Annotated in this window: 51 protein-coding genes and 1 other RNA gene (2 of these 52 cut by a window edge); 13 read left to right on the top strand and 39 right to left on the bottom strand. The window is 63.7% G+C overall.

Annotated elements, in window-relative coordinates:
• Positions 1-145: the 3' portion of a large conductance mechanosensitive channel protein MscL gene (gene mscL / locus HF916_RS37120; RefSeq protein ID WP_168793744.1), read on the top strand. The gene continues 302 nt to the left of window position 1, outside the view; the window shows 145 of its 447 coding nt (coding positions 303-447); the start codon falls outside the window, past its left edge; its stop codon occupies positions 143-145.
• Positions 146-251: 106 nt separating this feature from the next.
• On the opposite strand, the gene HF916_RS37115 is transcribed toward mscL, so the two are convergent.
• The 3 genes from HF916_RS37115 to HF916_RS37105 all read right to left on the bottom strand — a co-directional run bounded on the left by HF916_RS37115 (position 252) and on the right by HF916_RS37105 (position 4,515).
• Positions 252-2,225, bottom strand: a complete 1,974-nt coding sequence (locus HF916_RS37115; protein ID WP_168793743.1) for a hybrid sensor histidine kinase/response regulator — start codon at positions 2,223-2,225, stop codon at positions 252-254.
• An 81-nt stretch (positions 2,226-2,306) separates the two neighbouring features.
• Entirely contained in the window at positions 2,307-2,816 is a 510-nt protein-coding gene (locus HF916_RS37110) for a response regulator (protein WP_168793742.1), read from the bottom strand.
• 79 nt (positions 2,817-2,895) lie between these two features.
• Positions 2,896-4,515, bottom strand: coding sequence for a sensor histidine kinase (locus HF916_RS37105; RefSeq protein ID WP_168793741.1), 1,620 nt, complete (start codon positions 4,513-4,515; stop codon positions 2,896-2,898).
• 402 nt (positions 4,516-4,917) lie between these two features.
• Between HF916_RS37105 and HF916_RS37100 the strand changes: the two genes are divergently transcribed.
• On the top strand, positions 4,918-5,412 hold the full coding sequence (locus HF916_RS37100; RefSeq protein WP_168793740.1) for a hypothetical protein: 495 nt from the start codon (positions 4,918-4,920) through the stop codon (positions 5,410-5,412).
• 103 nt (positions 5,413-5,515) lie between these two features.
• Here the strand turns inward: HF916_RS37100 and HF916_RS37095 are convergent, their stop codons facing one another.
• Both HF916_RS37095 and HF916_RS37090 read right to left on the bottom strand, forming a co-directional pair.
• Positions 5,516-5,683, bottom strand: a complete 168-nt coding sequence (locus tag HF916_RS37095; protein ID WP_168793739.1) for a hypothetical protein — start codon at positions 5,681-5,683, stop codon at positions 5,516-5,518.
• A complete protein-coding gene (locus HF916_RS37090; RefSeq protein WP_168793738.1) occupies positions 5,683-8,196 on the bottom strand; it encodes an AsmA family protein in 2,514 nt (837 codons plus the stop codon). Before HF916_RS37090 ends, HF916_RS37095 begins: the two co-directional genes overlap by 1 nt.
• 158 nt (positions 8,197-8,354) lie before the next feature.
• Here HF916_RS37090 and HF916_RS37085 point away from each other — a divergent pair, with 158 nt between their 5' ends.
• Complete coding sequence (locus tag HF916_RS37085; RefSeq protein WP_168793737.1) at positions 8,355-9,083, top strand: ABC transporter ATP-binding protein; 729 nt, start codon at positions 8,355-8,357, stop codon at positions 9,081-9,083.
• Complete coding sequence (locus HF916_RS37080) at positions 9,080-9,886, top strand: ABC transporter permease (protein ID WP_168793736.1); 807 nt, start codon at positions 9,080-9,082, stop codon at positions 9,884-9,886. The genes HF916_RS37085 and HF916_RS37080 overlap by 4 nt, the downstream gene beginning before the upstream one ends.
• Positions 9,887-9,929: 43 nt before the next feature.
• On the opposite strand, the gene HF916_RS37075 is transcribed toward HF916_RS37080, so the two are convergent.
• The gene (locus HF916_RS37075; protein WP_168793735.1) at positions 9,930-10,487 is read right to left on the bottom strand and encodes a DUF6013 family protein; all 558 of its coding nucleotides are present in this window, start codon (positions 10,485-10,487) and stop codon (positions 9,930-9,932) included.
• A gap of 362 nt (positions 10,488-10,849) precedes the next feature.
• Positions 10,850-11,872 (bottom strand): zinc-binding alcohol dehydrogenase family protein, encoded by a 1,023-nt coding sequence (locus tag HF916_RS37070; RefSeq protein WP_168793734.1) that lies wholly within the window; start codon positions 11,870-11,872, stop codon positions 10,850-10,852.
• 163 nt (positions 11,873-12,035) lie between these two features.
• Here HF916_RS37070 and HF916_RS37065 point away from each other — a divergent pair, with 163 nt between their 5' ends.
• The gene (locus tag HF916_RS37065) at positions 12,036-12,992 is read left to right on the top strand and encodes a LysR family transcriptional regulator (RefSeq protein WP_168793733.1); all 957 of its coding nucleotides are present in this window, start codon (positions 12,036-12,038) and stop codon (positions 12,990-12,992) included.
• A 39-nt stretch (positions 12,993-13,031) separates the two neighbouring features.
• On the opposite strand, the gene HF916_RS37060 is transcribed toward HF916_RS37065, so the two are convergent.
• The 4 genes from HF916_RS37060 to HF916_RS37045 form a co-directional block, all read right to left on the bottom strand.
• A complete protein-coding gene (locus HF916_RS37060; protein ID WP_168793732.1) occupies positions 13,032-13,337 on the bottom strand; it encodes a hypothetical protein in 306 nt (101 codons plus the stop codon).
• 40 nt (positions 13,338-13,377) lie between these two features.
• Positions 13,378-16,422: a DNA ligase D gene (gene ligD, locus HF916_RS37055; RefSeq protein ID WP_168793731.1), complete on the bottom strand. Its 3,045-nt coding sequence runs from the start codon at positions 16,420-16,422 to the stop codon at positions 13,378-13,380.
• A 43-nt stretch (positions 16,423-16,465) separates the two neighbouring features.
• Entirely contained in the window at positions 16,466-17,485 is a 1,020-nt protein-coding gene (locus HF916_RS37050) for a Ku protein (RefSeq protein WP_168793730.1), read from the bottom strand.
• Between the two features lie 131 nt (positions 17,486-17,616).
• Positions 17,617-18,870, bottom strand: coding sequence for a cytochrome P450 (locus HF916_RS37045; RefSeq protein WP_168793729.1), 1,254 nt, complete (start codon positions 18,868-18,870; stop codon positions 17,617-17,619).
• Positions 18,871-19,224: 354 nt separating this feature from the next.
• On the opposite strand from HF916_RS37045, the gene serB reads away from it, so the two are divergent.
• The gene (gene serB / locus HF916_RS37040; protein ID WP_168793728.1) at positions 19,225-20,064 is read left to right on the top strand and encodes a phosphoserine phosphatase SerB; all 840 of its coding nucleotides are present in this window, start codon (positions 19,225-19,227) and stop codon (positions 20,062-20,064) included.
• 64 nt (positions 20,065-20,128) lie between these two features.
• Here serB and HF916_RS51580 read toward each other — a convergent pair whose 3' ends face one another.
• The 14 genes from HF916_RS51580 to HF916_RS36975 all read right to left on the bottom strand — a co-directional run bounded on the left by HF916_RS51580 (position 20,129) and on the right by HF916_RS36975 (position 35,543).
• The gene (locus HF916_RS51580; RefSeq protein WP_277352303.1) at positions 20,129-20,260 is read right to left on the bottom strand and encodes a hypothetical protein; all 132 of its coding nucleotides are present in this window, start codon (positions 20,258-20,260) and stop codon (positions 20,129-20,131) included.
• A 49-nt stretch (positions 20,261-20,309) separates the two neighbouring features.
• On the bottom strand, positions 20,310-20,759 hold the full coding sequence (locus HF916_RS37035; protein WP_168793727.1) for a hypothetical protein: 450 nt from the start codon (positions 20,757-20,759) through the stop codon (positions 20,310-20,312).
• 180 nt (positions 20,760-20,939) lie between these two features.
• Positions 20,940-22,124 carry a cystathionine beta-lyase gene (locus HF916_RS37030; RefSeq protein WP_168793726.1) on the bottom strand — a complete coding sequence of 395 codons (1,185 nt, stop codon included), beginning with the start codon at positions 22,122-22,124 and terminating at the stop codon, positions 20,940-20,942.
• Positions 22,125-22,265: 141 nt separating this feature from the next.
• The gene (locus HF916_RS37025) at positions 22,266-22,916 is read right to left on the bottom strand and encodes a hypothetical protein (protein ID WP_168793725.1); all 651 of its coding nucleotides are present in this window, start codon (positions 22,914-22,916) and stop codon (positions 22,266-22,268) included.
• Positions 22,917-22,965: 49 nt separating this feature from the next.
• Positions 22,966-24,150 (bottom strand): beta-ketothiolase BktB, encoded by a 1,185-nt coding sequence (gene bktB / locus HF916_RS37020; RefSeq protein ID WP_168793724.1) that lies wholly within the window; start codon positions 24,148-24,150, stop codon positions 22,966-22,968.
• 68 nt (positions 24,151-24,218) lie between these two features.
• Positions 24,219-25,169 (bottom strand): sugar kinase, encoded by a 951-nt coding sequence (locus HF916_RS37015; protein ID WP_168793723.1) that lies wholly within the window; start codon positions 25,167-25,169, stop codon positions 24,219-24,221.
• 3 nt (positions 25,170-25,172) lie between these two features.
• Positions 25,173-26,558 carry a 30S ribosomal protein S12 methylthiotransferase RimO gene (rimO, locus tag HF916_RS37010; RefSeq protein WP_168793722.1) on the bottom strand — a complete coding sequence of 462 codons (1,386 nt, stop codon included), beginning with the start codon at positions 26,556-26,558 and terminating at the stop codon, positions 25,173-25,175.
• Positions 26,559-26,639: 81 nt separating this feature from the next.
• Entirely contained in the window at positions 26,640-27,662 is a 1,023-nt protein-coding gene (locus HF916_RS37005) for a tRNA dihydrouridine synthase (RefSeq protein WP_168793721.1), read from the bottom strand.
• A gap of 279 nt (positions 27,663-27,941) precedes the next feature.
• Positions 27,942-28,571, bottom strand: a complete 630-nt coding sequence (phaR, locus tag HF916_RS37000; protein WP_168793720.1) for a polyhydroxyalkanoate synthesis repressor PhaR — start codon at positions 28,569-28,571, stop codon at positions 27,942-27,944.
• 131 nt (positions 28,572-28,702) lie between these two features.
• A complete protein-coding gene (locus tag HF916_RS36995; RefSeq protein WP_168793719.1) occupies positions 28,703-29,443 on the bottom strand; it encodes a 3-ketoacyl-ACP reductase in 741 nt (246 codons plus the stop codon).
• Positions 29,444-29,625: 182 nt separating this feature from the next.
• Positions 29,626-30,807 carry an acetyl-CoA C-acetyltransferase gene (locus tag HF916_RS36990; RefSeq protein ID WP_168793718.1) on the bottom strand — a complete coding sequence of 394 codons (1,182 nt, stop codon included), beginning with the start codon at positions 30,805-30,807 and terminating at the stop codon, positions 29,626-29,628.
• A 136-nt stretch (positions 30,808-30,943) separates the two neighbouring features.
• Complete coding sequence (gene phaC / locus HF916_RS36985) at positions 30,944-32,773, bottom strand: class I poly(R)-hydroxyalkanoic acid synthase (RefSeq protein ID WP_168795770.1); 1,830 nt, start codon at positions 32,771-32,773, stop codon at positions 30,944-30,946.
• 638 nt (positions 32,774-33,411) lie between these two features.
• Positions 33,412-34,269, bottom strand: coding sequence for a peptidoglycan editing factor PgeF (pgeF, locus tag HF916_RS36980; protein WP_168793717.1), 858 nt, complete (start codon positions 34,267-34,269; stop codon positions 33,412-33,414).
• Positions 34,266-35,543 (bottom strand): RluA family pseudouridine synthase, encoded by a 1,278-nt coding sequence (locus HF916_RS36975; RefSeq protein ID WP_168793716.1) that lies wholly within the window; start codon positions 35,541-35,543, stop codon positions 34,266-34,268. The genes pgeF and HF916_RS36975 overlap by 4 nt, the downstream gene beginning before the upstream one ends.
• Positions 35,544-35,581: 38 nt before the next feature.
• Between HF916_RS36975 and HF916_RS36970 the strand changes: the two genes are divergently transcribed.
• Positions 35,582-36,442: an outer membrane protein assembly factor BamD gene (locus HF916_RS36970; protein WP_168793715.1), complete on the top strand. Its 861-nt coding sequence runs from the start codon at positions 35,582-35,584 to the stop codon at positions 36,440-36,442.
• Between the two features lie 124 nt (positions 36,443-36,566).
• Here the strand turns inward: HF916_RS36970 and rlmD are convergent, their stop codons facing one another.
• From rlmD to surE, 6 genes are all read right to left on the bottom strand, one after another.
• Entirely contained in the window at positions 36,567-37,985 is a 1,419-nt protein-coding gene (rlmD, locus tag HF916_RS36965) for a 23S rRNA (uracil(1939)-C(5))-methyltransferase RlmD (RefSeq protein WP_168793714.1), read from the bottom strand.
• Positions 37,986-38,197: 212 nt separating this feature from the next.
• On the bottom strand, positions 38,198-38,974 hold the full coding sequence (locus HF916_RS36960) for a 3'-5' exonuclease (protein WP_168793713.1): 777 nt from the start codon (positions 38,972-38,974) through the stop codon (positions 38,198-38,200).
• A gap of 4 nt (positions 38,975-38,978) precedes the next feature.
• Positions 38,979-40,049: an RNA polymerase sigma factor RpoS gene (gene rpoS, locus HF916_RS36955; protein ID WP_168793712.1), complete on the bottom strand. Its 1,071-nt coding sequence runs from the start codon at positions 40,047-40,049 to the stop codon at positions 38,979-38,981.
• A gap of 11 nt (positions 40,050-40,060) precedes the next feature.
• Entirely contained in the window at positions 40,061-41,008 is a 948-nt protein-coding gene (locus HF916_RS36950) for a peptidoglycan DD-metalloendopeptidase family protein (protein ID WP_168793711.1), read from the bottom strand.
• A gap of 5 nt (positions 41,009-41,013) precedes the next feature.
• Positions 41,014-42,066: a protein-L-isoaspartate(D-aspartate) O-methyltransferase gene (locus HF916_RS36945; protein WP_168793710.1), complete on the bottom strand. Its 1,053-nt coding sequence runs from the start codon at positions 42,064-42,066 to the stop codon at positions 41,014-41,016.
• A complete protein-coding gene (gene surE / locus HF916_RS36940; RefSeq protein ID WP_168793709.1) occupies positions 42,063-42,821 on the bottom strand; it encodes a 5'/3'-nucleotidase SurE in 759 nt (252 codons plus the stop codon). Before surE ends, HF916_RS36945 begins: the two co-directional genes overlap by 4 nt.
• Before the next feature lie 224 nt (positions 42,822-43,045).
• Between surE and HF916_RS36935 the strand changes: the two genes are divergently transcribed.
• Positions 43,046-44,020 carry an NADPH:quinone oxidoreductase family protein gene (locus HF916_RS36935; protein WP_168793708.1) on the top strand — a complete coding sequence of 325 codons (975 nt, stop codon included), beginning with the start codon at positions 43,046-43,048 and terminating at the stop codon, positions 44,018-44,020.
• Between the two features lie 195 nt (positions 44,021-44,215).
• Here HF916_RS36935 and HF916_RS36930 read toward each other — a convergent pair whose 3' ends face one another.
• The 8 genes from HF916_RS36930 to ffs form a co-directional block, all read right to left on the bottom strand.
• On the bottom strand, positions 44,216-45,040 hold the full coding sequence (locus tag HF916_RS36930) for an ABC transporter permease (protein ID WP_168793707.1): 825 nt from the start codon (positions 45,038-45,040) through the stop codon (positions 44,216-44,218).
• A 45-nt stretch (positions 45,041-45,085) separates the two neighbouring features.
• On the bottom strand, positions 45,086-45,898 hold the full coding sequence (locus tag HF916_RS36925; RefSeq protein WP_168793706.1) for an ABC transporter ATP-binding protein: 813 nt from the start codon (positions 45,896-45,898) through the stop codon (positions 45,086-45,088).
• A gap of 122 nt (positions 45,899-46,020) precedes the next feature.
• On the bottom strand, positions 46,021-47,058 hold the full coding sequence (locus HF916_RS36920; protein WP_116141133.1) for an ABC transporter substrate-binding protein: 1,038 nt from the start codon (positions 47,056-47,058) through the stop codon (positions 46,021-46,023).
• 74 nt (positions 47,059-47,132) lie between these two features.
• Entirely contained in the window at positions 47,133-48,365 is a 1,233-nt protein-coding gene (locus HF916_RS36915) for a CaiB/BaiF CoA transferase family protein (RefSeq protein WP_168793705.1), read from the bottom strand.
• Positions 48,366-48,726: 361 nt separating this feature from the next.
• Positions 48,727-49,323, bottom strand: a complete 597-nt coding sequence (recR, locus tag HF916_RS36910) for a recombination mediator RecR (protein WP_168793704.1) — start codon at positions 49,321-49,323, stop codon at positions 48,727-48,729.
• Positions 49,324-49,588: 265 nt separating this feature from the next.
• On the bottom strand, positions 49,589-49,915 hold the full coding sequence (locus tag HF916_RS36905) for a YbaB/EbfC family nucleoid-associated protein (protein ID WP_007182071.1): 327 nt from the start codon (positions 49,913-49,915) through the stop codon (positions 49,589-49,591).
• Positions 49,916-49,982: 67 nt separating this feature from the next.
• Positions 49,983-52,679, bottom strand: coding sequence for a DNA polymerase III subunit gamma/tau (locus HF916_RS36900; protein ID WP_168793703.1), 2,697 nt, complete (start codon positions 52,677-52,679; stop codon positions 49,983-49,985).
• Positions 52,680-52,911: 232 nt separating this feature from the next.
• Positions 52,912-53,010: signal recognition particle sRNA small type (gene ffs, locus HF916_RS36895), an RNA gene on the bottom strand.
• A 444-nt stretch (positions 53,011-53,454) separates the two neighbouring features.
• Between ffs and trxA the strand changes: the two genes are divergently transcribed.
• From trxA to HF916_RS36870, 5 genes are all read left to right on the top strand, one after another.
• Positions 53,455-53,781 (top strand): thioredoxin TrxA, encoded by a 327-nt coding sequence (trxA, locus tag HF916_RS36890; protein WP_006048864.1) that lies wholly within the window; start codon positions 53,455-53,457, stop codon positions 53,779-53,781.
• A gap of 237 nt (positions 53,782-54,018) precedes the next feature.
• A complete protein-coding gene (rho, locus tag HF916_RS36885; RefSeq protein WP_006048863.1) occupies positions 54,019-55,287 on the top strand; it encodes a transcription termination factor Rho in 1,269 nt (422 codons plus the stop codon).
• A gap of 225 nt (positions 55,288-55,512) precedes the next feature.
• Complete coding sequence (locus HF916_RS36880) at positions 55,513-56,049, top strand: MerR family transcriptional regulator (RefSeq protein WP_168793702.1); 537 nt, start codon at positions 55,513-55,515, stop codon at positions 56,047-56,049.
• On the top strand, positions 56,046-57,602 hold the full coding sequence (locus tag HF916_RS36875) for an MFS transporter (RefSeq protein WP_168793701.1): 1,557 nt from the start codon (positions 56,046-56,048) through the stop codon (positions 57,600-57,602). Before HF916_RS36880 ends, HF916_RS36875 begins: the two co-directional genes overlap by 4 nt.
• Positions 57,603-57,617: 15 nt before the next feature.
• A protein-coding gene (locus tag HF916_RS36870; RefSeq protein ID WP_168793700.1) for a zinc-dependent peptidase crosses the window boundary here: on the top strand, positions 57,618-57,671 show its 5' end (the start). The gene runs 780 nt beyond the window's last position; 54 of the gene's 834 nt are visible here — the first part of the coding sequence; the start codon lies at positions 57,618-57,620; its stop codon lies beyond the right edge, outside the window.

Here is a 57,671-nt window from a genome sequence, read left to right as displayed (position 1 = left end):
CGCGTTCATCATTTTCCTGATGGTCAAGTTCATCAACAATTTGCGCAAGCCGGCTGAAGCCGCTCCGGCAGAACCGCCGCCGACGCCGGAAGACGTGCTGCTGCTGCGTGAAATCCGCGATTCGTTGAAGACCTCACCGCGTTAACTATTCCGGCGCGTCAGCCGGGGGCAGTCATAAGCAAAAGGCCTGTGGCGATCTGATCGCGACAGGCCTTTTTCATAGCATGCGCCGATGCCGATGGCACACGCGCTCAGGCGTCACGCTGCTCCTTCTGACTCACCGCGCCTTCGATCATCGTCTCGAGCTGGCTGAAGTTGACAGGCTTGGTCAGATGCGAGGTGAAGCCGGCGCTCAGGCAGCGACGCACGTCTTCGTCGGTGCCGAAGCCGGTCAACGCGACCGCGGGCGCGTCCGAGTGCTCGCGAAACGCCTTGATGAAGTCGAGACCGGTGCCGTCGGGCAAACCTACGTCGCTGACGATCAGATCGAAGGTCTGCGATTGAGTCGCGGCCAACGCGTCGTCGACCCGGCCCACGGTCGTGACCTCATGACCGAGGCTGCGAATCAGTTGCTCCATGACCTCGGCGGTGTCCACATGGTCTTCGATCAGCAGGATGTTCAGCAGACCGCTCGAATGCACTTCGTCGGGCACCACGACCGGTGAAGTCACCTCCGGCGCCGCAGCCGTCGGCAACGTGATCGCGAAGGTCGCGCCGCAGTGTGCGCCTGGGCTCTGCGCGGTCACCGTGCCACCGTGCACGTCGGTCAACGCCTTCGTGATCGCGAGTCCGAGGCCTAGGCCGCCGAATTGACGCGTCATGTTCTGGTTGCCCTGCTCGAACGCGTTGAAGAGTTTGCCGATCTGGTCGGGCTCGATGCCGATCCCCGTATCTTCAACCGATATCTGCACGTGCATGCGTTCATCGCGGGTGCGCACATAAATATGGCCGCCGTCCGGCGTGAACTTGGCGGCGTTGCGAATCAGGTTCCACAGCATCTGCTGCAGCCGCGCGCGATCGGCCAGCACGTAATGATGCTGCGCGTCCTTATGGACGTGCACGTCCTGCTGCTTGACCTGAATCTCGCTGCGAAACAGTTCGAGCACGCTGTCGATCACGTCGTGCACGTCGACGGTTTCCAGCGACAGCCGCAGCTTGCCGTTCGCCACGCGCGTGAGATCGAGCAGGTCGTCGATCAGCCGCGCTTCGAGTTCGACGTTACGGCGGATCATGCGCACGCTCGCACGCGCCTGATCGGGCAGATTCGGGATCATCTCGAGCACGCTGGCGCCGGCCAGCACCGGCGTGAGCGGCGTGCGCAATTCGTGCGACAGCATGGCCAGAAAGCGGTCCTTGGCGCGATTGGCTTCTTCGGCGGTCTGGCGGGCGGCCTGCTCCGACGCCAGCAGCCGTTCGCGCTCCTCGATCGCCTCGCGCTGCGAATGAATGTCCGTGCAACTGCCGAACCATTTGCTGACGTTGCCTTCGGCGTCGCGCATCGCCACCACGCGCAAGTCGAACCAGCGATATTCGCCGTCGTGACGGCGAATCCGCAGCTCGTGCCGGTAGTCGCCGGCGTTGCCCGACACCGCTTTGAGCCAGCTACGGCGAATCTCTTCGCGGTCGTCCGGATGCACGGCATCGAGCCAGGCGAGACCGTACGAACAGCTTTCAGCGAGGCCCGTGTAGTCGTACCACTGCTTGGACAGAAAATCGCAGTCGCCCGTGGCGTTGCAGGTCATGACGAGGTGCGGCAGTGCCTCCGACAAGGTGCGGTAATGCTGCTCGCGATCGCGCAGCAGCAACGCTTCGTCCGACGCGCGCTGCAGGCGCACTTGCGAGAGCACCCGTTCGACGGCTTCGGGCAGGTAATCGAGGTAGTCGCCGGATTTCGGCACGACGTCGGACACGCCCGCGCGCAGCGCTTCGATGACACGGGATTCGTCGGTAAAGCCGGTCACGAGGATGGCGGGAATCCGCACGCCTTCCGCGCGCAGACGGCGAAAGAAGTCCAGGCCGGTCTCCGGTCCGCTCAGTTGATAGTCCAGCACCAGCAAGTCGGGACCGCCGCCCGCGAGCCGCTCACGGGCCGCTTCGACGCCGGCGCAGATCGCGACCCGGCAGCCGGCGCGCTCGAGCGACTTGCGCGCGAGCCGCAGGATGCCTTCGTCGTCATCGACGACCAGCACGTAGGCAGCAGGCTGCGTGGACACTTCTTCGGTCATGCGGAGTCTTCTCTGGCTAGGGTCAACAAGCGGTCTATCTTGTCACGAGCGGCTTTCGGCCGGCTTCATGCGAACCTTCCATCACGGCGCCGCGAGACGATGCCCCGAAGGCAGCTTGACCACCTGCAGGAAAAAACCGAGGCGGCGCACGGCTTCGATAAATGCATCGTATTCGACCGGCTTGGTGATGTAGACGTTGCAGCCGAGTTCGTAGCAGCGCGCGATTTCGCGTGGGTCGTCGGTCGTGGTCAGGACGATCACCGGCACGGCGGCCGTCTGCGGCGATTCTTTCAGACGCCGCAAGACTTCGAAACCGTCCACCCGCGGCATTTTCAGATCGAGCAGCACGACGAAATTCAACAGGTCTTCGCGCGCGGGCACAGCGCTGGCAGCGGGGTCGGCCGCGGAACTCGCGGCGGCGTCGGCCGGTGACGGCGCTGGACCGAAGAAATAATCGAGTGCCTGCTGGCCGTCGCGAAAGCGCACGAACCCGTTCGAAATGCCGGCACGGCGCAGATTGCGTTCGACGAGCGTGGCGTGGCCGTCGTCATCTTCGATCAGTACGATGCTGACCGTTTCCCCGTGACTCATATGCTCTCCGTGCTGAACGATTGGTTGATGCCTGCCGCTTGTGATTATCCGCGCCGCCGCCCGCTTCGCCCGCTCAGGTTCAAAGACGCGCGGGCTGTTCCGGCAACACCACGAAAAACGTCGACCCCGCGCCTTCCGCCGACTCAACCCACACGCGGCCCCCATGCCGCTCCACCGTGCGACGCACCACCGCGAGGCCGATGCCGTCGCCGTTCGCGACGTCGCCGTGCAGGCGCTGAAACGCCCGGAATACTTTCGACATATACGCGGCCGGAATGCCGAGGCCGTTGTCGCGCACATAATACGTGCGCATGCGGACCGCGCGCGGCTCGCCCGCCTCGACCGGCTCGACCGGCTCGGGCTCCAGCGCGCCGACTTCGATACGCCCGTTGCGCGCCGGGTCGAGATAATTCAGCGCATTGCCGATCAGATTGCTGAAAATCTGCTCGATCGCGCCCGGGTCGCCCCATGCGGGCGGCAGGTCGCGCACGGTCACCACGGCGGCATGCTGCCCGATCGCGCCCTGCAGCGCGTCGACCACCCGGCCCACCACGCGCCCGACGCTCACCCGCTGCCACTGGTACTCGAGCCGGCCGGCGCGTGAAATCCGCAGCAGCGCGTCGATGATCGCGGCGGCCCGCGTCACGGCCGTGCGCAAATATTGCAAGGACTCGCGCACCTCGCCGTCGAGAATATGCGCCATGCGTCGATGCTCGGCCTCCGGCAATTTTGCCGCCTCGACGACGCTGTCCAGCTCGTCGCACGAGACCTGCAATTCCTTCGAGAAACCTTGCAGATTCACTAACGGCGAGCGCAGATCGTGCGACACGCTGTAGATGAACATTTCATTATCTTGCGTCTCCTGACGCAGTTCCTCATTGACGGCCGCCAATTCCCGCGCGCGCGCTTCGAGCCGCGTTTTTAGCATGGCCTGCTCGGCTTCCGCCTCACGCAGGCGCGCGCCCGTCTGATGCAGCACGGTGTCGAGCGCGGCAATTTCGTCGTTACCCGACAGCGCCGGCGCGAGCGTGCGCCCGCTGCCCAAGCGCTCGGCGTTGTCGGTCAACACTTCCAGCCGCCGGCCGATGCTGCGCGCAAAGGCCACCGCGGTGGCCGCCCAGATCAGCATCGAGCCCAGCACGGCGCCGATCAGCGCGTATTGCTGACGGTCACGGCGCCGCGCGAGCGCGGCCGAGCGTTCGGCGTCGAGCCGCGACGCCTCGTCGCCGAACGCCGCGAGTTCATCGCGAAACACGGCGATCTGCTGCGGCAACGCGCCGGTCTCCAGCGCCGCAAACGAAGTCGGACGATGCCCTTCGTGCAGCGCCTGCGAGATCGCGACGGTCTGCGCGCGATACGCGTCGATCGCCCGCTGCATCTTGTGCACGCGCCCGACCTGTGGCGGCGTGCCGGCGACCAGCACCTCGAGATTCGACAGCCGGTCGCCCAGATCGACCCACACCGTATGGCGGTCGATCAGCGACGCATCGCCGATGACCATCCCCGTGCGAACCCGCGCCGCCTGGCGCAGCAGCGGATCGACGATGGCCGACGACTGATAGAGAATCTGCTTGCTGTTGGTAACCCGCTGCGCGGCCTGCGCTGTCTGCTCCTGGGTATCGAAGACGACGCCAAGAAGCGCCAGCTCGACCACGCTCGGCACTGCAATCAGCAGCAGACCCTTGGTGAATAGTTTCATGTTCGCCCGAAGGGTCGCAAAGGGTCGCTCAAGCTGCGGCGGTTCGCGTGACCGGCCACGCAGCGCCGCGCCGGCGGGACTTTGCGGTGTGGCATCGGCGAGCTCGGCGCAGTGCAGCCGGACGGGCCATTATCGACGTGAATTCGAGATATTTCAACGTAGCGGCACGATGCGCCCGACCACATAAAAATGACTTTTTTATTGGTATGAGATGATTTTTCGGCGCCACGTGCGTCTATGATGGAAACAGATGGGCTGGGAAGCGAAAGCGCGCGGCGAGGCAGTTCGGCATGATTCGTGCGGGAGGCGGTGGAGCGGCGTTGTTGTCGAATCACCGTGAATCCGACCTTGTCGTATGCTATAAAAGATCGACGTGCGGCGCGCGAAGCCGGGAGTGGTCGCATGAGGACGCTGCGTTTCTTGCAATTCTTTTTCAGGCGAATTTTTATGTCCTTCCCGAAAAAGCGTAGACGCGCGAAGGTGGACGGCGATGAGTCGTTCCTCGCGGTACTACGGCATTTCAAGCCGTTCAGTCAGCTCGACACCAAGATTGCGCGTGCTCGCGCGCAAGACGAGCCGGTCCTTTATGCGCACGTGTTGCCAGGGCTCGATGTGCTCCTGTGCAGTGTGCGTGGCGCGCAACCGCCCTATCCGGCACCCGCGGAATTACGGCGTCGCTGTATCGAATCCATTACGAATGCGCTGGAGCAACCGCTCGACGGTCTTGAGAACGGCGGCTACTGGTATGAGGCGGACGGTTTCGGCTTTCTGGTGTTTGCCAGCCGGGCTCGCGGCAAGATCCTGACGGAATTCGGCGCGACTCGCATCGGCGGCGCACGTCGCGGGGTGCGTCGTCAGGATGCTGCTGGAGACGCCGCGCCGCGCTCGCTCAGGTAGACCTTTAGCTTTACGGTAGACCTTCACACTCGCAACACCGTCCGTTCGCACAGTTCGTCAGGCGGCGTTGCGTCGTTACCTTTCCTTGATTCGACTCGTCATCTCAGGTGATCCGTCTGCGCGCGTGTGCAGCGCTCGCCTTGTCTTGTTTCGTCATGACTTCATCGATGTGGCCGCGCGCAGGCGGCACACTGATCAGCCACAAGAGAATCAAGGACAGGCCACCGCCGAAGCTCCAGCTCAGCCAGTCCGAAGGCAGGATGAAAGGCATCAGCTCCCCTTGTAAGTAGCCGCGCTGGCGGGCGACATCACCGCCGGCTTCTTTTTGTCCGTCGTAGCCGGCGACGAAGCACCGTCGGAAGATTTGTTGACCGGCGCGCCATCCAGAGAAATCGCGGACTTGGGCTGCTGCTTCACGCCCGGCGGCGGCGCTGTCGGCGCCTGACGGACTTGCTCCAGCATCTGCGTGCACGGCAACGGCTTGTTGTTGCTCGGCGCGAGCAACGGAATCAGCGCCGCAAACGGATTGATCAAGCCGAGGCCAATCGCCGCGCCACCACGCAACGCCAGCGCGGCCGCGTTCACGCCTACGTGCGGGTCCTTGAAGGTGCCTTTCACGTAAAGCGGCGAGCGCAGCGAGAAGACACGGAAACCCTTGGTATGCGGATGCACGCCGAGGTCCATCGACTCGTCACGCAGATTCACGTTGCCGTCGATGTTGATCACGGCGTCGTCCGTATCGAGCGCGAAGACGCGCGAATCGAGCACGCCGTTGGTCGCGACGAAATCGGCGGCCGCGCAGTTGATCTTCACGTCGCGCTTGCCGAACAGCTTTTCATACACGACGTTCGCTACGTTCAACCCGGCCGCTTCCATCAGGAGCGCGCTCACCGTGCCATCCGTTATCAGCGCCTTGACCTCGCCGTTCGATGTTGCCGCCAGCGCCGCCGGTGAATTGCCCGTCGCAGTCAGTGCCGCGTCGCCATTGATTTCACCGAGCGCGTTCTGCATCGTCTTGAAGTTCGGGAACAACTGCTTGAGCTTCAGATGCCGCGCCGATGTCGTAAAGCGGCCCTTGAGCGGCGACGCGCTGCCGTCCAGATGAATGTCCGAAGCAAGCGTGCCGCCGGCCACGCCGAACTTCAACGGTTCCAGTGAGAGCACGCCGTCGGTCATCACGACGTGCGTGTACAGATCCGTGATCGGCAGATTCACGTCCTTGACGATGCGCCGGCCGGTGAACTTCACGTCGGCGTCGATCGCCTTCCAGCGGTCAGTGCGGAATTCCTCGACCGGCAGCACCTTGCTGGATGGCTGCGCCGTCGCGTCGCCGCGCTTGGCCTTGCTGGCGTTCGAATCCGCACCGATCACGGGCGCCAGATCGGAGAATTGCAGCAGATGCGAAACCAGTTCACCCTGCAACAGCGGACGCGATTCACGCGCCGTGTAAGTCAGCGAGCCGTTGATGTCGCTGCCGCCGACCCGTCCTGTAAAATTTTCATACTTGAAGACGTTGCCGGTGGACTTGAACTGGCCGACCAGCCGCCCTTCGGTCGCATACGGCGGCGTGTCGGGCAAGGTCACGCCTGTCAGCGAATACAGGCGCGCCATGCTGTTGCCTTGCAGCCAGAGGCGCAGATCGACCGCGGCAAGATGCGCCGGATCGGTGATCGTGCCGACCAGGCCGACGTGCAGATCGCCCGCCTTCACATCGGCTTGCACCGGGAACGGACGGTTCGCGTCCTGCAATGCCAGCACGCCGCCGACCTTGCCGCTGCCCGACACAGGCGTCTTGTTGTAAGTCCCTTTGACAGTCCAGCCGATGGCGTATGGCGGAATCTCCTGCTTCGCGCCGGCCTGACCTTCCGCCCCGCTAGCGGCCGAAGCGCCCGAAGCGCCCGAAGTCGATGCCGACGCCACGGCCGCGCCGCTCGCGCCTGCGGCGACCGCCTCGCTGGCGCCCTTCGAGCCGCCCGCGACCAGCCCGCCCGAGGCGCCCGTCGCCGCCGTGGTACCCGACGCGGTGATGTCCGTCGACGACGCGCCGGAGGCTGCGGCGGCGTCCGCAGCGGCAGCCTCCGACGCCGCTTGAGCATTCGCCTGCGCGGTGAGCTTGCTGGCGCCCGACTTGCCGATGGTTTGCGCCGACGAACTGCGCGACGCGGCTTCCTGCTGCTTCATCGCTTCGCCGATTGGAATCGGCTGGCCGAGCGTGTCGATTGCCATCTGCAAATCGACCTTCTTCTGCTGATCGGACAGCGCGATGTTGCCCTTTGCAAAGGCGATATCGTGCAGATCGAGCTTCCATTCGGAAGGCCCGCTCGACGACGCCAGTTTGAAGGTCCAGTTATTTCGCCCGTCGAGCACGCGCTCGAGGTCGACAGAAGGATTGACGAGGTTGATCGTGGGAATCACGATATCGTGCGCGAGCAGCGGCAGCACCTTGACCTGAAAGTCGATCTCGTCGAGCGTGGCGAACTGCGGCTGCTTCGTCCAGTCCGGATTACCCACGGTGATATTGGCCGCCGAGAAACGCGGCCACGGCACCCAGCCGCGCCAGCCGGTCTCGCCGAGCGGATGCCGCCAGCCGACCTTCAGATCGCCGTTGATGGCGAACGGCCTGCCGATCGCTTGCGTGACCTTGTCGTTGATATAGGGCCTTGCCCGGTTCCAGTCGAAGGTCAGAATGAAAATAGTCAGCGCGACAATCAGAATGACGATGATCGCCAACAGCCATGCGATGATTTTTCCGATCCGCCGTCCAGTCGTGCTCGACACTGCCATTGAGAGGCTCCGCTAATTTTTTCTACGTTGAGCAACGGTCAGCACAATGCGTGCCCGATCCTCGGCCGGCCAGCACTATGCCGTTGCCGCTTTATCATGTTGCACACGCAAGTCGCAGCGAGCTTCGACCTTACGCATCCCCCATTACAAATTCACACATGACCGATGTTCCCCTAGTCCTCGCCGACGGCATCGTCCGGCGCGATGCCGTGCGCGGGCAGACGCTGCTGCAGCCGACCACCTTCGCCTTGCACGCGGGCGACCGCGTCGCGATCACCGGGCCGTCGGGCTCGGGCAAGAGTGTGTTCCTGCGCGCCCTCGCCCTGCTCGATCCGCTCGATGCGGGACGCATCATGTGGCACGGCGCGCCCGTGGAACGCGTCGCCATTCCGCGCTGCCGGCGCAACGTCGCGTATATCCGGCAGCGGCCCGCGCTGCTCGACGGCAGCGTCGAAGACAATCTGCGCTACCCGTTCGAGTTGCGCACGTACCGCGACGTGCGCTTCGATCGCGCGCGCGCAGCGAGCCTCGCCGCGCAGGCCGGCCGCGGCGACGACTTTCTCGATAAACGCGCGAGCGAGCTGTCCGGCGGCGAAGCGCAGATCGCCGCGCTGATTCGCGTGCTGCAACTCGCGCCCGAAGTCCTGTTGCTCGACGAGCCCACCGCGTCGCTCGACCCGGAGTCGTCGCATGCAATCGAAGGTCTGGTGCACGCATGGTTCGACGCCGATCCCGGACATCATGCGTCGATCTGGGTGTCCCACGATCCGGCGCAAGCCACGCGCATGAGCGCGCGGCATCTGACCATGCGCGCCGGCGTGCTCGACGAAACCGCGCGGCGCGAGATACCGCCAGCGCATCAGGATCACCAGGAGTTCGGCCAATGACACTGCAAAACCTGAGTCTGTGGGATATCGCGATTGCCGCGCTGCTGATCGTCGTGAACGGTGTCGTGTCGGTGGCGCTCAAGCTCGATCTCGAGCGCAAGCTCGCGTGGGCTGCCGTGCGCACCGTCGTGCAGTTGCTGGCGATCGGCTATGTGCTCGGCTGGGTGTTCCGTTACGACCGTTGGTACGTGGTGTTGCCGCTGATGATCGTGATGACGCTGATCGCCGGCTTCTCGGGCGCGCAACGCGGCAACCACACGTATCGCGGACAGCGCGCGGACAGTGTGCTGTCGATCTGGGTCAGTTCGTGGCTGGTGGCCGCAGTCGGGCTATTCGTCGTGATCCGCATTCACCCGTGGTACGAGCCGCAATATGCGATTCCGATTCTCGGCATGATCCTCGGCAATACGCTGACCGGCGTGTCGCTCGGCATTGAACGGATGACCGAGGAATTGACCGCGCGGCGCGACCGCGTCGACATGGCGCTCGCCCTCGGCGCGACGCGTTGGGAAGCGGCACAGGCGCCCGCGCGTCAGGCGGTGCGGGCGGGCATGATGCCGACGCTCAATCAGATGGCCGTGGTCGGCGTAGTGAGCCTGCCCGGCATGATGACCGGCCAGGTGCTGGCCGGGCAATCGCCATTGCAGGCGGTGCGTTATCAGATCGTGATCATGTTCCTGATCGCCGCGTCGTCGACGCTAGGGACCGTGGGCGCGGTGCTGCTCACGTACCGGCGGCTCTTTTCCGCCGAGCACCGGTTTCTGTCGGCGCGGCTCGTGGAGCGGACCGCGACGCGGCGCTGAGCCGCACCGAGACCCGCCGCTGTGACCCCATCACGCGCCGGACTCAACGCTTCGCGCTGATCGCGACTTCCGTGCCGTCGCTGAGCGTGAGCGTTTTCGTGCTGCCATTGACCGGCATCGTGAAGCGCAAGATCTGACTGACGCTCACGTCGTTCGGACACTTGAGCGTTTTGCCGCCGCTCGTGACGGTTTTCACGCCTTTCGGGGTCTGCGCCTGGAAGCTCAATTGCACGGTCGCCGTGCCGTCGCCGCCGACGACCGGCGCGAAACGGATCTGTGTCTGCCGGATCATCGCGCCGTTGGTGTCGGTCGGCAGCGACGCGTAGTTCGGGCACGCATCCGTCGCGGGAACAGGGCCGCCTGGCGGCACGGTCTTCCACGTGAAGTCGTCCGATTCGCCGGAGCGGATCGTGCGGGTTTCCTGCGAATTGCCGAACTGTTTCGACGTGACGCGCACTGTGTAGCGGATCGGGCCGTCGAGGGCGGACTGGGACGTGACCGTGATCGGCGTGGCCGCGCGAGCCACCGGCACGAGCATGCCGGGCGCGAGCGCGCATGCGAGAGAAGCGACAACTGAAACGGCGGAGAGTCTGAAGCTCATACTGTCACCTCGTTGTTGTGCCGCTGCGCGCCCGCTTTAGCGCTACTGCCCGCGCACCGCCTGGCTGGATGAAGCCGGACCGCGAGACACGCAACTGTTTTAGCATGATGCCCTACCAGTCTAACGCCAAGCGCCGCTGCGCGCGCTGCCTGCGAATCGGGTGTTAACCCGCTTGCGGCGAGACGTTTTCTGCGCGTGTCGCGGCTCTCGCGCACGACAGCGCACGCCGCGCCGCACTGCTGCAAATCGACGCGCCGCGGCGCCGGATTGCACAGTTTGATGCGCATCACATGAAGATGGCCGGCGCGCATTGCTGCGACGCCGGCCATCTTCGTTCGGGCTCGGTTCAGGTGAAGTGCGGCTTACGCCTCGAAACCCGTCAGCACCAGTTTGCCGATCGCGCGCCCTTCTTCGAGCAGTTGATGCGCGCGGCGCAGATTCGCGGCGTTGATCGCACCGAGGTTCTGGCCGACGGTCGTGCACAGCGTGCCCGCGTCGACGAGACGCGCTACTTCGGTCAACAGCTTGTGCTGCTCGATCATGTCCGGCGTGCCGAACATCGAGCGCGTGAACATGAACTCCCAATGAAAGGCGGCGCTCTTCGCCTTCAGCAGTTCGACCGGCACCGACTGGCTGTTTTCCACGATCGTGCAGATGCTGCCTTGCGGCTTGACGACCGCGGCGGCAGCCGGGAAGTTCTTGTCGGTGTCGTTGAACATCAGCACGTAATCGACCTGGTCGATGCCGAGTTTTTTCAGTTGCGCGGGCACGTCGCCGAAGTGATCGACGATGTGATCCGCGCCCAGTTCCGTGGCCCATTTCGCCGATTCGGGTCGCGACGCGGTCGCGATCACCTTCAGCTGCGCGAGTTGCTTCGCCAGTTGGATGCCGACCGAGCCGACCCCGCCCGCGCCGCCGAAAATCAGCACGGTGCGGCCTTCGTCCGCGCCTTGCGGCGACACGCCGAGGCGGTCGAACAACGCTTCCCAGGCGGTGATCGCGGTCAGCGGCAGCGCGGCCGCATGGGTGAAATCGAGCGACGCCGGCTTGCGCCCGACGATCCGTTCATCGACCAGATGGAACTCACTGTTGGCGCCCGGCCGTGTGATGCTGCCCGCATAGAACACCGGATCGCCGACCTTGAACAGCGTGACCTCCGGTCCGATCGCGGCCACGGTGCCGGCGGCATCCCAGCCGAGGACGCGCGGCGTCTTTTCGACTGTGTCTTTCGGTGCCCGCACCTTGGTGTCGACCGGATTGACGGAAATCGCCTCGACCTTGACCAGCAGATCACGACCGGTGGCTTCCGGTTTCGGGATCTCGACATCGATTAAGGCTTCCGCTTGATCGATCGGCAAATAGCGATAGAGACCGACGGCTTTCATACATGCTCCTGTTGGATCAAATCAGATTGAAAGGATCGCGGTTTTTGGGGCCGGCCTGTGGTGCCGGTTGCGCGTCATCGATCCCATTGGCGTCATCCTAAGGCGGTTCTTATTCTCTTAAAACCGTCATAATGACTGAAACATCTTTTGGAATTTCAGAAGAATGAACCATCCCGTTGTTTCGCCCACGCGTACGCCGCCCGGCGAGCGGGAGCGGCTCGATCTGCTCGACGTCGCCCTGTTCGTGCGCGCCGCGCTGCTGGCCAACGTATCGGCGGCTGGCCGCGAATTCGGTTTGTCGGCGGCGGTGGCGAGCTGCCGCATCGCGCAACTGGAAAAGCTGCTCGGCGCGCGTCTGCTGCACCGAACCACTCGCCGCATCAGCCTCACGCAGGACGGTGAAGTCTTCATGACGCGCGCCGAAGCCCTGCTCGACGCGGCCGCCGCCGCGCGCGCCTCGGTGGGCCGGGCGCAGGCCGAGCCGCAGGGCCGCTTGCGGGTCTCGATGCCAACGTCGTTCGGGCGGCAGCACGTGTCGCCGGTGATCAGCGAATTTCTGCGCCGGTACCCCGGTGTGAGCGTCGATTTGCGGCTCACCGATCAGTTGGTCGATCTCGTCGATGCGGGTATCGACGTGGCGATCCGCGTCGGCGTGCTGAAGGATTCGTCGCTGGTGGCGCGGCGCCTCGCGGTGAATCGACGCGTGCTGTGCGCGGCGCCCGCTTACCTTGCCGCGCGCGGTACGCCGCATCATCCTTCGGACCTCGTGGAGCACGAGTGCATGATTCTGTCGGACCAGCGCGACTGGGCCTTCGTGACGCCGGCCGGACCGCTCGCGGTGCGCGTGAGCGGACGCCTCGTCACGGACAACGGCGAAGTGATCCGCGACGCCCTGCTGGCCGGTTCCGGCATCGCGCTCAAATCGACGTGGGACGTCGCGCCATATCTGCGCAGCGGCGAACTGGTCAGCGTGCTGGACAGCTATCCGCTCGCCGAGAGCGTGGCGATCTGGGCCGTGTATCCGAGCCGTTCGTTCGTGCCGCCGAAGACGCTCGCCTTCATCGAATTCGTGGCAGCCCATTTCGGCGATCCGCCTTACTGGGACAGAGAGCCGGCTTGAGACCGATGCGCCGGCGACAGCGCTCGGATCGATGCATCGTCAGTGCTTGTTGCCGCGTGCGCCGGCGGCTCCGTTGCCGTCGGAGTTGACGTCGGTTTGCGCGTCGTTCTGCGTCTTCTGCTGATACTCGTCGCCGCCGCGGCGGTCGGTATCTTTCAGCCCGCGTTCGAGATCGCGATGCGCCTGCTTGCCAACATGGCGCGGACCGTCCTCGTGCTGCGACTCCGGATTCTGATCGGCTTCATGCGGCAGAGGCGCGGCCGCTTCCTGCATCGATTTGGGCTGCTTTTTGGCATGCGGGTCCGCCTGCTTGTCGCCGTCGGACGATTGCGGTGAGGTCTTCATGGCATGGCTCCTTGTCGTTCTGAAGCGGGTCCGTTCAAGCTTACTGCGCGTCATCCAGACGTTTTTTCATGCGTGCGGTGATGCGCTGACGCGTCTTCGCATAGTCCGCCCACGGGTCGCTTTTGAGTTCGGCGAGGCGCTCGTGGAGATTCTCGATGGTCCATTGATCGCCGGCCGTGGTGCCAGCGACCTCATCCCACGCAAGCGGCACCGAGACGCCGAGGCCCGGACGCGCCCGCGCCGAGAATGCGGCGACCGTGCTTGAGCCGCGGTTGTTGCGCAGGTAGTCGACGAAGATTTTCTGCTTGCGATTCTGCGCGCCCATCTTCGCGCTGAAGTACTTCGGCAGCGTCGCCGCCATGTGCTGCGCGACGGCTTGCGAGAAGTCCTTCACTTCGTCCCAGACGGCCTGTTTCGCGAGCGGCACGACCACATGCAAGCCCTTGCCGCCGCTCGTCTTGCAGAACGACTTGAGGCCGAGTTCCTCGAGCAGCGAACGCGTCAGTTGCGCCGCTTCGATCATGCGCTCCCAACCTAGCGCTGCGTCAGGGTCGAGGTCGAACACGACGCGGTCCGGCTTTTCGATATTCGAAGCGACGGCATTCCACGTGTGAAATTCGACGGTGCCCATTTGCGCCGCGCCGACCAGCGCTTTGACGGTATCGACGGTGATCAGCGGCGGATGGCCGGGATCGAGGCCCGGATGCTGCGCGACATTCGGAATCGACAGCTTCTGGCTGTGTTTCTGAAAAAACAGCTCGCCGCCGATGTCTTCGGGCGCACGCACCAGCGACACCGGGCGGTCTTTCAGATGCGGCAGCATCCATTCGGCGACCGATTCGTAGTACTGCACGAGATCGATCTTGCGCGCACCGCTGCTTTTGTCGATGACGCGATCAGGATGAGAGATGCGGACGCCGGCGACTTCGGCGGGCGGTGCAGCGGTGTTTGATTTTGCGGGTGCGGCTTTGGTTGCTTTTGCTTTAGGGGCCGTGGTTTTCGTTACGGCGGTTTTCGTTACGGCGGTTTTCGTTACGGCGGTTTTCGTTACGGCGGTTTTCGTTACGGCGGTTTTCGCGGCACTGACCTTCGCGCCGCCTGTCTCTGCGCCGCCGCTTTTTACGCCGCGGTCTTTCGCATCCGCTGTTTTCGCCTCGGCCTTCGATTTTGCCGCGCCAGTTTTCCCCGCGCCGGATGCCGCCACAGTACTCGCAGAAGTTTTCCGCGCCGCGCGTTTCTTCGGCGCGTCGTCGGAGATGGAATCGGTTTGCTGTTGCACGTCGGCTCCTTTGCGAGGTGTTTCCTTGACGATCTGGCTCGCCGGCTTGTCGTTGCGCAAACTCACGAACGACGCCTGACGCACGATGCCATCGCTCGTCCATTCCGCGAAATTGCATTCGGCGACGAGCACCGGTTCGACCCAATGCACCGGCGTGCGACTGCGCTCGCGCGGCGCGGCCGCAAACGGCATGCGCTGGGCCGCGTGCGCGTCGAGTTCTTTCTTGACCGAGCGCAGCAACGCCGCGTCGAAGCCGGTGCCGACGCGCCCCGCGTAATTCAATTTGCCTTTGCCGTCGTAGACGCCGAGCAGCAGCGCACCGAACGCCGCGCGACTGCCGGACGGTTCCGAATAGCCGCCGATCACGAACTCCTGGCGCCGGCGGCATTTCAACTTGATCCACGTCGACGAACGTCCCGACAGATAGCCACTGTCGCGCCGCTTGCCGATGATGCCCTCCAGCGCCATGTCGCACGCGCTCCTCAGCAGGTCTTCCGCGCTGAAGTCGAAGCTGTTCGAGAAGCGCAGCACGCTGTCGTCCACGTCTTCCATCAAGGCGCGCAGAATCGCGCGACGCTGTTCGAGCGGCACGCCGCGCAAGTCGTAGCCGTTCAGGAACGGTATATCGAACAGATAGACGATGATGTCTTGCGGACGGTTCGCATCGAAGGCGTTTTGCAGCGCCTGAAAATTCGGCACGCCGTTCTGATCCAACACCACGGCTTCGCCGTCGAGCCATGCGTTTTCGATCCCGAGTTGTTCGAACGCCTTGACCTGTTTGCTGAACTTCGCGGTCCAGTCGTTGCCGGCGCGGGTGAATACTTTGACGGCGCTCCCCTTCGCGTCCCGATCGATTCGGGCCAGCACACGATAGCCGTCGAACTTGATTTCATACGACCATTCATCGCCGGGCGGCGCGGCGTCGACGAGCGTCGCCAGTTGCGGCTTGAAGGTCGCGGGCAAGCGTGCTTTCACCGCGCCTTCGATCGAGGGCGCGGTGGCAAGTTCACGCAGCGACTGGGTGTTGCGCGTTGCTACGATGTCCGGTCGCTTGGGATCGACGCGGCTTGATGAAGCGGCTTTCGCGCCGTTCTTGCCGGCTCGTTTTGAGGCTGACGTCGTATCAGATACCGCAGCAGTGGCTGCCGCGATTTCGCGTGTGCCCTTGGTTGCCGCTGTCCTCGTCGTTTTTCCGCCTTTGCCCGCCGACGCGCTGCCGTTGAGCACGCTGCCCGGACGCTTCTTCAGAATGTCGTAGTCGCTCTCATCGCGCGCTTCGTCGTCGCGTTCCTTGATTAGCAGCCACTGCTCCTTGTCGCCGCTGCCGCGCATATGGCTGCGCACCAGCGTCCAGCCGCCTTGCAGTTTTTCGCCATGCAGCCGGAACTTGAGTTTGCCGGCCGCGTAGGATCGCGCCGCTTCCGCCGCGCCGCCAACCGGTTCCCAGGTGCCGCGATCCCACACCACCACGCTGCCCGCCCCGTAGTTGCCCGGCGGGATTTCCCCTTCGAACGAACCGTATTCGACCGGATGGTCCTCGACATGCACCGCAAGCCGTTTCACCGACGGATCGAGGCTCGGCCCTTTCGGCACCGCCCACGACAGGAGCGTGCCGTTCAGTTCCAGCCGGAAGTCGTAGTGCAAGCGCCGTGCGTCGTGCTCCTGAATTACGTATGAGAGCGCCTCGTCGGCTGCCTGCTTTGTCGTTTTCCGGCCGCCTGGCTTGCGCTTCGCGCGCATGCCCGACGGTTCCGGCGTGTCGTCGAAGCGGCGCTTGCGGTTGTAGAGATCGAGTCTGTCGTTCATGGCGAGGAAGTCGTCGTGAGTGCCTCAGGCGCGATGCCGACGATCAGGCCGCCGCGCGACGTTTGCGTGCCGCCGGCGCCGAGGAAGTCTTGGCACTCGCCCGGCCGCTGGTGCTGGTGCCGCTGCCGCGACTGCGTGTCGTTGTCCCCGCTGAGCGAGCCGTGCGCGGTTTCTTGCGGGCCGGCGTTTCGGCCTCGGCATCCGCGCCGTCCTTATCGCCAGCGTCGTCCGCGGCGCGCTTGCGGCCGCCCGCCGCCGGCTTGCTCTTGCCGCGTCCAAGGCTGCGCTTGAGCAGATCGGACAGATCGAGGATGTCGGCGGATTGACGCGACTCGTGCGGCGCTTCGACTTCGGTGATTTCCTCGGTCTTGCCCGCGCGAATCTTGCGATCGACCAGCGCCATGATGTCGTCGCGGAAGGTGTCGTGATACTGCGACGGATCCCACTTGTCGCTCATGTCGTCGATCAGCTTCTTCGCCATGTCGAGTTCGCGCGCGGACACGCCCGCGGCCTTCACGCCGTCGGCCGGCAGCTTGAATTCGTCGAAGTCGCGCACCTCCGCGGCCCAGCGCAGCGTGTTCAAGGCCAGCACGGGACCCACCGGAATCAGCGCCGCCAGATGCTGCTTGTTGTGCAGCACCACGCTCGCCACGCCGATCTTACCGGACGCCTTCATGGCTTCGCGCAACAGCGCGTAGACCTTTTCGCCTTTGCGGTCGGGCGTGAGGAAATAAGGCGTGTCGAGATAGAGGAACGAGATATCCGGGGCGTCGACGAACGCCAGAATATCGACCGTTTGCGTCGACTCGGGGTTCGCCGAGCGGATCTCGTCGTCGGAGAGCACGACGTATTTGTCCTTCTCGTACTCGAAGCCGCGCACGATGTTATCGCGCGTGACGTCCTTGCCGCTGCGCTTGTTGATCTGCTTGTAGCCGATCGGATCGATCGTGCGCTTATCCAGCAGATTGAAGCCGACTTTCTCGGACTGCGTCGCCGGATATAACTGCACCGGCACGTGGACGAGGCCGAAGCTGATTGCACCTTTCCAGATCATGTGTGGCATCGTGCGCCCCCTAGGCCTAAGACCTGACATGAAGCAGCAAGCGTGCCACGGCTTTCCGGGCAGAGCCGGCACGCGTCGCCGTCCGGCGGCCTCAGGCACAGGCTGTAAGTCTTGCGTCAGGACGGCAAAAGCTACGCCTTGCGGCTGGCGGCCGGTTCGAGTTCTAGCGGCACTTCGGCGAAGCCGCGAAAGCGGACGCGTCCGCCGCGCGTCGGCTCGCCGTCGAGGCGATAGGCCGGAAAGCGCTGCACGAAGCGGCCGATCGCGATGCGCGCTTCAAGCCGCGCGAGCGACAAGCCGGCGCACTGATGGATGCCGAAGCCGAACGCAAGATGCCGGTTCGGATCGCGGCGAATGTCGAAGCGGTCCGGATCCGCGAACTGTTCCGGGTCGCGATTGGCCGCGCCGATGCACAGCGTGACCGGCGTGCCGCGCGCAACCGCGACGCCGCCGATCTCCGTGTCGACAGTCGCCATGCGGTTGCCGAGCTGATTCGAACTCTCGAAACGCAGACATTCTTCCACCGCCGATTCGATCAGCGACGGCTCGTGCAGCAGCGCCGCGCGTTGCTCGGGCCATTGCGTCAGCGTGACGAGGCCGTTGCCGATCAGATTGGTGGTTGTCTCATGGCCGGCGTTCAGAATGAAAATGCAGTTTTGCAGCAACTCTGCTTCCGACAACTGCTCGCCGCCCTCCTCGCCCTGAATCAGACGCGTCAGCACGTCATGCTGCGGGTCGCCCGGCTCGCGCCGGCGTCGCGCGACCAGATCGCGCAGATAGCCGACGAATTCGTTCACCGCGCGATTGCCCCGTTCGAACTGCGCCTCGGTCAGCGACGGCTCAAGCGCGCCGAGAATCGCGAGCGACCAGTCACGCAACGGCTCGCGCTCCGCGTGCGGCACATCCAGCAAATTGCCGATGATCTCGACCGGAATCGCCGACGCGAATTCGCCGATCAGATCGATCCGACCGCGTTCAGCGGCGGCATCGAGCAAGCCGTCGACGAGGCGTACCAGCCCCGGCTCCATCGCTGCGATGGCGCGCGCCGTCAGCGCCCCGGCGATCAGCTTGCGCACGCGCGTGTGGCGCGGCGGGTCGTTGAAGACCAGACTCGTGGTGTGATGCGCGTAAAGCGGCGAGTCGCCGTACTTCGGCTTGAATTCGACCGTCTTGTCGGAGCTGAAGGTTTTCGCGTCGCGATACACCGCCTGCACGTCGCGAAACCGTGTCAGAAACAGCGAGCCGTCCGGCATGCGCTTGACCGGCTCGTGAGCGCGCAGTGCGTGATAGACCGGATAGGGATCGGCATGGAAAGCGGGATTGAGGTGGCGCAGATCAAAGTCGCGCGCAAGAGTGGATGCGTCGCTGGCGGTCGCCGGGGGCATGCGTTGTCTCCGTAGTAGTGCGCCTCGTCATGGATACCGGTGCGTTCGCATGCCGGACGTTGCACGCCGCGAAGAGGCGGATGCGACGGTCGGTGCGCGCAGCGGCTGCGGGCCGTCGTTCGTTCGATGCTGCGCCAGTATGAACCGCGCGCCGCAGGATTGCACGGCGCAATGCAATAGGAGGTGCGATGCAGCGGAGCAGCACAGCGTTCGCTGCGGATCGCGAGAGGTGCGACGCTGTACAGTTCTCCTAGCAGATCGCAAGCGGCAACGCCAACCGGCGAACCGTTACAATAGCGGGATTTTCCGCGCGCGCCGCGCGCCGTCCTTTTCCGCGTTACTGCGTCGTCGTCCATGAACCTCGTCATTCAAAGCCCCGCGCCCCTTTCCGCCGACCATCACAAAGCGCTCGTCGCGCTCGCGCGCGGTTCGCACGCCAGCGTCGTCGACGCGAACGCGATTCGCATTGCCGACGCGAACGTCGCCCAGCGCGCCGACCTCGACGTCTATTGCGGCACCCATCAACTGGACTACGCGTTTGTCGAAGCCGGCCGCCAGTTGCGCGACTTCGGGCTGGTCGCGATGGACATGGACTCGACGCTGATCACGATCGAGTGCATCGATGAGATTGCGGACTTCTGCGGGCTGAAAGCGGAAGTGGCCGCGATCACCGAGGCCTCGATGCGCGGCGAGATCAAGGACTTCAACGAAAGCCTGACGCGCCGCGTGGCGCTGCTCGAAGGCCTCGACGCAAGCGCGCTGGAACGTGTGTACGAAGAGCGGCTGCAACTCTCGCCGGGCGCCGAGCGGATGCTGGCTGGCGCGAAGGCGGCTGGGTTGAAAACGCTGCTCGTGTCGGGCGGATTCAACTTCTTCACCGAGAAACTGAAGGCACGACTTGGTCTCGATTTCACTCGCGCTAACACGCTTGAAATCGTGGACGGAAAGCTGACCGGCAAGGTCATCGGCGAGATCGTCAATGCCGATGTCAAAGCACGCACGCTACGCGAAACATGCGCGCATTTGGGCATTGAACCGAGCCGCGCAATTGCGATGGGCGATGGCTCCAACGATCTGAAGATGATGGCCGAAGCCGGGCTCTCCGTTGCGTTCCGTGCAAAGCCGGTGGTGCGCGAAGCGGCCAGCGTGGCGTTCAACCATGTCGGGCTGGATGGGTTGCTGCGGCTGTTCTGAAGCGCCTGTTCTGATGCGCTTGATACGCTGGCCGAAGCGATGGCGGTCAGCGCTGGCAGCGGCTCTATTTTTTCAGAATGTCCGTTGTGAGTACCACCATCATGCTAATCGCATCAAGGCTTGCGACAATCACGGTCCACATCAAAAAACGCGGGTAGATTCTTTCTGAGACTAGCCACAACGAGAATTTTTTCATGATTGCCTCCTTGAGAGGATCAGTATAAATGCTGCGCTATCTAAAAAATCTAAATCAGCTGTACATGTAGGGATGCTAATAAAGCTGCAGCAATGACCGTGAAGAAAATCGAGATGACTATCTCTGTGGGCGAAAAGCTTCCATCAGCAAATAAGCTGTTTCGCTGCAGCGCTCCCGCCCTTGCCCGCCCGGAATGTGGATTGACCAGCCCCGACATCACGAGGCTGGAACAGGTAAATGCCAACACACACAGTCCAACCAACCAGCACGCCAGAACCGACGCCTCGCCACGGCCGCGCTCAAGCGCCGTGACCGCCTCATAAACCGCCGACGCGAATAGCCCGATCGCACACCAGAACAGTTGGCCATCTTTCACCGAGCCGGCGATCAACGCCTTTGCGACGCGCCAACCGTGCGCGGGTGCGACAAGCGCTAGCGTAAAGATCGGGCCGATGATCGGCACGCCGAGATTCAGCAACATCCAGAAGAAAAGATTCATTGAAGCTCACCATGGTGCGGCAACCGTTAGTCGGGATGCACACCATCGTAGCGTCGAGATTTCACGCTGAACATTCGGCCGAGTGGTTAGGCATACTGGCTATCTTGACAAGAAAAAAAGCCCACCGGGAACATGTCCCGATGGGCCTGCTTGTCCTTCGGAAAAACGTCGATCGGACGTTTAACCCAGCGCCGCCAGAGACTGCTCCATATCCGCGCGCAAGTCCGCCTCGGCTTCGAGGCCGATATAGAACCGCACCAACGTCCCGCCGTGCGGCCACTGCCCTGCCGTGCGCATCGACGCGACGTTGTACGGCATCACGAGACTGTGCGCACCGCCCCAGCTCCAGCCGAGCGAGAACAGTTCGAGCGACTCGCAGAACGTGTCGATTTGCGCCGCGCTGTAGCGACCGTCGAACACGACGGAAAAGAGCCCGCCCGCCCCCGTGAAGTCGCGCTCGTAAAACTCGTGCCCCGGACAGTCGGAGAGCGCCGGGTGCAACACCGCGGCAATTTCAGGCCGCGTCTTCAGCCATTTGGCCAGGCCGAGCGCCGCGCGGTCATGCTGCTCGAAACGCAGTTGCATGGTCGGCAGGCTGCGCAGAATCAGCGAGCAGTCGTCCGACGAGACGCCGATGCCCATGCGCATGCGCGCCGCCTTCAGCTTCAGATGCAGTTCGCGATCGACGGTAATCGTCGCGCCCATCAGCACGTCGCCGCCGCCCGATTGATACTTGGTGAGCGCCTGCACCGAGATATCGACGCCGTGATCGAACGGCCGGAAACCGAGCCCCGCCGACCACGTATTGTCGATCGCCGTGACGACGTTGCGCGCGCGCGCCACTGCGGTGATGGCGGGCACGTCGGCCACTTCCATCGTCACCGAGCCGGGCGCCTCGAGCCAGATCAGGCGCGTATTCGGCTGGATCAGATCGGCGATGCCTGCGCCGATCATCGGATCGTAGTAGCGCACGGTGATGCCGAAATCGCGCGCCAGCCAGTCGCCGTGATCGCGGTTCGGCGAGTAGACGTTATCGGGAATCAGCACGTCGTCGCCGGCTTTGACGAGGCCGAAATACACGTTCGAAATCGACGACAGCCCCGACGGCTGCAGCAACGCGTGATTGCCGCCCTCAATGGTGGCAAGCCGCTGCGCCAGCGCGAGCGAAGTCGGCGTGGCATGCAGGCCGTAGCGCCATTGCGCGTCGTTTTTCCAGTCGAGCGCGCGCATGGTGGCGAGATCGGGGAACACGACCGTCGACGCCCGCGTGACCGGCATCGAGAACGATTCGAAGCCCGGCGTGAGCTGGTCGTCGGCACGCACGATACGGGTTTGCAGACCGCGTTGGAGTTTGGATTGGGTCATGGGTGAGTTTCGGTGAGAAGCAGACGGAAACGGAGGGCGCGTGGTGTCAGGGCGCGCGCCGCACACGCAAGAGTAGACGAGCCGGCGGGATTTCGCTCGCGAGACAGCGCGCGAGCTGTTGGGCGCCGCGCGGCTGCGGGTTCACTCGCCGGTTTGCAGGTTGCTGACGCCGCCCACGGCGCGGCCGCCGGTAGCGGCGGCGCTCGAAGCCGGCGCAGTAACGGCGCCCGCAGAAGGCTGCGCCGTAGGCTTGTTCGCCGCGGTCGCGGTCGCCGGCGCGCCGGGAGGCGGCACCGCCTGCCCTGCCGCCAACGGCTTCAGATCGAAGGGCTGCGGGTCGGAATCGTCGACGTTCATCCGGTCGCCCGCCACCGAGCCGTCCGCCGCGAACTTGCCGACCCAGTTGCCGGTGATATGGGTGCCGTCGTTCGATTCCTCGACTTCGAGCGTATTGCCGTCGCGGTCGCCCGCGATCAGGATCACCGCGCCGGTATCCGTGAACTGATACTCGCCGTGCACGCCGGATGGATCGTCGCTTTTCGGGCCGAGCTTCAGCACGATCTGGCGCGAGCCCAGCATGCCGGCGTAGCGCGGGAACTTCGCGAATTCGGGGCTCGGCTTGAGCGGCAACTGGATCGGCGGGGGCGCCGCCAACTCCTTCACCGCGTCGCTTTCCGCCCATGCCTGCGCGGGCAGCATCGTCGCTGCGCCGGCACACAGCAAAACGGCAGCGCTCGCCACTAACCAACCACGCCGGCGCACCGCACCCCTAATCGCGTTCAATTCCCGCATCCCTTCCTTCCTCATTGCTCGATACCGCTTACTGCCGACATGCCGCGCTTCAGATCCGTTCGAAGATCGCCGCGATGCCTTGTCCGCCGCCGATACACATCGTGACCAGCGCATAACGCCCGCCGATCCGCTGCAGTTCGTACAGCGCCTTGACGGTGATGAGCGCGCCGGTCGCGCCGATCGGGTGACCGAGCGAAATGCCCGAGCCGTTCGGATTGACCTTGGCCGGATCGAAGCCCAGTTCCTTGCTGACTGCGCAGGCCTGAGCGGCGAACGCTTCGTTGGCCTCGATCACGTCGAGGTCGGCGACCGTCAGCCCGGCGCGTTCGAGCGCCTTGCGCGTAGCCGGCACCGGGCCGATGCCCATGTACGCCGGATCGACGCCGGCATGCGCGTATGACACCAGCCGCGCCAGCGGCTTGATGCCGCGCTGTTCGGCGACGCTGCGCTCCATCAGCACGACGGCCGCGGCGGCGTCGTTGATGCCCGACGCATTGCCCGCCGTCACCGTACCGTTTTCTTTCGCGAACACCGGCTTCAGCTTGGAGAAGTCTTCCGCCGATGCGTTCATGCGCGCGTGTTCGTCCGTGTCGAACACGACGTCGCCTTTCTTCGACGGGATCGTGATCGGCAGGATCTGTTCCTTGAAGTACCCGCTCGTGATCGCATTGGCCGCGCGGCGATGCGATTCGAGGGCGAGCGCGTCCTGCACTTCACGCGAAATGTCGTATTTGCGCGCGACGTTCTCGGCGGTCACGCCCATATGGATCGACTGGAATGGGTCGTTCAGCGCGCCGACCATCATGTCGACGAGGCGCGCGTCGCCCATGCGCTGACCGAAGCGCGCGGCGGGCATGGTGTAAGGGGCGCGGCTCATGTTTTCCGCGCCGCCGCCGATCGCGATGTCGGCGTCGCCGAGCAGCACGCTTTGCGCGGCTGAAATGATGGCCTGCAGGCCGGAGCCGCACAGCCGGTTCACGGTCAACGCCGGCGCATGTTGCGCGACGCCACCGTTGATCGCGGCCACGCGCGCCAGGTACATGTCTTTCGGTTCGGTATGCACGACGTTGCCGAACACCACGTGGCCGACTTCATCGCCCGACACGTTGGCACGTGCCAGCACTTCACGCACCACGCGTGCGCCGAGATCGGTTGGCGAAAAATCTTTCAGACTGCCACCGAAACCGCCGATTGCCGTACGCACACCGCTTACCACCACTACGTCCCGTTCCATCGCTCGCTCCTCTCTTAGTTTCTCAAGATGATCTTGCCTCGGCGGGCCGCGCTCTGTAGCGCGCGTGTTCAGCCCGCCAGAAGTTGTTCGACCGTCGCGCGCGAAGGAATCGGCGCTACTGCGCCGTAACCTTGCGTGGACAGCGCAGCGGCGACGTTCGCATAACGCGCCGCCGCAAATGGATCGTCACCCGCGACGATGCGCGCGATGAACGCGCCGCCGAAGCAGTCGCCCGCACCGGTTGCATCGACGGCATTGACGACGTGGCCCGGCACGACGCGCCGTTCGTTTGGCGTCGCGATATACGAGCCCTCTTTGCCGAGCTTCAGTGCGACCACGCTCGGACCGTGCGACAGCAGGAAATCGACGATCTCGTCACGACCGGTCAGGCCCGTGAGGTCGGTGACGTCGTCCCAGCTCGGCAGGCAGATATCCGTCTGGCGGATGGCTTCGAGCATCACTGCGCGCGCCCGCGCGAGCGGCCACAGCTTCAAACGAAGATTGGTGTCGAAGCTCACGCGACCGCCGTTGGCGCGCGCATGCGCGATCGCTTCGAGCGCCGCGTCGCAGGCGCTCAGGCTGATCGCGAGACTGATGCCGGACAGATGAACGACCTTGGCCGCGGCGATCGCTTCGAGCGGCAAATCGCGCGGCGCGTAGCGGCTCGCGGCCGAACCGGCGCGCAGATAGTCGAACGCGTGGCCATTCGGACCGTGCGACACGAAGTACACACCCGTGGACGCCTGCGGATCGACGCGCACCAGCGACGTGTCCACCTGCTCGCACTTCCACAGATCGACCAGCAGGCGCCCGAAATGATCCGCGCCGACTGCCGATACGAAACCGGTCGACGCGCCTTGCCGTGCGGCCGCGATACAAAAGTTCGACGTATCGCCGCCGAAGCCTTGCAGATAGTTCGGCTGGTCTTTGGCTGACTGGTTGAATTCGATCATCGCCTCGCCGAGCGCGAGGATCTCGGGGAGCCCGGCTTGCGGCGCTGCAGTCGTGCTCGCCGTCATCGATTAAACCTCGCCCCACAGGTCGTGACCGTCGGCGCCGGTGATCTTCACCGACACGAAATCGCCGACCTTGTAGCGCTTGGACGCCTTAACGGCCGGCGCGATATACACGACGCCGTCGATCTCCGGCGCGTCAGCCGCGGTGCGGCCGATGCCGCCGTCGGCATTGATCTCGTCGACCAGCACCTTCAGCGTCTTGCCGACCTTCTTCGCGATACGCTTCGCCGACACTTCTTCGGCGACTTCCATGAAACGCGCGCGACGCTCTTCGCGCACTTCGTCGGGCAATGCGCCGTCGAGTTCGTTTGCCGTCGCGCCTTCGACCGGCGAATAGGCGAAGCAGCCGACCCGATCCAATTCCGCCTCGCGGATGAAATCGAGCAGCGTCTGGAACTGCTCTTCAGTCTCGCCGGGGAAGCCGGCGATGAACGTGCTGCGGATGGTCAGATCCGGGCACATCTCGCGCCATTTCTTCACGCGTTCCATCACCTTCTCGGCATTGGCCGGGCGCTTCATGCGCTTCAACACTTCCGGATGCGCGTGCTGGAACGGCACGTCGAGATACGGCAGCACGTGGCCTTTGTATGGACCCTCGGCCATCATCGGAATCACGTCGTCGACGCTCGGATACGGATACACGTAGTGCAGACGCACCCACGCGCCGTATTGCGCGGCGAGTTCGCCGAGCGCGCCGACCAGATCGGTCATGCGCGTCTTGATCGGCTTGCCGTTCCAGAAACCCGTGCGGTATTTGACGTCGACGCCATAGGCGCTCGTGTCCTGCGAAATCACCAGCAGTTCCTTCACGCCCGACTTGAAAAGATTTTCCGCTTCGAGCATCACGTCGGCGACGGGGCGCGACACGAGGTCGCCGCGCATGGACGGGATGATGCAAAACGTGCAGCGGTGATTACAGCCTTCGGAAATCTTCAGGTACGCGTAATGGCGCGGCGTGAGCTTCACGCCGGCGGCCGGCACCAGGTCGATGAACGGATCGTGCGGCTTCGGCAGATGGGCGTGCACGTGCTGCATCACTTCGCCGAGCGCGTGCGGGCCGGTCACGGCCAGCACCTTCGGATGCACTTCTTCGATCAGCCCCGAGCCGCTCGCGCTCTTCTTGGCGCCGAGACAGCCGGTCACGATCACCTTGCCATTTTCGTTGAGCGCTTCGCCGATCGCGTCGAGACTTTCCTGCACTGCTTCGTCGATGAAGCCGCAGGTATTGACGACCACGAGGTCCGCGCCGTCGTACGTGCCGGAAATCTCGTAACCTTCGGCGCGCAGTTGGGTGATGATCTGCTCGGAATCGACCAGAGCTTTAGGGCAGCCGAGGCTTACGAATCCTACCTTTGGCGCGGCAGTCGGGGCAATCGTGGGTGTGGCAGACATGGGGGACCGCTTGAAGACGTTAAACCTTGAATTGTAGCGGTTCGCCACGGCTGCCGCTCGTAAGTCTTTGAATATTCGCCCTCAAACGACCGCGAGGTCCGCTGGATCGCGCTGGCCGAGGCGTCTGGATTGATGTGTCGCCATTAATTGGCCGACGCCCAAGGCACGCTCGATCACTTCCAGAATTTCGTGCGAATCCTGCACCCGGCGGATCGCCGCATGCAACTCGGCTGCCTGCGGCCAGGTCCGCTGCAGATAGCTGAGCCACTTTTTGACGCGCCCGTGCTCGTGCCGGGAGGCGACACGGGCCTGCAATTTCCGCAGATAACCGGCGATGTGACCCAGCACGTCCTGCCAGTCCCCGTCGGATGGGAAGCGGTCCATCAGTCCGCGGATCCTCAGCGCCAGGAAAGGGTCCGAGACGGCGCCGCGCCCGATCATCACATCGGCACAACCGCTGACCGCGCGGCAGCGCTCCCAGTCGGCCACCGTCCAGACTTCTCCGTTCGCGATGACCGGCACATCCACGGCGGCGTCGATACGCGCGATCCACTCCCAGTGGGCGGGCGGCCGGTAGCCGTGATCTCGCGTTCTGGCATGCACGACGAGCGAGGCCGCGCCGCCTTCCGCTAGCGCCGTGGCGCAATCGATCGCCAGCGAGGTGTCGGACACGCCGAGGCGCATTTTTGCCGTCACGGCGATGCCGGCCGGCACCGCGGCGCGTACGGCCGACACGATCCGGTTTAACTGTTTAGGGTCGGCCAGCAGCATGGCTCCGCCGCCGTGCTGATTCACGACCTTGGCGGGACATCCGAAGTTCAGATCGACTCCATGCGGCGATAAGGTGGCCGCGTGAGCTGCGTTCAGAGCCATCCATTCGGGATCGCTGCCGAGCAGTTGGATGACCATCGGCGTGCCGTTGGGCGTGTGGCCTCCTTCGAACACCTCGGGGGCTTCCCGCTCATAGACGCGGCTGGGAAGCAGCGAGCCCGTCACGCGGACGAACTCGGACACGCATCCGTCAAATCCGCCGATGCCGGTCAGCACGTCGCGCAAGACGTAGTCCGCGAGACCTTCCATTGGGGCGAGATAGAGGCGGCTCATGCGGAAATGGGCGCCGAGCGGTGGCGCGTTTCCTGAGGATAAGTGGGGCATCCGTAAAACATGAGATCGACGGTCGGAATGGGGATGAAGTTGGCGGCCAGAGCGCCCTCTCCGAGGAAATGCCCCACACACGCAGCCCGCGATTGTACCGCGCCGGCAGCGGATCGGTCGCAGCCAGCCGTTCAGTCCTGGCAAAGGCCGCGCTTGCGACGCGTCAAAACTCCGGGGCGCTTCCCGACGACGCCCCAACGTCGGAAAACCCCGCTCGCTTGATCACCCCTACTTCTTCTCCGGCTCCGGATTAACTTCCGGGTTGCCTTGCGGATTGGCCGGCGCAGTCCCAGGATTGCCAGCATTGACCGCGCCACCCGGCGTAAACGGGAACGTGGCGAACATCGACTTCGCCTGGTTCTGCATCTGCTCCTGCATCTGCACGAACATGTTCTTCGACTGCTCGATATAGCTGGTCATCATGCCCTGCATCATCGGCGCCTGCATGTTCATGAACTGCGACCAGACTTCGGGGTTCATTGCCTTGCCTTCGTACAGATTCTTCGACTGGTCGGCGAGCTTTGCCTGAATGTCGATGAAGGCCTGAATATTTTTTTCCAGGTACGTGCCCATCATGCCTTGCATCGCATGACCGTAGAACCGGATGATCTGCGACAACATCGACGACGAGAACATCGGCAAGCCGCCGCTCTCCTCGTCGAGAATGATCTGCAACAGGATGGCGCGCGTCAGATCCTCGTTGCTCTTGGCATCGATGACCTTGAAATCCTCCTGATCCAACACGAGCTGTTTGACGTCCGTCAGCGTGATGTACGTGCTTGTCTCGGTATCGTAGAGCCGACGATTCGGATATTTCTTGATCAGTCGTTCGGCTGTTTTCTTTGTAGTAGTGGTCATTTAACGCCTTTGAGCGCAAGTTGCGCGCGGAAACGGCGTCAGCGGCTGCGCAATCGGGCCATTGCGCAGTCGAGACGCCGCCGAACCATCTGAGCCGAAGCACGCTGCCTTGTGAGCGGCGCGCCGGTGACTCAGCCCATATGCAAACCGCCGTTCAGCGAAAAATCAGCGCCCGTGGAGAAACCCGATTCATCCGATGCCAGCCATGCCACGATCGAGCCGATTTCCTGCGGCTGGCCGAGACGGCGCACCGGAATCGTCGCGACGATCTTTTCCAGCACGTCAGGGCGGATCGACTTGACCATATCAGTGCCGATGTAGCCCGGCGACACGGTGTTGACCGTCACGCCCTTGGTGGCCACTTCCTGCGCCAGCGACATCGTGAAGCCGTGAATGCCGGCCTTCGCGGTCGAGTAGTTGGTCTGGCCGAACTGGCCCTTCTGGCCGTTCACCGACGAAATGTTGATGATGCGGCCAAAGCCACGCTCGACCATGCCGTCGATCACCTGTTTGGTGACGTTGAAGAGGCTGGTCAGGTTGGTTTCGATCACCGCCGTCCAGTCCTCATGCGTCATCTTGCGGAACACGACGTCGCGCGTAATGCCGGCGTTGTTCACCAGAATGTCGATCTCGCCGACTTCGGCCTTAACCTTGTCGAACGCGGTCTTGGTCGACTCCCAATCACCGACGTTGCCTTCGGACGCGACGAAATCGAAGCCCAGGGCCTTCTGCTCCTCGAGCCACTTCACGCGGCGCGGCGAGTTCGGGCCGCAGCCCGCCACGACCCTGTAGCCATCTTTCTGCAGCCGCTGGCAAATGCTCGTGCCGATGCCACCCATCCCGCCCGTTACGTACGCAATTCGCTGTGTCATAAACTACACTCCGTTATCGTTTTCGAGGCGCCGACCGGCTGCCTCTTCCCTCGCCTGTGCTTCATCTCCGCTGCCGCCGGGCGACCGGCTGACGAGGCCTCCGCTGACCGCACGCCACAGCGCGCGGCAACGTTCCGTTCGACACTTAGCCGACGCCCGCGGCGCCGGCCACGCGCCCTTGCTCAGGCGCGCTCGAGCGCCAGCGCCACACCCATGCCGCCGCCGATACACAGCGACGCCAGACCCTTCTTCGCATCGCGCTTCTGCATTTCGTACAGCAGCGTGACGAGAATCCGGCAACCGGACGCGCCGATCGGATGGCCGATCGCGATCGCGCCGCCGTTCACGTTGATCTTCGACGTGTCCCAGCCCATTTGCTGATTCACGGCGCACGCCTGCGCGGCAAACGCTTCGTTGATTTCCATCAGGTCCAGATCGGCCGGCGTCCAGCCCGCGCGTTCGAGACAGCGGCGCGAGGCCGGCACCGGGCCCATGCCCATCACCTTCGGATCCAGACCTGAGGTGGCGTAAGCCTTGATGCGCGCGAGCGGCTTGAGGCCGAGCGCTTCGGCCTTCTTCGCCGACATCACCAGCACCGCCGCCGCACCGTCGTTCAGACCGGACGCATTGGCCGCCGTCACCGAGCCTTCCTTCGAGAACGCCGGCTTCAGGCCCGCTAGCGCTTCAGCCGTCACGCCATGGCGCACGAACTCGTCCGTGGCGAAACGCAGCGGCTCGCCCTTGCGTTGCGGAATTTCGACCGGCACGATTTCGTCGTCGAAACGGCCGGCTTTTTGCGCGGCTTCCGCCTTGTTCTGCGACAGCGCCGCGAACGCGTCCTGCTGCTCGCGCGTGATGCCGTATTCCTTGGCGACGTTTTCCGCCGTCACGCCCATGTGGTACTGGTTGTAGACGTCCCATAGGCCGTCGACGATCATCGAGTCGATCAGCTTCGCGTCGCCCATGCGGAAACCGTCGCGCGAGCCCGGCAGCACGTGCGGCGCCGCGCTCATGTTCTCCTGACCGCCGGCCACCACGATATCCGCGTCACCCGCGATGATGGCGTTCGCTGCGAGCATCACGGCCTTCAGACCCGAGCCGCACACTACGTTGATCGTCATGCCGGGCACAGCCGTAGGCAAGCCGGCCTTGATCACCGACTGGCGCGCCGGATTCTGGCCCGACCCTGCCGTCAGCACCTGACCAAGGATCACTTCGCTGACCTGCTCCGGTTTCAGACCGGCCCGCTCGAGGACGGCGCGAATCACCGTGGCGCCGAGTTCGGGCGCGGCGATCTTCGCCAGCGACCCACCGAATTTGCCCACTGCCGTACGGGCGGCCGATACGATCACAACATCAGTCATTTCCATATCCTCCGGGCGGTCGGCCACATGCACCGCTGCCCGTCAAGTTAAAAATCTCGTTGCTCTTAGTCACGCCCTAACTCAATCAGACGCTCATTCACACCGCAAACAACCGCGCCATGAAGCGCGTTCGAACCTACTCCCGATGCCGCACGTAACGCCCCGGCGCCGGTTCGATTACCGGGAAGTCAGCCGAGCCGGCCGTGGCGCGCGGCTTCACCTTCTTGCCACCGTACTGGTCGAGCCACGTGGTCCATTCGGGCCACCAGCTGCCAGGGACTTCGGTAGCCTGATCGAGCCATTCGTCCGGGTTCTCCGGCAGCGTCTCGACGTCGCCGTCCAGCATCCAGAAATTGCGCTTTTTCTTCGCGGGCGGATTGATCACGCCCGCGATGTGACCCGACGCGCCGAGCACGAACTTCAACGGTCCGCTGAGGAGCGGTACCGACGCGTACGCCGTTTGCCACGGCACGATATGGTCTTCGCGTGAACCGTAGATGAAGGTGGGCACGTCGATCTTCGACAGATCGACCGGCTGGCCGCAAGTGGTCAACGCACCCGGCTCGCGCAGACGATTCTCGAGATACGTATTGCGCAGATACCAGACATACATCGGGCCCGGCAGGCTGGTCGAGTCGCTGTTCCAGTACAGCAGGTCGAACGGCACCGGCGTGCGACCTTTGAGGTAATTGTCGACGACGTAGTTCCACACCAGATCGTTCGGGCGCAGGAACGAGAACGTGTTGGCGAACTCGATGCCGCGCATCAGCCCCGGCGGCGTACCGTTCTTGCCGCCAATGGTCTGCTCGCGCATCTGCACGTGCTGTTCGTCGACGAACACGTCGAGCACGCCCGTGTCCGAGAAATCGAGCATGGCGGTGAGCAGCGTCATGGACGCGGCCGGATGCTCGCCACGCGCCGCAGCCACCGCCAGCGCCGCGGCGAGCATCGTGCCGCCGACGCAGAAACCGAGCGTATTGATCTGCTCGCGTCCACTGATCTTGCTCACCGTGTCGATGGCGGTGAGCACGCCATCGCCGATGTAGTCGTCCCACGTTTTATGCGCGATAGATTGATCGGCGCTGCGCCACGAAATCAGGAACACCTGGTGTCCCGAATCGAGCCCGTGAGCGACCAGCGAATTCTCCGGTTGCAGATCGAGAATGTAGAACTTGTTGATGCAAGGCGGCACGATGAGCAGCGGCCGCTCACGCACGGTCGCCGTACGCGGCTTGTACTGGATCACCTGCATCAGGTCGTTTTCGAACACGACCGAGCCTTCGGTGTTCGCGAGATTTTCACCGACCACGAAACCCGATTCGTCGGTCTGCGAGATCTTGCCGCGCTGCAAGTCGCCGAGCAGGTTCATCACGCCCTGGCGCAGGCTCTCGCCCTTGCTGTCCAGCAAGGTCTTTTGCGCTTCCGGATTCAATGCGAAGAAGTTGCTCGGCGAGGCCGCCGCGGTCCATTGCTGGACGGCGAAACGGATGCGCTCACGCACCTTGGGTTCGGTGTTGAGCGCGTCGACCATTTCCTGCAAATAGCGCGCGTTCAGCAGATACCACGCCGCTGTGAAGGCATAGGCCGGCGCCGAACTCCATGCGTCGGAGCTGAAGCGGCGGTCCTTCAGTTGGGGCGCTTGAGTCGCGGACGTAGTGGCTTGCTGGATCAGCTCCATTGCCTCGCGCGAATAGTCAGCCTGCAGCTTCTGCAGACGCTCGGAGGGAATGGCTGTGCTCGGTATATTCAGACCGGCGAAGGACGGCATGCCGGGCATCGATCCCGCCGCCAGCTTGCTGAAGTCCGGCATGCCGGGAAACGACGGTATTTGAGGGAAACCCTGCGGCAAGCCCATTTGAGGCATTTGCAGCGGCATCTGAGGCATCGCGAAAGGCATGCCGCTGCCGCCAGACGATGTGCCGAGCGAACGCCATGCGTTCATCCAGGCGTCGACAAACTGCTGCACGCCTGCGGCCGGTGCTGCACCGCTGGTACCGGCCTGCTGCGTGTGCTCCGTCGAGGAGTCCGTGCTGGGGGAAGCTGAGGGATGTGAAGCTGCCATACCTGCTTTTGACCGGTAAGTCCTTGCGGACGGGTTGAGAGGCAGGTTCGTGCGCACGGGAGCAAATGCTCGCGACCTCGTCACGCCCTGTCCCTTGTACGAGGAGCCGTGAGGAACATTCTTGCTCCCCATCGCAAGGCGTGTCAATGCTTGTTCCCGATTTTGCCGCAGTGCGATAGTTTTTTAATTATCGTTTTCCCTGTGTAGAAGATCGCGCTTTTGGAACATGCGTCGTTCGAGGCCCACGGGAACGAAAAAAGCTCCCAAATTGCATAGGCTTATGTGCATTTATCCGTTCGCGCGCGGACAGTTTTGGCGGCAGATTTACGCCAGCGTCCGGAATTCCGGCAGCGCAGCAAAAACGCCTGCGCTTCTCCGAACAAACCCTCATACGTGCGCTCGCGGGCAAGGGTCATGCGAGACGTGACAATGCTCAGACAAGCATGCCCGCATGCATGACGTCGCGCCATGTCGACGTCGTGATGCGGACATAGGTGCGTTGAATTTCGCGAAAAATGGCCGCGCGCGATGCGCGTCGCAAGCTAGTCCGCGATCGACTGCGCCTGATCGTCCAGCCAGATCAACGCGGCCATGCGGCCGGTCTCGCGATCGCGGCGATAGGAATAGAAACGCTCACGTTGCGTGACCGTGCAGAGATCGCCGCCGACAATGCGCGTCACGCCGAGCCGCTGCAGACGCAAACGCGCCAGTGCCGGGAGATCGGCGAGATATTTGCCGGGATTGTGCGGATGCTCGACGAAAGCGTTTGCCGTCGCATCGCGTTGTGCGTGGCCCACGCCGTTCATGAAGGCGTCACGCACGTCTGCGCCGACTTCAAAGGCGTCAGGACCGATCGACGGACCGAGATAAGCGTGCAATGCGCCCGCCTCCACACCGGCGAGTTCGGCGACGCGCTGCGCCGTCTGTTCGACGATGCCCGCCGCCAGTCCGCGCCACCCGGCGTGCGCCGCGCCGACCGCGCGGCCCGCTTCGTCGCAGAACAGCACCGGCATGCAATCGGCCACCATCACGACGCACACGGTGCCGGGACGATCGGTGACGCTGGCATCGGCGCGCGTCGGCGTGCCGCTCGCATGAGCCTGTGCAAGCACCGCTTCCGCACTCACGATGCTGGCGCCGTGAATCTGTTCGAGCCACGCGGCCTCGCTCACGCCGGCCAGCTTCAACAGACGTTCACGGTTCGCCGCGACTGCGGCCAGGTCATCGCCGGATTTCATGCCCAGATTCAGGCCGCCGGGCAAATCCACGCCGTTCTGCCAGCGGCCGAACGGCGCTTCGCTCACGCCGCCGTCACGCGTCGTGACGAGCGCGCGCACGCGCGGCGAGACATTCCATGCGGGTTGCACGACATCGGCAAAGCTCAGCTCGGGCACACTCATGCGTGGTCGTCCTCGTCGTGTTCGTCGGCTTCATCGTCGGCTTCGTCGTGATCCAGTGCGCCGTCTTCATCGGCGTCCTCGTCGAGCGATGCGTCGTAGTCGTCTTCCTCGTAATACGTCTCGTCGAACTCGCCCGCGTCGTCACGGCCGAGGCCGAGCGCCGCCGACAGCGCCTCCATGTCGGCAGGCGCATCGGCACGCCATTGCATCGTGCGGCCGGTCTGCGGATGAATCAGGCCGAGGCGCCATGCATGCAGCGCCTGGCGCGCGAAGCCGTCGGGCAGCGGCGTGATCGAGCGCTTGCCACGGGCGCGCCCGTAGACCGGATCGCCGAGCAGCGGATGACCGATGTGCGCGCAATGCACGCGAATCTGATGGGTGCGCCCGGTTTCCAGATCGCAGTGAATCGCGGTGACCGGCTGACGCTGCCAGATCGCCGAATCCACACGCCGGAAATGCGTGCGCGCGGGCTTGCCCGAGGCGCTCGTGACAACCGCCATGCGCGTGCGTTCGCGCGGATCGCGGCCGATCGGCGCGTCGATCGTGCCTTCTTCGGGCATGTTGCCCCACACCAGCGCGAGATAACGGCGCTTCACCGTGTGCGCCTGCAACTGGCGTACGAGGTCGGTCTGCGCCTCCAGCGTACGCGCCACCACCATCAGGCCGGAGGTTTCCTTGTCGAGCCGGTGCACGATGCCCGCGCGCGGCAGGCCCGCCGCAGCGTCGCCATAGCGGTACAGCAGGCCGTTGAGCAGGGTGCCGCTCCAGTTGCCGGCCGCCGGATGCACGACCATGCCGGCCGGCTTGTTGATGACCACCAGCGTGTCGTCTTCATAGACGATGTCGAGCGGCACCGGCTCCGGCGTGAACGCCAGCTGCTCGGGCAGCAGATCGGGCACGAGTTCGATGGTCGCGCCGAGCGGTACCGGCTGACGGATTTTCGCGGGCTTGCCGTCGATCCGCACGCGCTCCGCCTCGATCCAGCTTTGCAGGCGGTTGCGCGAGAACTCGGGAAAAACCCGCGCGAGCACCTTGTCGAGGCGTTCGCCGGCCATCTCGTCGGGCACGACGACGCTGCGCGGCGTTTCGTCCGCCACGCGGCTCGCCACGGTCGGCACGTGGCTGGGCAGAGCGGCGGCGCCGAGCGCGTCGCTGCCGAGATCGTCGTCGAGGGAATCGACGCCCAACGCGTCGGAGGGGTCAGCGCTTACGCTATAATCTTTGTTGCTATTCCCGGCACCGGTTGCGGCGCCTGGAGTATTTGAGCGGGTCATTGAGTCTGGGTCACCTGGACGTAAAGCTAGACTGGAAAATGCGAGCCTTGAACACCATCACTAAAGCGGCGATCAATTTGGCGGCCATCAAGAAGGCGGCCCGGAAAGTGGCCGGATACATTGCGTGCGCCGCAGCCGTCGCCCTTGTTGCGGCTTGCCACGGCCTGCCGGAAAAGACCGACGAGACGGCAACGTGGAACAACAACAAATTATATACGGAGGCGAACGACGCCCTGAGCGGTGGTGACTTCGGCAAGTGCGCGAAGTACTTCGAAATGCTCGAGGGTCGCGATCCGTTCGGTCACTTCGCCCAGCAGGCGCAGATCAACGTCGCGTACTGCAACTGGAAAGACAACGAAAACGCCGCCGCCGACCAGGCTATCGACCGCTTCATCCAACTGCACCCGGATCATCCGGACATCTCCTACGCGTACTACCTGAAGGGCATGATCCACTTCAACGACGACCTCGGTCTGTTCGGCCGCTTCTCCGGCCAGGACATGAGCGAGCGCGATCCGAAGTCGCTGCGCGAGTCGTACGACGCCTTCAAGGTCGTGGTGGACAAGTATCCGAACAGCAAGTATGCACCGGACGCCGCGCAACGCATGCGCTATATCGTGAACGCGCTGGCGTCGCATGAGGTCCACGCGGCGGATTACTACTATCGCCGTGGCGCCTATGTCGCCGCGATCAACCGCGCGCAACTGGCGCTCACGCAATACAAGAACGCCCCGGCTATCGAAGACGCGCTGCACATCATGATGCTGTCGTATGAGAAGCTGGACCAGCCGCAATTGGCCGACGACACGAAGCGCGTGCTCGCCGGCACTTTCCCCGACAGCCCGTACATCACGGGTCATGCAAGGCCGGGGACGGAAAAGTCGTGGTGGCAGTTCTAAGGCGCGCCGCGCACTGAGAATCAGCAGGAAAAGAGAGACGCCACGACTTCGGTCGTGGCGTTTTTGTTTGTGCCTTGCCTTGCCTTACATTGCCGTGGCGCCGCCGGCACGCCGGCAGCGCTACTCAATCCCGCTCGAACAACGCAATCGACTCCACATGCGACGTGTGCGGAAACATATTGATCACGCCCGCACCCACCAGCCGATAGCCCGCCTCGTGCACGAGCAGACTGGCATCGCGCGCGAGCGTCGCCGGCGCGCACGAAACGTAGACGATGCGCTTCGGCAGCGGTCCATCGCCGCTCTGGGCGATCTCCACCAGCGCCTTGGCGACGGCCAGCGCGCCTTCGCGCGGCGGGTCGACGAGGAACTTGTCGAAGTGACCGAGCGCGCGCATGTCGTCGGCGGTGACTTCGAACAGGTTGCGGCACGCGAACGACGTATGCCCCGCCACGCCGTTCAACTCGGCATTGGCCAGCGCGCGCGAGGTCAAAACCTCGCTGCCTTCGATGCCCACGACTTCCTTCGAAATCCGCGCGAGCGGCAGCGTAAAGTTACCGATCCCGCAGAACAGATCGAGCACGCGATCCGTGCGCGCCGGCGCCAGCAACCGCAGCGCGCGGCTCACCAGCACGCGGTTGATGGCGTGATTCACCTGGGTGAAGTCGGTCGGCTTGAACGGCATGCGGATGCCGTATTCCGGCAGCGTGTAGTCGAGTTCCACGTCGAGCGGATAGAACGGCGTGACCGTGTCCGGGCCGCCCGGCTGCAACCAGAACTGCACCTTGTGCTGGTCGGCGAAATCGCGCAGCACCTGCTCGTCCGCGGCCGTGATGGCCTCGAGATTACGCATCACCAGCGCCGTGACCGACGAACCGACCGCCAGTTCGAACTGCGGCATGCGATCGTAGATCGATAGCTTGCGAACCATGAAACGCAGCGGCATGAGCATGGCCGACACGTGCGGTGGCAGCACTTCGCAGGTCTTCATGTCGGCGATCTGGCTGCTCTTCTTCTCATGGAAGCCGATACGCATGCCGCCCTTTTCCGGCAGGAAACGCACTGCCAGACGCGCACGGTAGCGATAACCCCAGGACGGCCCATGAATCGGCCGGAATACCGTTTCCGGGCGCAGCTTCGCCAGATGCTGCAGGTTGTCTTCGAGCACGCGCTGCTTGACGGCCACCTGCGCGCGTATGTCGAGATGCTGCATCGAACAGCCGCCGCAGATATCGAAGTAAGTGCATTTCGGCTTGGTGCGCATCACGCTTTCGCGGAACACCTCGACGACTTCGGCCTGCTCGAATTTGGCCTTGCTGCGATGCGTCGAATAGCTGACGCGCTCGCCGGGCAACGCGCCGTCGACAAAGATCACCTTGCCGGACGTACCGTCTTCGGTTTCGGTGCGGCCGACGCCGCGCGCTTCCATATCGAGCGAAACGATTTCGATGACCGGCTCGTTGCCGGTGACAACGTGAGCCGACGCGGGCGGGGGCGTCTTGGAGCGCTTCGGCGCGCGGCGATGGGGGGCAGTTCGGGACACCTGCGACTTCCTGACAACTTGGGGAAAGGCGAGATTGTAGACGAAGCGCCGCGCCTGGCCATCTTTCGGGGTGGCGGGAACGGCCCCACGCGGGTCAAGGCCGAGCGTAGCGTGGGTCTGTAGACGAGCGCCTTGCATCCTGAACGAAAGGGCCGTAGCGGCCCTGCAATCTGCCGCAAGGCAAACACGTCACACCCTGACCGCGAGCGGCCTTACTGGTCGAATGCCGCCAGATACTCGGCCCATTGCGGCGCCGTTTCCAGCGCCAGCGCGTTCTTGACCAGGTTGATCTCGTCAGCATACTCCGCGGCCGAAAACGCGCCGCGAATCAGTTGGAAGCGGCAATAGAGCAAGTACGTATTGACGACGTCCGTCTCGCAATAATTGCGAATTTCCTCGACGCGGCCTTGCTGGTACGCATGCCACACCTGGCTGCCGTCCATGCCCATTTTGCCGGGGAAGCCGCACATTTTGGCGAGCGCGTCGAGCGGCGCGTTGGCGCGCGCCTGGTACATGGCGAGCACATCCATCAGATCCGTGTGACGCGCGTGATAGCGGCTGATGTAGTTGTTCCACTTGAACTCGCGGTCGTCCTCGCCGAGATCCCAGAAACGGTTGGCGGGAATGCCGTTGACCAGCGCGCGATAGTTCAACACCGGCAGGTCGAAGCCGCCGCCGTTCCACGACACGAGCTGCGGCGTGTACTTCTCGATCACGCGATAAAACGACTGCACCAGCGCCGCCTCGCCGTCTTCCAGCGTGCCGAGCGAGCGGACCCGGAAACCGTTGTTGTCGCGGAACACGCAGGAAATCGCCGCAATCCGTTGCAGATGATGCGGCAGGAAATCGCCGCCGGTCTTTTCGCGGCGCGCGGCGAAAGCATGCTCGGCGACTTCGGCGTCGCTCAGGGTGGCGGGCAAATCTTCGAGGCGGCGAATGCCGGCGACATCGGGAATCGTCTCGATGTCGAAAACAAGAATCGGTGTCATCGGGTTATAGAACGGCGTCCTTCCGAACACCGTTGGAGGCGAAGAAGCGCTTCAACCGCACGAGCGCTTCCTGTTGGATCTGGCGCACACGCTCGCGCGTGAGGCCCATTTCGTCGGCCAGTTCTTCGAGCGTGGCGGGTTCGATGTGATTCAGGCCGAAGCGGCGCTCGATCACATGACGATGCTTGTCCGACAGGCGAGCCAGCCACGCGCGTGTAAGCGTTTCCAGTTCGCGGTGCTGCACTTCGGCATCCGGCGACTGGCTCTGGTCGTCGGACAGCAGATCGAGCAGGCTGCTCGCCGGATCGAGATCGAGCGGCGCGTCGAGCGACGCGGTGTGTTCGTTCAGCGCGAGGATGTCGGTGACTTCGTCGGTGGTCTTGCCAGTCAGATAGGCAATGTCGTCGATGCTGGCGTCGCGGCGCTCGGCGGCCTCGCCCGAGTTCATCGAATTTTTTTCCAGATGGCGTTTGGCGCGCAGCACCTGGTTGAGCTCGCGAATCACGTGCACCGGCAACCGGACGGTGCGCGCCTGGTTCATGATGGCGCGCTCGATACTCTGGCGGATCCACCATGTGGCGTAAGTAGAAAACCGGAAGCCGCGCGTCGGATCGAATTTTTCGATGGCGTGCATCAGGCCGAGGTTGCCTTCCTCGATCAGATCGAGCAGCGGCACGCCGCGATTCAAATAGCCCTTCGCAATGCTGACGACGAGCCGCAAATTGCGCTCGATCATGACTTGCCGCGCTTCGAACTCGCCCGCCTTGGCGAGACGCGAATACTTCTGCTCTTCCTCGACGGTCAGGAGCGGCTTGACGCTGATACGGTTCAGGTAGTGCTGAATCGTGTCGGCCGTCAGCTCGGCTTGCAACAATGCGCGGAAATCGTCTGCGTCCGGTGCGGCTTCACGGGCCTCGCCGGCTTCTTCGGCGCCGCCCTGGCGTTCGTCGAGATCACGCTCCTCCGCGATCTCCTCTTCCACTTCCGAAGCGCCGCTTTCGTCGACCGAAGCGGACATAGCGTGGCTGGTCTTCTCAGACTCGGCTTGCGGCGGGCGGCGCTTCGATTTCGGCATGGTCGTATCGCTTATTGCGGCGGCAAATACTTCAGTGGGTCGACAGGTTTACCCTGCCGGCGAACTTCGAAATGCAACATCACACGGTCGGAATCGCTATTGCCCATCTCGGCGATCTTCTGCCCCTTCGTTACCGCGTCCCCCTCTTTTACCATCAAAGAGCGGTTATGTGCATACGCCGTGAGATAAGTTGCATCATGCTTGATGATAATGAGATTGCCGTAACCACGCAGCCCATTTCCGGCATAAACCACGCGGCCGTCCGCCGACGCCTTCACCGGATCGCCCGCAGCGCCGCCGATATTGACGCCCTTGTTGGTCGAGTCGTTGAACGTGCCGAGCAGCGGTCCGCGCACCGGCCACGCGAAGGCCACGTTGCCGGACGCGCCGGCGTTCGAATCGCTGGCCGCGCCCGGGGTGGCAGGCGGTGTCAGCGACGCGTTGTTCGCCGCGGAGCCGTAGATGGGCGGCGCCGCCACACCAGCCGCGCCACCGGTCACACCCGCCGCCGACGGTGGCGTGCTGCCGAGCGGCGCGCTTTGCACCGCACCACCGCTGCCGATCGGCGCGGTCGACACGCCCGGCGTGAACGCGGCGGTGTTCGCACCCGGCGGCACGACGCGCAGCAACTGGTCGACTTCGATCTGATTCGGGTTGGTCAGATTGTTCCACGCCGAAATATCGCGGTAGTTCTGGCCGTTCTCCAACGCGATCCGATACAGCGTGTCACCGGGCTTCACGCGATAGTAGCCCGGCGGCGGCGGTCCGAGCGGCACGGCCGGCTGCCCAGCTTGCGTGCTGAGCACGCCACCGCCGGAGCGGTCGACGACCGGCGCCTGATCGAGCCGGGATGCGCAGGCCGTCATCAACAGGGACAAGGCGAGCACGCACACGCTACGCTGGGTTACGGTCATGGGGACATTCAGTCTGGTTCTTCGCATCGCGCGCAACATACTCATCGGTGTCAAATCACTCCGGATTTTAAGGGTACAAAGAAAACGCGATCAAGCCGCGACTCGCGCCACTGCGCGGGTCCGAGGCGCTCGACCAGAGTCAGCACCTGGTTCTGGCCGTCCTGCGAGCCGACCGGCGCGACCAGACGGCCGCCGATCGCGAGTTGTTCAAGTAATGCTTGCGGTACGTCGAGCCCCGCCGCGGCAATCACGATCGCGTCGAACGGCGCCGCCGCCGGCAGTCCCAACCGCCCATCGCCGTAGTGCAGGCGAATGTTCGGAATGCGCAGCGGACGCAAGTTCGTCTTCGCGCGTTCGGACAACGGCTTGATGCGCTCGATCGAGTAAACCTCGCGCGCGACCTGGCTCAGCACGGCCGCCTGATAACCGCAGCCGGTGCCGATTTCGAGCACGTTGTTCAGCGCGCGGCCGGCAGCGGCCAACTCGATCATCCGCGCGACCACCGACGGCTTGGAGATCGTCTGGTGATGGCCGATCGGCAACGCCGCATCTTCGTAGGCCTGAACCGCGAGACCCGGGTCGACGAACATGTGGCGCGGCACCACCGACATCGCGTTCAACACGCGCTGATCGGTCACCCCGTTCGCACGCAGGCGTTCGACCATCCGTTCGCGAACCCGTTCCGACGTCAGTGCCATCGCGCCGTTCAAAGCGACGTTCGGTGCGGCGCTGCGCTCGTTGGATCGGGCAGCAGGTTTGGCCGACGCCGCCGACTGCGATGCGGTGCGTGTCGTCGAACTTTGAACGACCGACTTGGCCGGCGTTTTAACGGAAGGCGCGGCCACCGGCTTCGGCGGCGTCGCCGCCGAAGGCTTGGCTTGCGGTTTCATCTGCACCGCGGTCTGCGCCCTTGCCTGCCTGGATTGGGATTTACCCGTGGAGCCGGGCGGCGCATTCTTCGCGGGTTGCTGACGCCCGTTCAGTGCCGCGCTTGCGGCCAGCGCCGCCGCGCGGATTTCGCCTGGGCGTCCTTCGGGCCGGCGCGGTTCGCGCACCAGGTCCTCGAGGCCGAGCGGAAAGCGCTTGGCGCGCTCGCTGGTCATGAAGCGCCGCCGCCGGCGCGCGCCCAGTCGCGCGCTGCGGGCAGCATTTGCGTGTGGGTCAGGTCGAGCTGCAACGGCGTGATCGACACGTGGCCGTTAGCGACGGCGTGAAAGTCCGTGCCTTCGCTCGCGTCGCGCGCGCTGCCCGCCGGACCGATCCAGTAGATCGGTTCGCCGCGCGGGTTGGTCTGGCGGATCACCGGCTGCGACGGATGCCGTTTGCCGAGACGCGTGATCTGCCAGTCGCCGAGTTGCCCGTACGGCAGATTCGGAATGTTGACGTTCAGGAGCGGATGCCCGGGCAACGGCTGCTCAAGATAGTGCGCGACGATTTCAGCGGCGACACGCACGGCGTCGTCGAGATGCACCCAGTCCTTGTCGACCAGCGAGAACGCGATGGCCGGCACCCCGAACATGATGCCCTCGGTGGCGGCCGCGACGGTGCCCGAATAGAGCGTATCTTCGCCCATGTTCTGACCGTTGTTGATGCCCGAGACCACGAGGTCCGGCGTATGGTCGAGCATGCCCGTCAGCGCGATGTGCACCGAGTCGGTGGGCGTGCCGTTCACGTAGTAGAAACCATTGGCCGAGCGCAGGACCGAGAGCGGCCGCGACAGCGTCAGGGAATTCGACGCGCCACTGCAATTCTGTTCGGGTGCCATCACGGTGACGTCCGCGATCGGCTTGAGCGCTTCGTAAAGCGCAGCAAGGCCGGGCGCCAGATAACCGTCGTCGTTGCTGAGTAGGATTCGCATGCGGCGATTGTAACCGAGGAAAGAACACGCGCGAACGACACGGCAGGCCGTATGCACGACGTATGCAACGCGCACGCGTTGGGATCGTGAAAGGCTGGCGCGAGTCGGCGGCCGGACATGCATCGAGCACTTGCCGATCACGTGCAAGGCAATAAAAACGCACGATCGTGCTGATTGTTTTACACTCAGAATACTTGCGAACCCCTGATCGAAATGGAGACACGATGCGCGCGATTCGCTGTAAACAATACGGGCCGCCGGAGAGCCTGGTCGTCGAAAACCTGCCGGACCTCGAGGCGCCCCCAGGCCACGTTGTGATCGACGTCAAAGCCGCGGCCGTCAACTTTCCCGACGTGCTGATCATCGAGAACAAGTACCAGTTCAAACCGCCCCTGCCCTTTACGCCCGGCTCGGAAGTCGCGGGCGTGGTGCGCGCGGTCGGCGCCGACGTCACACAGTTCAAGCCCGGCTCGCGCGTGGTCGCCTTTACCGGTCAGGGTGGTTTCGCGGAGCAGGCGCTCGCGCCGGCCGCGGCCTGCGTGCCGTTGGCGGACGATGTCGACTTCGAGCTGGCCGCGGCGTTCACGCTGGCGTACGGCACGTCGCATCACGCCGTGGTCGATCGCGGCGCGTTGCAGGCGGGCGAGACGATGCTGGTGCTCGGCGCGGCCGGCGGCGTCGGACTGGCGGCCGTCGAAATCGGCAAGGCGCTCGGCGCGCGTGTGATCGCGGCGGCGTCGAGCGACGAGAAACTCGCGACCTGCGTCAAGCACGGCGCGGACGCCACCATCAACTACAGCACCGAGGATCTGCGCGAGCGCATCAAGGCGCTCACCGATGGCAAAGGCCCGGACGTGATCTACGATCCCGTCGGCGGCGTGTATGCGGAGCCGGCGTTTCGCAGCATCGGCTGGCGCGGGCGTTATCTGGTGGTGGGCTTCGCCAACGGCGAGATTCCGAAGCTGCCGCTCAACCTGACGTTGCTCAAAGGCGCGAGTCTGGTCGGCGTGTTCTGGGGCGACTTTGCGAAGCGCGAACCGCAGCACAATCACGCGGCGTTTGAGCAGATGACGCGGTGGATCGGCGAAGGCAAGCTCAAGCCGTATGTGTCGGCGCGCTATTCGCTCGAGGACACTGGGCGCGCGTTGCGGGATATGGCGGAGCGTCGCGTGATCGGGAAGGTGGTGGTGACGCCTTAGTCCGCGTGTGACCGATTCGTTCTAGTAGCAACCAAAAGAAACGACGCGCGGTTTTCCAACCCGCGCGTCGTTTCTTTTTTGCTGAGCGCTGCGTGTTGTGCGTTGTGCGTTGTGCGTTGTGCGTTGTGCGCTGTGCGCTGTGCGTTGCGTCTTGAGCATTGAGCTTCGCGCGTATCGACCGCGCGCCGCTCTGCCCTAAAGCTTTTCCGTGTCGCCCGTCTTGGGCTGCCACTTCATCAAGCGCCGCTCGCCGATGCCGACGATCGCATCCAGAATCAGCGCGAACGCGGTCAACACCAGAATCCCGGCAAACACGGTATTGATATCGAAGGTGCCTTCGGCCTGCAGAATCAGATAGCCGACGCCGCGCGCCGAGCCGAGATATTCCCCCACCACCGAGCCGACGAACGCCAGTCCCACCGACGTATGCAAGCTCGAAAACACCCAACTCATCGCGCTCGGCAAGTAGACGAAGCGCAGCAAATGCTTGCCGTTCGCGCCGAGCATGCGCGCGTTGGCGAGCACGACCGGACTGACTTCCTTCACGCCCTGATAGACGTTGAAGAACACGATAAAGAACACCAGCGTGACGCCGAGCGCCACCTTCGACCAGATGCCCAGTCCGAACCACACGCCGAAGATCGGCGCGAGAATCACGCGCGGCATCGAGTTGGCGGCTTTGATGTACGGATCGAACAGCGCGCTCGCCAGCGGCGAGAGCGCGAGCCACAGGCCCACGCCGAGCCCGAGCGCCGTGCCGAGCGCGAACGCGAGCACGGTTTCGACCAGCGTGATCCACAGGTGCAGATAGATCTCGCCGCCCGTGAACCACTCCCAGATCCGCTGCAGCACTTTTTGCGGCTCGCCGAAGAAGAACGCGGCTTTGTTGGGGTCGTCGAAATAGAAAGGCGGCAGCAGCGTCGGACTGGTCAGCACGTACCAGAGCACGAAACACAGCACGAGCAGCAGCCATTGCCAGATCACCAGATTCGCCCGGTTCGGGCGCAACGTCTTCCACATGACTCAATTTGCCTTGGACGATTAAGTGGCCAATACGTGACGCGTTTATACCGCGGTGAGTTGCTGCTGATAACCCTTCAGCACTTCGTCGCGCAGCACGCTCCAGATCTGCGCATGCAACTCGACGAAACGCGGATGCGAACGGATTTCGGCCACATCGCGCGGACGCGGCAGGTCGATCGTGAATTCGCCGATCGGATGCGTACCCGGCCCGGCCGAGAGCACCACCACGCGGTCCGACATGGCGATCGCTTCGTCGAGATCGTGCGTGATGAACAACACCGCTTTGCGTTTGGCGGCCCACAGGTCGAGCAACTCGTTTTCCATCAGCTGACGCGTCTGGATATCGAGCGCGGAAAACGGCTCGTCCATCAGAATGATGTCCGGATCGAGAATCAGCGTCTGCGCCATCGCGACGCGCTTGCGCATGCCGCCCGACAGTTGATGCGGATAACGATCGCCAAAACCGCCGAGGCCGACGCGCTTCAACCACTCGTCGGCTTTGACGCGGGCTTCGGCGGGTGGCACGCCGTGGAACGCGAGGCCGGCCATGACGTTGTCGATGGCCGAACGCCACGGCATCAGCGCGTCGGACTGAAACATATAGCCCGCGCGCCGGTTGATGCCCTTGAGCGGCTCGCCGAACACGCTGACCGCGCCCGACGACGGCCCTAGCAAACCCGCGCCAACATTCAACAGCGTGGATTTGCCGCAACCGGTCGGGCCGACCACCGAGACGAACTCGCCCGGCGCGATGCGCAACGTGGTGTCTTTCACCGCCGTGTAGCGCTGCGCGCGGTTGTCGCGCGCAGCGAACGTGCAGGTGATGTTGTCGAGCGCCAGTGCGGCAACGGTCATCGTTCAGCTCGCTTCGAAAAATCGGATTGGGTTTGTGATCAGGTCGTGACGCGCGGCGTCGGGACTAAGGCGAACGCGGCTCGCGTCCGCGTCGCCTCACAGCCCGAATGCCTACGCTCTACTCAAGCCTTGACGGTAGTCAGCGCTTTCTTGACGAAGTCGTTGGTCCACGTCTTCGACAGATCGATCGGCTTGCCTTGCACGTTCGGATCGAATGCCTGCAAGGTCTTCAGCGACGTCGCGGGACCGTCCGCCGGCATCAGCCCATCGGGCGACATCGCTTCCTTCACGTGCTGCCATGCGTCCAGATACACCGCGCGGTCGCCGAGCAGGTAGCCTTCCGGCACCGTGTTGATCAGTTCGCTGCCGGTCGCTGTTTGCAGCCACTTGAGCGCGCGCACCATCGCGTTGGTCAGCGCCTGCGTGGTGTTGGGATTCTTCGTGATAAAGCTTTGCGATGCGTACAGACAGCCCGCCGGCATATCGCCACCGAAGACGCTGCGCGTGTCGGCGAGCGTACGCGTATCCGACACCACGCGAATCTCACCGGTACGCTCGAGCTTGGTCATGACCGGGTCGAGATTGGCAATCGCATCGATCTGCCCCGACTGCAACGCGGCGATCGCGCCGGCGCCCGCACCCACGCCGATAAACGCGACGTCTTTCGCGCTCAGCCCGGCTTTCGCCAGCACGAAGCTCGCCATGATCGAGGTCGACGAACCCGGCGCGGTCACGCCGATTTTCTTGCCCTTCAGATCTGCAATCGACTTGTAGTTCGGCATGGTCTTCTTCGAGACCGCCAGCACGATCTGCGGCGCGCGTCCTTGCAGGACGAATTCGCGGAACATCTGCTTTTGCGCCTGCAGCAGCAAGGTATGCTCGAACGCGCCGGACACCACGTCCGCGCTGCCGCCAACCGCCGCCTTCAACGCCTGCGAGCCGCCGGCGAAGTCGGAGATTTCGACGTCGAGCCCTTCGTCCTTGAAGTAATTGCGGCGCTCCGCGATGGTGAGCGGCAAGTAGTAGAACAGGTTCTTGCCGCCGACGGCGATCGCCACCTTGCTGGTTTCAGGCTTGCCCTGCGCGAAGGCGAGCGGCGTGGCGGCGAGCGTGGCGCCCGCGAGTGCGGCAGTGCCGGCGAGAAAGCTTCTCCGTTGCATGGTCTCGAGTCTCCAAACTTTCGTGGTCCGGTTTATCTTTTTAGCGCGGCGCTCGTGGGCGCCGCGTGTGCCGCTCAAACAATCTGTTGCGCGTGCAACCTTGCAATGTGGTCTGCATCATAACCTAGCGATTGCAGGACTTCATCGGTATGTTCACCCAGTTCCGGGCCCAGCCAGCGCGTCTCGCCCGGCGTGGCCGAGAGCTTCGGCGTGACCGACGGCAGCGTGATCTCCTTACCGTCCTGCCACTTGAAACGCTGGATCATCTGGCGCGCCATGAACTGCGGATCGGTGAACATGTCCGCCACACTGTAGATGCGGCCCACCGGTACGTCGGCGGCATTCAGCACCGCGAGGGCTTCGTCGATGGTGCGCGTAGCGAGCCAGGCAGCGATCGCGCTGTCGATTTCCTGGGTGCGCGGCACGCGACCGTCGTTGTGCGCGAGCGCCGGATCGTTCGCGAGATCCCCGCGCTCGATCGCGATCATCAGGCGCTTGAAGATCGGATCGCTATTGCCGCCGATCACGATGCTGCCGTCGCGGCACGGATACGTATTGGACGGCACGATACCCGGCAGCGACGCGCCGGTACGCTCGCGCACCATGCCATAGACGCCGTACTCGGGCACCACGCTTTCCATCATGTTGAAGACGGCCTCGTACAGCGCGACGTCGACGACCTGCCCTTTGCCGCCGTTCACCTGCTTGTGATGCAGCGCCATCAGCGCGCCGATCACGCCGTGCAGCGCGGCAATCGAATCGCCGATCGAAATACCGATGCGCGGCGGCGGCAAATCCGGGTAGCCGGTGATATGACGCAAGCCGCCCATCGACTCGGCAATCGCGCCGAAACCGGGCCGGTCGCGATACGGACCGGTCTGGCCGTAGCCGGACAAGCGCACCATGACGAGTCCGGGGTTGTCCGCCGAGAGCACGTCGTAGCCGAGTCCGAGTTTCTCCAGCAAACCCGGCCGGAAATTTTCGACGACGATATCCGCTTCTTTCGCGAGGCGCCGCACGATTTCCTTGCCCTCTTCGGCCTTCAGATTGATCGTGACGGACTTCTTGTTGCGCGCCTGCACGGCCCACCAGAGCGACGTGCCGCCGACTTCCGGATAGAGCTTGCGCCACTTGCGCAGCGGGTCGCCGCCCTTGGGATCTTCGATCTTGATGACGTCGGCGCCGAACTCGCCGAGAAAACGCGCGGCGAACGGGCCGGCGATCAGCGTGCCGAGTTCCAGCACCTTGACGCCGGCGAGCGGGCCTTGGGGCGCGGCGCTCGCGCCTGATTCAGGGATGGCGCTCATGTGTCTCCTTTTGTCGACCAGAGTTGGCGTTTTAGCGCCGAACTCTGGTCCTATGCAAAGCTGTCGGTCAGAGTTGGCGCTTTAGCTGTCGACTGGAGTTCGCGCTTTAGCGCGTTACTCCGGTCCCATGCAAAGCACTTATGTCGATCCCGAGTTAGTGCTGTAGCACCTACTCCGGTCCCATGCAGCGCGCTCTGGTCCCATGCAAAGCTGTCGGTCAGAGTTGGCGCTTGAGTGCTTATGTAGATCCGAAGTTAATGCTCTAGCACTTACTCCAGTCCCACGCAGCGCGCTCTGGTCCCATGCAAGATGGTTGCCGTTCTGATCCCGATGCGCGTTGCGTTGTAGCTGTTGCCTTGCGCTACATCGAGCGGCGGTCGAGCATGGCGCGGGCGATCGTGCCGGCGTCCACGTATTCGAGTTCGCCGCCCACCGGCACGCCGCGCGCGAGGCGCGTGACGGCCAGGCCGCGCGCCTTGAGCGTCTGGCCGAGGTAATGCGCGGTCGCCTCGCCTTCGTTGGTGAAATTGGTGGCGAGCACGACTTCCTTGACGACGCCATCCGATGCGCGCCGGACCAATCGGTCGAAATGAATCTCCTTCGGACCAATGCCGTCGAGCGGACTCAGGCGCCCCATCAGCACGAAATAGAGGCCGCGATACGTCATGGTCTGCTCGAGCATGATCAGATCGGCAGGCGTTTCGACGACGCACAGCAAAGTGGGATCGCGCTCCTCGTCGAGGCAGACCTCGCAGATCTGCGCTTCGGTGAAGGTGTTGCACTTCTCGCAGTGCTGCAGATGCTCTGTGGCAAACAGCAGCGAGCGGCCGAGTTTTTCGGCGCCGTCGCGGTCGTGCTGCATCAGGTGATAGGCCATGCGTTGCGCGGACTTCGGCCCGACACCGGGCAGCGCACGCAGCGCTTCGACGAGCGCCGACAAGGCGGAAGGTTGTTTCATGCGGATCGGCGTCGAAGTGGGTAGTGCCCGGCTAGCCGGGTGGCGATGCGGTTGATTCGATCGGTTTCCATCATTCCGGCGACGGCCGGCTCGAGGGCGCAAGATGCACGCCTCAGCCGAACCACGGCCAGTTGAGTCAAACCGGAACACGCGTGCAGCGAGGGCAGCACTGGCAGCACGTGCAGCGTGCGCAATTCGCGCGTTCCGTTCACGCCGCGGCGACAGTTGCCGCGGCGCCCGACCCGCCGCCTTGCGGCTGTTTCGCTCAGAACGGCAGTTTGAAGCCCGGCGGCAGCGGCAGACCTGAAGTCATGCCGCCCATCTTTTCCTGGGCGGTGGCTTCGGCTTTGCGCACGGCGTCGTTGAACGCGGCGGCGACGAGGTCTTCCAGCATGTCCTTGTCGTCGGCGAGCAGGCTCGGGTCGATCGACACGCGGCGCACGTCGTTCTTGCAGGTCATCGTCACCTTCACGAGACCGGCGCCCGACTGCCCCTCGACTTCGATCAGCGCGAGTTGCTCCTGCATCTTCTTCATGTTTTCCTGCATCTGCTGGGCTTGCTTCATCAGCCCGGCGAGTTGGCCTTTCATCATGGACATGCTCCTTCTTGATAGCGTGAAATTCGGAAATCGGGCGCGCTAAAGCGTGTCGCGCGGCGAATCAGTGGACCGACGGCGCGCCGTTCGAGCCGGCGTCCGGAGTAATCGGGCGAATCGAACCCGGCACGATGCTCGCGCCGAACTCGCGGATCAGCGACTGCACGAACGGATCGGCGCCGATCTCGCGCTCCGCTTCCTGCTGACGCCGCGCGCGCAGGGCGACGTCGTGCGCGGCGGCCGTGCGGCGCGCCGGACCGACTTCGACGAGCACGTCGACAGCCTGCCCAAGCCTGTCGGCAAGCGCGGCTTTCAGTTTAGCGACCTGCGAGGCTTCCGCGTACTGCGGCACCGGCACGTTCAGTTTGAGCGTGTTGCCTTCGAGCGCCATGAGTTCGCTGTTGAACGCGAGCTGATACGAAATGCCCTTGAGCGGCAGATCGACGGCGAGGGCCGGCCAGTCGCCTTTGAAACCCAGCGGATCGAGCGGCACGGCCGGCGGCAGCGGACGTTGATCGACCACCGGCGCCGGCGTGGACGCTGCGGCGGAATTCACGCGGACGTCGTCTGGGCCGCTGTCGAACACGGGCATGTAGCTGTCGTCCGGCAGGCCGTAATAGCCTTCGTCCGCAGCCGTGAGCGGCATGTATTCGTCGGGCGGCATGTCGTCCCACGGCGGCACCGCCGCGCCGCTTTGCTCGGCGCCGTTGCGCTGTGCGGGCGCTGAAGATGCAGACGCGCGAGCGGCGGGTGCTGCCGGTGCTGCATCCTGCTGCGGCGCACGGCGCGGCGCGCCCGGCGTCGGCACGGGAACGACGACGCGGGGTGCGACCGGTTTCGGCGTAGCGGGCGTGGCGGGTTTCGCGGTCGCTGCCGCAGTCGCGCGGCCACGATCCGACGATACTTTCAAACCGGCGCTGCGCAAGACGTCGAGCGCAGCGCTTGCGCCGCCTGCGCGACGCGGTGCGGTATCGGCTGCGGGCGGCGGCTCCTGCGACGGTGCTGCTGCAGCGGCCTGCTCGGTGCGTGCAAGCGCGGCGGCTGCCGGTGCGCTCAGCGAAGACGCGGGCGCTGAGTCGTCAAGGGATGCGGCTGCGGGGACGTCGTTCGTCTCCGAACCGGAGGGGCCAGCGGTTACGGAAGCTTCGTTCGCCGCCGAGTCGGCTGGCGCGTCATCCCACGGCGCCAAAGCGATGGCCGCTGAGGCTGCTGGCGACGCGGATGCTGCTGCGACGTCGTCCACTGCCGACAACAGCGCTGAACTCACCTCGTGAGCAACCGGCGCCGACTCGGCAGCGATTGCCGGTTCTGCACCAAGCGATTGCTCTACGGCTACGCTTTGAGCAGCATCCGGCGGCGTAGCCTGAATACTGTTAACAGCCGCCTGCACTTCAATTGCGCTATTGGCTTGCTGCGCAGGCTGAACCGATGCGCCAACCGCAGCGCCCTTGTCCACCGCCGCAGTATTGCCAGACTGCGTCTCACGGATCGGCGCGGCAGCGTTCACGCTCACTTCACGCGAACTCCCCGACACAGGCGTCGCGGCCGCCGTCGCGGGCAAACGCGACGCGCCCTGCTGCGCGGCCACGACCGGCGCGCCGGCACGTTTCGCTCCGTTCGCCCCCGCCTGGCCAGTCGGACGCGCCGAACCCACTGCGCCACCGCCGCCGCCCGTGGGCGCCGGTTCGAACGCGAGCATGCGCAGCAGCGTCATGGTGAAGCCGGCGTATTCGTCCGGCGCGAGACCCAGTTCGCTTCGACCGATCGTCGCGATCTGATAGAACAATTGCACCTGCTCAGCGCTCAGCGCTTCGGCGAAGCGGCGCAGATCGCCGGCCTCGGGCCACTCGTCCAGCACCGACGACGGCGCGAACTGCGCCCACGCGACCCGATGCAGCAAACTCGCCAGATCCTGCAATGCCGTCGAAAACGACAGGCTGCGCAACGCCATCTCGTCGGCGACCGACAGCACCGCGGCGCCGTCGCCGTCCGCGAGCGCGTCGAGCAGACGAATCAGGTAGCTCTGGTCGAGCGCGCCGAGCATGCCGCGCACGGCTTCTTCATTCACCTGATTGGCCGAATAGGCGATCGCCTGATCGGTCAGCGAGAGCGCGTCGCGCATCGAACCGTCCGCCGCGCGTGCGAGCAGACGCAGCGCCTGGGCGTCGTACGGCACCTTCTCTTCGCCGAGAATGTGCTCGAGATGCGACACGATATGGCCGGCGGGCATCTGCTTCAGATTGAACTGCAGACAGCGTGACAGCACCGTAACCGGAATCTTTTGCGGATCCGTCGTAGCGAGAATGAACTTGACGTGCGAAGGCGGCTCTTCCAGCGTCTTCAACATGGCGTTGAAGGCGTGGTTGGTCAGCATGTGCACTTCGTCGATCATATAGACCTTGAAGCGCGCATCCACCGGCGCGTAGACGGCGCGCTCCAGCAGCGCGGCCATTTCGTCGACGCCGCGATTACTCGCCGCGTCCATCTCGACATAATCGATAAAGCGCCCTTCGTCGATCTCGCGGCACGCGCGGCACACGCCGCACGGCGTGGAGGTCACGCCGGTTTCGCAATTCAGCGCCTTGGCAAAGATGCGCGACAGCGTGGTTTTGCCGACGCCGCGTGTGCCGGTAAACAGATAGGCATGGTGCAGACGGCCGCCGTCGAGCGCGTGCGTGAGCGCGCGCACCACGTGCTCCTGTCCGACGAGCGAAGCGAAATCCTTCGGCCGCCATTTGCGTGCGAGAACTTGATAGGTCATCCGGAAATTGTATCAGTAACGATGCCGCGCAAAACCGATTCGCGACGGCACGCGAACGCATGCTGTCACTTCATTGGAAGTGACTAACGGACCGATAGAAAAAAATAGATGAGGCGCGCGAGAAACACCATCAGGCATGACTGCATGCCGCTGCACTCAGGGTAAAACAGGAGATGGAATGTGTTTGCGGAAGAACCCGCGGAGAACAACAAGGACAAACAGAAAAAAGGAAGGTGACGAGCCCGACCCTCGGCACTGGTGGAAAACGGCTGTGGCTGCTTCGTTCCCGACCTGACCAGATTGACCATCCCTCCATGCGAGGAGGCCCGTCACGAAACATTCTATCACCGCTTGGGCCGTCGTGCGACTGTTAATACGAGCAAAGCGTCAACGGCGCGCCGAATCGCCCCCTTCGCACCATATAGGCGAATGTCGCGACCAACCCGTGTGGACGCCACTTGCGTTTGGCCATCGAGCCACCAGATAGGTTGCGTCATGGTTGATGAAACACGGTGGCACTTCATCGGCAGCCGTTGGCCCCACTGCCCCTGATGGATACTATCGCCCCCGGCAACGCATAGCGAATTAAGCTAAACTGCCGTACGGATGACCCGCAAACGCGAGCCTTCTGCATATTCCGAAACGGGTTTTCACCTTTTCCGGCGTGTGTCGGCAAGGCTCCGGTTGCGGCAAAGCGAACGGAAGTTTCCTTAGGTTTTGACGTATCGTGGCGAGCAATTCAGGCGGGCCTCGAACCGATAGAGGTATTCATACAATGAGCGAACAAATCAAGCATATTAGCGACGCATCGTTCGAACAGGACGTCGTGAAATCCGATAAACCCGTGCTGCTCGATTTCTGGGCTGAATGGTGCGGCCCGTGCAAGATGATCGCGCCGATCCTCGACGAAGTCGCGAAGGATTACGCCGATCGCCTGCAAATCGCCAAGATCAACGTCGACGAACATCAATCGACGCCGGTCAAGTTCGGCGTGCGTGGCATCCCCACGCTGATCCTGTTCAAGAATGGCGCTGTCGCCGCGCAGAAAGTCGGCGCACTGTCGAAGTCGCAACTCACGGCGTTCCTCGACGGCAATCTGTAAAGCGGTCACATCGGCGCGCTGCGAGCCCTCTGAGGCCCGCGGGCGCGCTGCGTTGAGCGTGTTGTCAGCCGGCAACATGCTCAACAAGAAAGATGCCATGCCGTCGCACTGACGGAAACTGGCGTGTGCTATGCTAGAATCCGCAAAACGTCGAAAAGACGTGTAAGTCCTTGAGCGGTTCCGCTCACTCTCCTCCCAGATTTCATTTCGTCGCACCTTCTCCTGCGGGTTCTCCGTATGCATTTATCCGAGCTTAAGACTCTGCACGTGTCCGAATTGATCGAGATGGCCAATGGCCTCGAGATCGAAAGTGCGAACCGCCTGCGCAAGCAGGAATTGATGTTCGCCATTCTAAAAAAACGAGCCAAAACGGGCGACACGATCTTCGGCGACGGCACGCTTGAAGTGCTGCCGGACGGCTTCGGCTTCCTGCGTTCGCCGGAAACCTCGTACCTCGCCAGCACGGATGATATTTACATCAGCCCGTCGCAAATCCGCCGTTTCAACCTGCATACGGGCGACACGATCGAAGGCGAAGTGCGTACGCCGAAAGACGGCGAACGTTATTTCGCGCTGGTAAAGGTGGACAAGGTCAACGGCCAGCCGCCGGAAGCCTCGAAGCACAAGATCATGTTCGAAAACCTGACGCCGCTGCATCCGAACAAGGTGCTGCTGCTCGAACGTGAAATGCGTGGCGAGGAAAACGTCACGGGCCGCATCATCGACATGATCGCGCCGATCGGCAAAGGCCAGCGCGGCCTGCTGGTCGCATCGCCGAAGTCCGGCAAGACCGTGATGCTTCAGCACATCGCCCACGCGATCAAGCAGAACCATCCGGATGTCGTGCTGTTCGTGCTGCTGATCGACGAACGCCCGGAAGAAGTGACCGAAATGCAGCGTTCGGTGGCGGGCGAAGTGATCGCCTCCACGTTCGACGAACCGGCCGCGCGTCACGTTCAGGTCGCCGAAATGGTGATCGAAAAAGCCAAGCGCCTCGTCGAAATGAAGAACGACGTGGTGATTCTGCTCGACTCGATCACGCGTCTCGCGCGTGCGTACAACACGGTCGTGCCGGCCTCGGGCAAGGTGCTGACGGGTGGTGTCGACGCCAACGCGCTGCAACGTCCGAAGCGCTTCTTCGGCGCGGCGCGCAATATCGAGGAAGGCGGTTCGCTGACCATCATCGGCACGGCGCTGATCGAAACCGGCAGCCGCATGGACGACGTGATCTACGAAGAATTCAAGGGCACCGGCAACATGGAAGTGCACCTGGAGCGTCGTCTTGCTGAAAAGCGCGTCTATCCGTCGATCAACCTGAACAAGTCCGGCACGCGCCGCGAAGAACTGCTGATCAAGCCCGAAGTGCTGCAAAAGATCTGGGTGCTGCGCAAGTTCATTCACGACATGGACGAAGTCGAGTCGATGGAATTCCTGCTCGACAAGATCCGCCAGACGAAGAGCAACTCCGAGTTCTTCGACATGATGCGTCGTGGTGGCGGCAGCTAAGGCCTTGGGCTGATGTAGCCGCACTAGTCGCTTCATCCGCATCGCATAGAAAAACCGCTCGTCGCAAACGAGCGGTTTTTTTTCGTCCTTCTTTTTTTGCCATCCCCGCACGGCGCGTAAACCAAGCCAACTGTCCAACGTCAACAACGTCTAGCGCCTCAACGTGTACGTGAACGTACACGTTGCAGTACAATGCGACCAGCCCGTCATGTCTGCCACACGCCTATGTCCATGGACTCACCCACACTGCTGACGGTGCGTGACGCCGCCGAACGTCTCGGCGTCACGCCGCGCACCCTGAAGTACTACGAGGAACGCGGCCTCGTGTCACCCACGCGCAGCGAAGGCCGCTACCGGCTTTACGACGAGGACGATCTGAAGCGCTTCGGCCGCATTCTGCGTTTGCGCTCGCTCGGCTTCTCGCTGCACAGCGTCACCGAAATGCTCAAGCGTCCGCTCGAACCCGTCGACGGCGGTCACCGCTACTCGACTGAATCGCTACAGCAGATTCACGACGCCATCGAACAACAGGTCGCGGCACTCGATGCGCGCATCGAAAGCATGCGTCGCGAACTGAAGGAAGCGCAGAAGCTGCGCGCCGAACTAAGCCCCGACCTCGACTATCTCAAGCGGCGTCTCGCCGGCGAGAATGCGGAGGCGCTCCTCGAGCAACGCCGCAACGCGCGCACCAAGGCAGCCAACGCGACACCTTCAAAACAAGCAAAAGAACCGGACGACCCCACGCCGGGCGAATCCTCATGAGCGCCACATCGCCGCGTGTATCGTTGTTCAGCGTCGAAAAACTGCGCGGCGATTTCTTCCCCTGGGTGCTGGCCGTCGTCACCGGTCTCGACTATTTCGACAATTCGATTTTCTCGTTTTTCACCAGCTATATCGCCGGCGGCATCAATGCGTCGCCCGATGAACTGGTGTGGGCGTCGAGCGCCTATGCGGTCGCGGCGGTGCTGGGCATCCTGCAGCAGCAATGGTGGGTCGAACGCTTCGGTTACCGGCGCTACGTGGCCGGCTGCATGCTGCTCTATGCCGGCGGCGCGATGGCCGCGGCGCTGTGCGAATCGTCGATCGAACTGGCGTTGGCGCGTGGCTTTCAAGGCTACTTCATCGGCCCGATGATGGGCACCTGCCGCATCCTGATCCAGATGAGCTTCAAGCCGCAGCAGCGGCCCGCGGCCACTCGCGCGTTTCTCGTGCTGATCGTCCTGAGCAGTGCGCTCGCGCCGCTGATCGGCGGTCAGTTGATCGCGCATTTCGACTGGCGCGCGCTGTTCGCGTGCACGGCGCCCGTGGGCGTGCTGTTCGCCGTGCTGGCCTTGCTCGCGCTGCCCGACTCCGGCAACCGTCTGCCCGAGGAACGCGGCTCGGCGCATTTCTGGCCGTACATCATCTTCGCGTTCGCACAAGGCGCGCTGCAAATCGTGATGCAGCAGGTGCGCTTCCAGTTGTTCAGCGCGTCGCCCGGACTGATGCTGCTGACCGTCATCGGGATCGTCGCCCTAGGCTGGTTCGCCTATCACCAGTGGCATCATCCCGCGCCGCTCGTGCGCCTCCATGCGTTGCGCGAGAAGGTCTTCCAGGTCGGGCTCGTGCTCTACATGTTCGACTACTACATCTCGACGGTGTTCAGCTATCTGATCTCGCGCTTTCTCGAAAGCGGACTCGGCTATCCGGTCGAAAACACCGGGCAACTGGTCGGCATGACGTCGCTGATTTCGGCGAGCGCCCTGTTCATCTATTTGCGTTATGCGAAGCTGCTGCCGCGCAAGAAGTGGATCATCGTGCCGGGCTTCGCGGTGGCCGCGTTCGCCGCGGCGTGGATGACGCGCATGTCGCCCGGCGTCGGCGAGGCGGCGTTGATGCTGCCGCTTTTGTTGCGCGGCTTGCTGTTGCTGTTCATCGTGCTGCCGGTCGCCAATCTGACGTTCAGAATTTTCGCCATCGAAGAATTCACGCACGGCTACCGGCTGAAAAACATCGTGCGGCAACTGACGATATCGTTCGCGACGGCCTCCGTGATCATCGTCGAGCAACATCGGCAGGCGCTGCACGAAACTCGCCTCGCGGAGTTCGTGAATCCGTACAATCCGGTGTTCCAGAACTCGCTCGCCGCGCTGACGAACGGCTTTGCCGCCGCCGGCCGCTCGCCGTCCGAAGCGCACTCGCTGGCGATCGTGGAAATCAGCCGCACGGTCGCGCAACAAGCCAGCTTTCTGGCCTCGCTGGACGGCTTCTACTTCCTGATCGGCGTGGCGATATACGGCGGCCTGTTTGCCGCGTGGCAAAAACAGATCGACTAAAGGTTGCTTCAGGCCATGCTCTCGAAACTGACTCAATGGTTCGGCACACGCCGCCGCGACCGCGCGCTA

Origin of the sequence: Paraburkholderia aromaticivorans, from assembly GCF_012689525.1 — a bacterium.
GTDB lineage: Bacteria > Pseudomonadota > Gammaproteobacteria > Burkholderiales > Burkholderiaceae > Paraburkholderia > Paraburkholderia aromaticivorans_A.
This window is presented reverse-complemented; position numbering and strand designations above follow the sequence as displayed.

Coding starts and splice junctions, on each gene's coding strand:
- HF916_RS37115 (WP_168793743.1), bottom strand. CDS start 2,225: ATGACCGAAGAAGTGTCCACGCAGCCTGCTGCCTACGTGCTGGTCGTC.
- HF916_RS37110 (WP_168793742.1), bottom strand. CDS start 2,816: ATGAGTCACGGGGAAACGGTCAGCATCGTACTGATCGAAGATGACGAC.
- HF916_RS37105 (WP_168793741.1), bottom strand. CDS start 4,515: ATGAAACTATTCACCAAGGGTCTGCTGCTGATTGCAGTGCCGAGCGTG.
- HF916_RS37100 (WP_168793740.1), top strand. CDS start 4,918: ATGAGGACGCTGCGTTTCTTGCAATTCTTTTTCAGGCGAATTTTTATG.
- HF916_RS37095 (WP_168793739.1), bottom strand. CDS start 5,683: ATGCCTTTCATCCTGCCTTCGGACTGGCTGAGCTGGAGCTTCGGCGGT.
- HF916_RS37090 (WP_168793738.1), bottom strand. CDS start 8,196: ATGGCAGTGTCGAGCACGACTGGACGGCGGATCGGAAAAATCATCGCA.
- HF916_RS37085 (WP_168793737.1), top strand. CDS start 8,355: ATGACCGATGTTCCCCTAGTCCTCGCCGACGGCATCGTCCGGCGCGAT.
- HF916_RS37080 (WP_168793736.1), top strand. CDS start 9,080: ATGACACTGCAAAACCTGAGTCTGTGGGATATCGCGATTGCCGCGCTG.
- HF916_RS37075 (WP_168793735.1), bottom strand. CDS start 10,487: ATGAGCTTCAGACTCTCCGCCGTTTCAGTTGTCGCTTCTCTCGCATGC.
- HF916_RS37070 (WP_168793734.1), bottom strand. CDS start 11,872: ATGAAAGCCGTCGGTCTCTATCGCTATTTGCCGATCGATCAAGCGGAA.
- HF916_RS37065 (WP_168793733.1), top strand. CDS start 12,036: ATGAACCATCCCGTTGTTTCGCCCACGCGTACGCCGCCCGGCGAGCGG.
- HF916_RS37060 (WP_168793732.1), bottom strand. CDS start 13,337: ATGAAGACCTCACCGCAATCGTCCGACGGCGACAAGCAGGCGGACCCG.
- ligD (WP_168793731.1), bottom strand. CDS start 16,422: ATGAACGACAGACTCGATCTCTACAACCGCAAGCGCCGCTTCGACGAC.
- HF916_RS37050 (WP_168793730.1), bottom strand. CDS start 17,485: ATGCCACACATGATCTGGAAAGGTGCAATCAGCTTCGGCCTCGTCCAC.
- HF916_RS37045 (WP_168793729.1), bottom strand. CDS start 18,870: ATGCCCCCGGCGACCGCCAGCGACGCATCCACTCTTGCGCGCGACTTT.
- serB (WP_168793728.1), top strand. CDS start 19,225: ATGAACCTCGTCATTCAAAGCCCCGCGCCCCTTTCCGCCGACCATCAC.
- HF916_RS51580 (WP_277352303.1), bottom strand. CDS start 20,260: ATGAAAAAATTCTCGTTGTGGCTAGTCTCAGAAAGAATCTACCCGCGT.
- HF916_RS37035 (WP_168793727.1), bottom strand. CDS start 20,759: ATGAATCTTTTCTTCTGGATGTTGCTGAATCTCGGCGTGCCGATCATC.
- HF916_RS37030 (WP_168793726.1), bottom strand. CDS start 22,124: ATGACCCAATCCAAACTCCAACGCGGTCTGCAAACCCGTATCGTGCGT.
- HF916_RS37025 (WP_168793725.1), bottom strand. CDS start 22,916: ATGCGGGAATTGAACGCGATTAGGGGTGCGGTGCGCCGGCGTGGTTGG.
- bktB (WP_168793724.1), bottom strand. CDS start 24,150: ATGGAACGGGACGTAGTGGTGGTAAGCGGTGTGCGTACGGCAATCGGC.
- HF916_RS37015 (WP_168793723.1), bottom strand. CDS start 25,169: ATGACGGCGAGCACGACTGCAGCGCCGCAAGCCGGGCTCCCCGAGATC.
- rimO (WP_168793722.1), bottom strand. CDS start 26,558: ATGTCTGCCACACCCACGATTGCCCCGACTGCCGCGCCAAAGGTAGGA.
- HF916_RS37005 (WP_168793721.1), bottom strand. CDS start 27,662: ATGAGCCGCCTCTATCTCGCCCCAATGGAAGGTCTCGCGGACTACGTC.
- phaR (WP_168793720.1), bottom strand. CDS start 28,571: ATGACCACTACTACAAAGAAAACAGCCGAACGACTGATCAAGAAATAT.
- HF916_RS36995 (WP_168793719.1), bottom strand. CDS start 29,443: ATGACACAGCGAATTGCGTACGTAACGGGCGGGATGGGTGGCATCGGC.
- HF916_RS36990 (WP_168793718.1), bottom strand. CDS start 30,807: ATGACTGATGTTGTGATCGTATCGGCCGCCCGTACGGCAGTGGGCAAA.
- pgeF (WP_168793717.1), bottom strand. CDS start 34,269: ATGAGTGTGCCCGAGCTGAGCTTTGCCGATGTCGTGCAACCCGCATGG.
- HF916_RS36975 (WP_168793716.1), bottom strand. CDS start 35,543: ATGACCCGCTCAAATACTCCAGGCGCCGCAACCGGTGCCGGGAATAGC.
- HF916_RS36970 (WP_168793715.1), top strand. CDS start 35,582: ATGCGAGCCTTGAACACCATCACTAAAGCGGCGATCAATTTGGCGGCC.
- HF916_RS36960 (WP_168793713.1), bottom strand. CDS start 38,974: ATGACACCGATTCTTGTTTTCGACATCGAGACGATTCCCGATGTCGCC.
- rpoS (WP_168793712.1), bottom strand. CDS start 40,049: ATGCCGAAATCGAAGCGCCGCCCGCCGCAAGCCGAGTCTGAGAAGACC.
- HF916_RS36950 (WP_168793711.1), bottom strand. CDS start 41,008: ATGAGTATGTTGCGCGCGATGCGAAGAACCAGACTGAATGTCCCCATG.
- HF916_RS36945 (WP_168793710.1), bottom strand. CDS start 42,066: ATGACCAGCGAGCGCGCCAAGCGCTTTCCGCTCGGCCTCGAGGACCTG.
- surE (WP_168793709.1), bottom strand. CDS start 42,821: ATGCGAATCCTACTCAGCAACGACGACGGTTATCTGGCGCCCGGCCTT.
- HF916_RS36935 (WP_168793708.1), top strand. CDS start 43,046: ATGCGCGCGATTCGCTGTAAACAATACGGGCCGCCGGAGAGCCTGGTC.
- HF916_RS36930 (WP_168793707.1), bottom strand. CDS start 45,040: ATGTGGAAGACGTTGCGCCCGAACCGGGCGAATCTGGTGATCTGGCAA.
- HF916_RS36925 (WP_168793706.1), bottom strand. CDS start 45,898: ATGACCGTTGCCGCACTGGCGCTCGACAACATCACCTGCACGTTCGCT.
- HF916_RS36920 (WP_116141133.1), bottom strand. CDS start 47,058: ATGCAACGGAGAAGCTTTCTCGCCGGCACTGCCGCACTCGCGGGCGCC.
- HF916_RS36915 (WP_168793705.1), bottom strand. CDS start 48,365: ATGAGCGCCATCCCTGAATCAGGCGCGAGCGCCGCGCCCCAAGGCCCG.
- recR (WP_168793704.1), bottom strand. CDS start 49,323: ATGAAACAACCTTCCGCCTTGTCGGCGCTCGTCGAAGCGCTGCGTGCG.
- HF916_RS36905 (WP_007182071.1), bottom strand. CDS start 49,915: ATGATGAAAGGCCAACTCGCCGGGCTGATGAAGCAAGCCCAGCAGATG.
- HF916_RS36900 (WP_168793703.1), bottom strand. CDS start 52,679: ATGACCTATCAAGTTCTCGCACGCAAATGGCGGCCGAAGGATTTCGCT.
- trxA (WP_006048864.1), top strand. CDS start 53,455: ATGAGCGAACAAATCAAGCATATTAGCGACGCATCGTTCGAACAGGAC.
- rho (WP_006048863.1), top strand. CDS start 54,019: ATGCATTTATCCGAGCTTAAGACTCTGCACGTGTCCGAATTGATCGAG.
- HF916_RS36880 (WP_168793702.1), top strand. CDS start 55,513: ATGTCCATGGACTCACCCACACTGCTGACGGTGCGTGACGCCGCCGAA.
- HF916_RS36875 (WP_168793701.1), top strand. CDS start 56,046: ATGAGCGCCACATCGCCGCGTGTATCGTTGTTCAGCGTCGAAAAACTG.